The organism is Rheinheimera baltica, from assembly GCF_030731985.1.
GTDB classification, from domain to species: domain Bacteria; phylum Pseudomonadota; class Gammaproteobacteria; order Enterobacterales; family Alteromonadaceae; genus Alishewanella; species Alishewanella baltica.
In genome coordinates this window covers 57,672-114,368 of record NZ_JAPJDY010000009.1, presented here as the reverse complement: position 1 = coordinate 114,368, position 56,697 = coordinate 57,672, and the positions used below count along the sequence as shown (strand labels likewise).

Genomic DNA, 56,697 nt, shown 5'->3' with positions numbered 1-56,697 from the left:
CAACAGACAAAAGAATTAAAGCTAACCTTGCATCCATGGGCAAACGACACCATAAAGACGCTTATACCCAACCTTAATATCCGGTTAGTAATAGGCCCTGAGGGCGGTTTTAGTGAGCAGGAAATGACGCAAACAGCGGCAGCGGGTTTTACTGGCATACAATTAGGCCCGCGCGTACTTCGAACTGAAACTGCTGCACTTACTGCAATCAGTGCATTACAACTGCAATTTGGCGACCTGGCCTAAGGATACAACATGCATCAACCGATAAAACTTGGCATAGTCATGGACCCCATTTCGGCCATCAATATCAAAAAAGACTCCAGCTTTGCCATGCTGCTGCAAGCACAAGATCGCGGCTATGAAATTCACTACATGGAAATGGCTGATTTATATTTACTGGAAGGCCAGGCCAGAGCATCAACCAAACGCTTAACGGTAGAACAAAACCCAGCCCGCTGGTATCAGTTTGGCACTGAGCAAGACATCGCACTTAGCGAGCTGGATGTAATCTTAATGCGGAAAGATCCGCCGTTTGATACCGAGTTTATCTACGCCACTTATATTCTGGAACGCGCAGAAGACAACGGTACCCTTATTGTCAACAAACCGCAAAGCCTGCGTGATGCCAACGAAAAATTGTACACCAGCTGGTTTAATCAATTTACGCCGAAAACACTGGTTAGCCGCGATGCAAAACGCTTAAAAGCGTTTTATCAGGCCGAGAAAGACGTGATTTTAAAACCGCTTGATGGCATGGGTGGCGCCTCAATTTTTCGCTTAAAACCGGGCGATGCCAATGTAAGCGTAATTATTGAAACCTTAACTGAGCACGGCAGTCGATATGCCATGGCACAACGCTTTATCCCTGAAATAACCGAGGGCGATAAACGAATTCTGGTAGTAAACGGTAAACCCGTGCCATACTGTTTAGCGCGCATACCAGCCAGCGGTGAAACCCGCGGCAACCTGGCAGCAGGAGGTCGGGGTGAAGCCAGACCCTTATCGGCATCTGACTTTGCCATTGCCAATGCGGTAGGTCCTACACTAAAATCCAAAGGCTTAATTTTTGTTGGTTTAGATGTTATAGGCGACAAATTAACCGAAATTAACGTTACCAGCCCAACCTGTATCCGCGAAATTGAAGCGGCGTTTCCAATTAGTATCACCGGTTTGTTATTTGATGAAATTGAACAGCTGCTGGCAGCTCGCCAGTGACAACCACGTTGTAACGAGGTCACTATGCAGAATTTTCAGAATCATTTTTTAATTGCTATGCCGTCATTAGATGATCCACTGTTTAAACGCAGTGTTGCCTATATCTGTGAACACAATGATGAAGGTGCGATGGGTATTGTTATCAACCATCCACTTGAAGTAAAAGTTGCCGACTTACTTAAACAATTACAAATTGAATTTAACACCGAAAGCCCGGCCGCCACAGCGCATGTTTGTGCGGGTGGCCCGGTGCAACACGACAGAGGTTTCGTACTGCACACCACCAAAGAAGGCTATAGCAGTAGCATGCGATTAAACGACCAGCTTATGGTGACTACGTCTAAAGATATATTATTTGATTTAACCACAGCACAAGCACCGGAAAAGTTTATTTTAGCGCTGGGTTATGCCGGTTGGACCGCGGGCCAATTGGAGCAAGAAATTGCCGACAATGCCTGGCTGATTATTCCGGCCGACACAGGCATTATTTTTGATTTAACTCATGCGGAAAAATGGCAATCGGCTACGGCAAAAATTGGCATCAAGCCATGGCAATTAACCAACGAGGCCGGTCACGCTTAATGAGTCGCACTATTTTAACCTTTGATTACGGTACCAAAAGCATTGGCGTGGCGGTAGGTCAGGAACTTACCGGCACCGCCTCTCTGCTAAGCGCATTAAAAGCACAAGACGGCATACCAGACTGGCTAGTACTGGAAAAACTGATTCAAGACTGGCAACCCCAGCTGTTATTAGTGGGGTTACCTTTAAATATGGATGGTACTGAACAGCCCTTTACCGTTCGTACCCGCAAGTTTGCTAACCGCTTGCATGGCCGTTTTGGCTTGCCGGTTACACTGCATGACGAACGACTAACCACCACCGAAGCCCGCAGTATGCTATTTGCTGAAGGCGGTTATCGCAATTTAGCAAAAGACAAAGTGGATAGCTTGTCGGCAAAAATCATTTTTGAGAGCTGGTATGAGCAACAGTAATGCATCGCCCGTTCAGTCTGGCTACTACCAGCATTACAAAGGTCGTTATTATCAGGTCATTGACTGCGCCCGGCACAGTGAAACTGAACAATGGCTGGTTATATACCGAGCACTGTACGGTGATTTTGGTTTGTGGGCCAGGCCAGCGGAAATGTTTAATGAGCATGTCGAAATTGCCGGCGAGCTGCTAGCCCGCTTTCAATATATTGGTGATACTAAGCCTGACAGCATTACACAAAATCTGCCGGATTAATTTCCTCGGCCAGCAGCAAAATAATATCCTGCGAGGATAACCAGCTACGTAATTGTACTGCCCCTGCTTTTAGCTGTTCATGCTGGCAAATTAATTGCCACACCTGTTGCACCAAATCATTAAAGTTATGGCCATCGTACTGTATGGCTTTACTTTGGCTAACCATACTGAGCAATTGGCGTAACAGCTCCTGACTCTGTTGTAGCTTTTGCTGATGCGGTGTTAAAGCCTGTTGCACACAGTGCTGTACATCGTACAACATATCAACAGCTTGCTTTAGTTGCTGTTTACGCAAAGACCCTCGATGGTCATCATGGTATACCGGATGTAATAATTTACTGCGAAGGCCGGCCAACTCTGCCACGCTAACAATGCCATAACTGCTAAGCAATTGCTCAGCGCCGTTAAGCCATTCACCCAGCTGCGCCAGTGCCTGCGGCTCTTTGCGTTCAAACCGCGTAACTAACGCCGGATAACGCAACAATAAAGCCGATAACTCTTTTACTAAATGCACAATGGATTTTTGCATAATCGTTATTCCGGCAATAAGCGACGTCTAACTTCACCGTTACTGCTTTCCATTTGCTGCCACTCCATGCCATCCTCTGAGATCTTCAGTTTGATATAAATAATATTTTCCGGTTTTTCTTCCCTAAGCTTATGCGACTCTGCAATCACATTTAAATTTTCAATCACTTTGCGCTGGCTTAGTACTTTAATTTCTTGTGTTGCAACCGCCGCGACGCGAGCGGTGATCTGCTCAATATTGAGCTTAGGCATGCTTTCGCGGCTTACCAATTGATACTCATCAGCCAACTGCACTAACTGACGCACTGCCAACTTGCTGTATTCCTCAACCGGCGCCATATCCTGTTTAATACGCAACGATTGTTCCAGCGAATGGGTTTGCTCAACTAATACCGCCCGCAAGGCTTTAGACGCTTTAGCGGGCAAACTGCTGCGGCCCAGGCTGTTGGTCAGCTCTTTGTACATTAGGCTGTTAAACTTGGTGTTATCAATGGGTTGGTACTGCGTTTCGGTCTTCTCGCTTAAGGCATCCAGTGCAACAGGAATGGTAAGTTCAACATCGCCCACCCGCATGTGCGGTACGGCAAAATGTTTTAACAAATCATGCTTGGCATACTCTTCGGCGACCTTAACGGTTTGAATATCCGCCATCACTCTGGCGTTGGTAATACTGCTAATAATACTGCCCAAATACTCGTTTAAATTCGGCATAATGCTGTCCCTGTTAAACCAGGCTGGCAGCCTAGTACTGCCAGCCCCAAACCAGATTAGTGCCAATTAGGCGCTAACAATACTGTCTTCCAGCATCGTTAAGATCCTATCTAACCCTGCTGGTATTTCGTCATTTAATGCGGTTACCTTTACCCCAAGGTTGTAGGTTTTCTCTACACTAACCCCGCGAGTAGAAGAGCGCTTGTAAGACGCCGACGCTTTAAAGTTTACAATCTTATAGTTGATGCCCAGCTCAGCACTGGCAGCAAATTCACTCGACACATTGGAGGTTTCGGTAGAGGTTAGCTTGGCATTGAAGTCGATGGTCATTTCTTCAATACGCAAAGCTGGTATGGTTAACATGGTTAAAAACGGCACCTTTATCGCAACATCGGTCGAAATAAAATTGCTGGTAACATCGGTGCCCGGTGGCAAACCTTCATCGGTCAATTGCTGCGCCGTTTTGCCGACATGGGGGTTAGGCGTTGATTTAGTAAATTCAAAATCAACATAACGTAAGGCTTTAGTACCGTTAATGTCTTCAAAGCCTACGGCCTGAATAAAGCTCACTTGCGACATAGACGCCGCATGTTGCGCTTGCACAGCAGCCTGCATTGGGCCACCAATATAAACGCTAAAATCTAAACTATTGAGTTCCTGCACCAGATTTGGCATAACTCTCACTCCCTGCTCACTGTACCTACTCTGTTAAGGCTTTTCGGTTGCCGCCGACTACCTACCCGTACCCGCTCGCCGGCCTTGAACAACAGCTATTACAGAGGATAAATCAGTACTAGCCCGGCAGAGTGTTAAAGCCTAGCTGGCAGCAGAGGAATATCCAGAGAGAAAACAGGTAATTTAGTTACATTAAATTGATAAATATCTGACAAATCCGGGGCAATTCTAACCGCCTGTCACCGCTTTAAACCGTAAATCACTTTTTTTAATTTTGGCCTAGGGTATGTCGCTATATTGGCCTCTCCAACCAAGAGGATAATATTATGTTTGAACAAACCGAGTTTTTTCACCAATTAAGCCAAATGAGCCCGTTGTTTTGGGTAGCGTTTATACCGAGCTTTCTGGCCATCTATTTTTTGCCCAGCATTGTAGCCAGCTTTCGTAACCGCCAGCACTTGGGCAAAATATTTCTGGCCAATATCCCAGCCGGGTTTTCCTGGATAGCCTGGGTAGCACTTATTGTCTGGGCCTTTACCGGTAAACAGAAAAAATCAGTCGAACAAACAGCAACATAAATAGTACACTGTGAATACGTCGTTTTTTGTTTATTTAGGTTTTAGTAAAGCGCCAATGATCACATTACACGCTTTTAGCCAGCGCATTGCTTTGGACAACTGCAGCCGCGCCTATTTATGGGCGCAGTTGTTAACGATGCTGATTTACACCGGCTATTTTATGGCGTACACCCTGCCCTTGTTGACGAGTGAGCAGACCAATTTGCACTTACTGTTTTTGGTTAAGTACAGCATTGAAGCAGCGTGTTTTGTGTTGCTAAGCCATTTGCTGCTGCGCCCACTGCTTAAAGCTGACAATGTTCGTGCGCACAAACGCTGGTTACTGTTTACTTTACTGCTGGTACTGGCAGCGTTACTGCAAACTCTGGTGTCTTATGGTCTTTCCAGTTTGGAAGCATTAAAACATACCGATATGAGCACGGTAACAGTACTGACAGACGAACAAAACTCGCCACTGCAAATGAATTTCAGCTTCAGTTTTATGATGATTGCACTGATGAGCTCGTTTAGTGTGATGTATTTGGTTTGGGGTGCCGGCTATATTGCCTGGCAAAGCCGGCAGACGCGTAAAGCCTTGCAGCAACAAATGCAGCAAGCTCAGCTACAGCAACTTACTAACCAACTTAGCCCGCACTTTTTATTTAATGCGTTTAACAGTATCCGCGCCCTCATTTTTGAAGATCAGCATAAAGCCGCTGACACAGTTACGCGATTATCAGAGCTGTTTCGCTTTCACTTGCAGGCACACTTACAGCCAGAGTCTACCCTGGCGCAAGAATGGCAGTTAACAGAGCAATATTTGGCCATTGAGCAAGTACGGCTAGAGCAGCGCCTGCAATTTAGCTGTACCATTGCCGAAGAACTATGGCAGTGCAAGTTACCCACGCTTAGCCTGCTCACCTTGGTTGAAAACGCCATTAAGCATGGCATAGCGCCCAATGTGGCCCCGGGTACACTCAGCATTAGTGCAACAGTATCAGATAAAGGCTGGCAGCTAAACGTCAGTAACACTACGCTTAGTGCCACGCAGCAAGCAGGTACCGGCACCGGGATAACTAACTTACGCCAGCGCTTGCAATTAATGTACGCCGATAACGCCCGGTTGCTGCTTCAGCACCACAACAACCAATTTAGTGCCAGTGTGGAATTTAACCATGTATAACTGCCTGCTGGTGGATGACGAACGCTTAGCCCGCAGCGAGCTAAAGCGTTTACTAAAAATGCATCCACAATGCGTTATAACCGCTGAAGCCAGCAGTGGTGAAGAGGCATTACAGCAACTGACCAGCCACAAAATTGATTTAGTCTTTCTCGATATTCAAATGCCGGGGTTAACGGGCTTGCAATTAGCAGAGCATATTCCCGCCAATACACAGTTTATCTTTTGCACCGCCTTTAACAGCTTTGCGCTGGATGCATTTGAATTAAATGCAGTAGATTATTTATTAAAGCCCATCGCACCTGAGCGGCTGGCTAAAGCCTTGCAAAAACTGCGCCCCGCCAATGACAATAACCATGCAACGGTGCATTACCTGGCCGAACAGCACGGTATTTTACTTAAATTTGGCGACAGTCAACGCGTGGTAAGGCTAAACGAGATAAGCCGGTTTGAGAGTATTGGTAATCACGCCGCGGTATATACACCTTACGGCAAAAGCTTTATTCATAGCTCACTGGCAAAAATTGAACAAAAGCTCGACCCGGAATTATTTTTTAAAGCCAGCCGCGCTGACATTGTGCGTATTAGTGCCATCAGCCATATTGAGCCATCTATCGCCGAGGGTGGTTTAGTGGCAATATTACAAGACGGCCAACAAGTAGATGTTAGCCGCCGCCAGGCACAGCAGCTAAAACAACAATTTAGCGCGTTTTAACTACTGCCATTATAACTGCTAATGAATTAACCACTAAAGCTGCTGGCGATACCACTCGCCTAAAATCAGGCTGGCAGCTACGCTAACATTTAGTGATTCAACCTTGCCAGAGCCTGGTATTTGCAGCGCAATATCGGCGCTTTTAGCCACACTTTTCGACACACCAAACATCTCTTCGCCAAAAACCACCACCACTTTAGCGGGAAGCTGGCTTTGATACAGCGAGGTGCCACCATGGCTAGAGGTAGTAATCAGTGTATAACCGGCTTCTTTACACAGTTGTAATGCTAACGGCAAATTGTCGCAACGTAAGCCATCGACAAACTCACCGCCGCCCTCTGCCGTACGAAGGGCCGCGCCCGATTGCAGCAGCTCAGGTTGTTTCATAATAATACCGCCAACACCAAAGTGCGCACAGCTGCGGGTAATAGCGCCTAAATTGTGTGGGTTGCCCACACCATCAAGTGCCAATAAACAATCTTGTTTTCGGCCTTTTTGCTGTAAATACGTGGCCAGGTTTTGCTGTGGCTTGCGCTTTACCAGCAATACCACACCACCGTGATGGCCGCTACCGGCCACCTTCTCCAGTTCGGTGTCATCCACGATGTGGTAAGCCTTTTTAGCACCCGCCAAATATTTCATTACATCGGCAAACTTAGGTGCCATTTGCTGTGAAATATACAGCCGAATTAGCGCATCCGGCCGTTGGCTAAACAACACCCGACAAGCATTTTCACCATATACCTTGCTTTCATCATCTTGCGCCACTTTTACCGGCCTGCCCGACTGAGGTTTTGCACGCTCAGCATGACGGTTTGGCTTATTCGTGGCAGCCTTATCGGTTTTAGTCCAGGGCTTGTGTAGCGGGTTGGCAGCTTTGCCGTTCTTGGGCTTAGGGTATGACATAGAAATTCCTGCGTGTGCCTAACGGCCAATAATCTTTAATGCGCTGAATTTTACCAGCTGCGCCTAAACATTACTTGTTTTTTGCTACTTACAATTTGATTTCATCCATTGCATTGGCAACTTAACGATTCGCTCACCACTATCTAAAAACAACGTCCAACTACTTTGATGCAGTATCAACCGCAGTTATTAAAGCTATTTACGTCTAGCGGGAAAATTGAACTCTCAGTATGGTGCGATAGATTGACGTTACCCCACTCGTGCTATATTTTCTGGTTTTACGCCACCAAACAAATGAAAAATTAGACTAAATGGAATTTGAACTGCGAGAATTGGGCCTGACTACGAGTAACAAAGTAGTAAAAATTGTATTGGTGAACATCTTTATACTGGCCACAACATATGTTGGTTACAAGTACTTGCCAGCTGTCCTTCACTTGAATTTACAAGGCTCCGGTAAATTGATTGCCATTATAGCCTCCGGGCCAGCAATAGCTTTGTTTGCCACTATACATATCGGCCTCAGGCAACAACGTATTTTTGCAGTTGGTGTCGCTGGTATTAAATTTGGCGACCCAATATCAGGCATTCAATCCTACTCCTGGAAAGATATAACGCGTTTTAACTTATCGCATGATACGAAAATACTGCGGCTTGTTTTGGATAGTCTGGATATTGAGGAGACTATTCCGCTAAGGAAATTTGGCATTACGGCTTTGCAATACAACAGGGTGCTAGACCTATCTTCAGCTTGCTTAACAAAGTAGCGTCTTAGCGCGTTGCAGCAATGAATTATAAAATTAACATAATGGACAGCTACAACAGCCAGCCAGAGTAAGCCAGCTATTTGTACAAAACTGGCCGATACAATATCAGCCATTGTAAAACTATGCTGTGTAGCCCTGATAAACAAAGCCCCTAGCCTTTCTAGAAACATGCAGCGAGTGTGTTACCTGCCTTCAGCCTGGCGCCATCACCAAACCCGCACAATTAACATTATAAAAACATATTTGACATTAACATATGCCACATTAAAATGCTGATACAAATAAATAACAGGATTGTAGTAATGCTTGGATGGCAGCCTCTTTATAACAAGGCAATGGTCGCTGGCTTAGGGCTAATACTTTCTGTGTTAACAACTAACGTGGAGGCAGGTGTGTTTGATTGGTTAAGAGGAACAGAAGTTCAGTGGTCACCTGAAATACACGGGATTATTACGGAAAATGGCACCCCCGTTTCAGGCATAAAAGTAGTACGCGAGCTCCACTATGAAGACGACAAATTCAACGACAACACGGTCACTGATCACGAAGGTCGCTTTACTTTTTCACGTAAAACTTTGAGAACACGCCGGGTATTATTTGATTACAGTATCTACTTGTTTTTATCAGTAGCTGATCATCCAACTACGGGTGAGCAAAACCGTTTTTTTGATATCCGCTGGGGTAACCGGCTGGATGGCAAGGCATTGAATTTATTAATGTCAGATATGCAGTGTGAACTGACAGCTGATGCGAAGGACTTTAGTCTCAAAAACCTAGAAGTCCCTGAAAGTGCAGCACCTTGGTTTAGTGCAAAATGTACATTTACTCATGCCAATACCGCACTGTATTCAGATAAGGAAATTGAAGCCCAAATGCAGGAATTAGACAGAATCGTGGATCAACAAGAAGGATTTTAGATTATGCAGAAAACTCTCCCTCCAGCCACATCGGTTTGGTTAGCTCAAACGCCTTACGATGTTAGAGAAATTAAAGCAGGTCAAAATTTCAATCCCAAGGCTAAGGAATTAACGCGTTTTTTTGATTTCAGCCAAACAGGGGGCGTAGTGCATGGCACTTCAGGAAGTGTAATCTCTACGCTGTTTAACCGCACAACCGGTTTTGCGATTATAGGCAAAGGTAAAGGTCATTTTACCGGTGATGTTGCATTGGGTATTCGTGGCACAAATATGAAAAGTGGCCGTGACTGGTTTAGTAACGCCAATGCCAGTTTAGCCACAGCCGATAATAACAGTGCTGTGCATTCCGGTTTTCAAAAAGTGTTTAGGAGCATGCAGCCAGCACTGGAGAAACAACTGGCTCCGTTACTGAATACCAACAGCAATGGCGTAGTACATTGTGCAGGACACAGCTTAGGGGGCGCATTAGCCAGCCTTGCTGCTATTTGGATTAAACAGCGTTTTGGTAATCGTGTAGCACTATATACCTATGGTGCACCACGAGTTGGGTTAAACGATTTTGCGCTTAAATCATCCGGTAGTATAGATAAAATATATCGATGCCTGCATGGAGATGATCCAGTGCCTATGGTACCTGTGTGGCCGTTTTATCATGCACCGCTAAACGGCAGTAGTGTACTGTTAACATCAGCAACGGGTATTAATATCTCCTCACACTCAATGATGGAAAACCCTGGCTATGTCACAACGTCTCGCGGTCAATGGGAAGATTTACAACGCAAAGGTGACACAGTTAAAGCTGTGCGATTGTTTTACGAACGTCGTTTTGAATGCAGCTTTAGCACGCACTGGCAAGAACGATTAACGCATGCACTTATCACCTTATTAAAGGATGCGGGATACTTAACGGCCGTATCGGTGCAAATGGGCGTAAGCGGTGTAATGACATTTTATGATTACCTGGCCGCCACGATTGAGAAAGTCGCGCTTATGTCGCCGCAATTTGAAACACAGGTAATGGGCTTGCTAGGCCACATGCTGGTCTTTGCTGGTAAAGTGGTAACCACAATTACCGAACTTAGTGTGCGCTTTATTCGCTGGGTATTTAAAGTCACGCTAGAAGCAATGTATCGCGTAGCTCGCCAGGCAATTGAAATGGTAAGCTAACTTAATTTGTTGCTACTAAGGCTGGCCAGAAAAATTCTGCACCAGCCGGAATAGGCTGGTATGGACACCATTAAACTGCTTAATTTAATACCTTATACGTTTTTAAACCCGCTAATTTTGCTGGCGTATTTTGTGGTATTTTCTGAAGACGGCGTGCTGCACCACCTCAAGCTTAAGCCTTTTTACGATCTTGGTGGTAACTGCCAACGCATAAACCTTAGGGTATATCTTGGGTTTTGTGTTATCGCCAGCATCACCTTTATTGCTTTTAAACTACTGGTGCTACTGCCACTAGCTAGTACGCCAATAACGGCTTTAGATATCACGCTGGTACAACCGGGTTGGCGGTGGCTTATCGCTTATGTAGTAACCGCGATAACACTTGGTACTTTGGCCTCACGCAATGGCATGGAGGGTAATGTTGCTGGCTTTATCTTTGCGCCCTTTATATTTTTATCTTCGCTATTACTGGCCTTAACCCACGTACAGTGGTTATTAGCAGAGGTAATTTGATGGACCTAACCGTTAGCTGGTGGATGTATCTGCTTAATACTTTAACGCCCGTGATGGTCTTGATGATGTTGCTGCAATTAAGGCCATCGCAACAAACAGAAACACAACCTGCTGTTGGCAATGCTGCAGAACCCTTTTCGCCTTGGGTCTCTTTCATTGCCGGCTTACTTTCACAGGTAATCCTGGCGGCTATTTTGTACGCATTTTGGCTGGGGGCTCACTGGCTGGTGTTCTGGATGTTGAGTAAACCACTATATGTCACGGCATATTTTTATAAACCCTCCGTGCTGGCCTATTGGTTTCCTTATTTGTTTGGGCTGTTTTTTATCAGTTATAGTGTTTATCTTCAGCCCAAGCTACGCTCAACGCGGATTAAAGCCAGTATAAAAACACTAAATTATGTAGGCTGTGTTGCATCGGTTTATATGGTGTTTGTTACCTATTTAAAGTGGCTAAACCTATAAAGAATACATTTATTTATCTGATCGGCGTTAAGCTAAGCCGCTTTAGCCTGTCACTTCTATTCAGTCAACAATTGTTTGATCTGATTTAGGCTTTGTTGCGCATTCTCCGACGCGGGAAATTTCTCAACCAGAAATTCAAATGTGCCTACGGAAGACGCCACGCCACTGCCATACCTTAAAGAATAAGCCCGATACAGCAAAAACTGCCCAACGGCAGCCATATCGTTGCCCTTCATCGCTTTGACAGCGTCATAGACATCGTTCATTACGCGAATATTATTCGCTAATGCAGCCTCAACAAATTGCTCTTTCAACGTTGCCATTTTGAATGTTTCAGGCGCAATAACCGACATTACGCTATCTGCTAAAACATCTGTCCATACGTCATTTGCATTGCCGTTGGTCATATACACCAGCGTGTAATTATCGGCAGCATTTTCAACATTATAGTAATGTCGCAGCTTGACTCTATTGCCGCCATCGTGCCCGACACGAATAAAATTATCTTCTACAGAGTACTCAAAGCCAAACGCATAAGTCCCTGAAGTGCCGTCTGATAACATCATCGGGTTAAAGTACGTTTTCAATAACTCGGGTTTTACAAACTTGCCTTTAATTAACGCCGTGATAAATGTCGCCAGTTCTTCAGGTGTTGAATACAGCGCCGAGTGGGCAAAAGAGTATTCAGGCCAGTCAATGTCCAGGTTTTTTATAATGACGCCATTAGCGCCTTGGTAGCTACTAACCATGTTATGTCTAACGGTTCTGGCACTAGCGTGCCCCGTGTTTTGCAAAGCCAACGGTTTAACGATAACGTCATCAACAAGTTGTTTGTACGATTTTTTTGTTTTTAGCTCTAACAGAGAGGCAAGTAACAAGAAATTTGTGTTGTTGTAGTGATTTTCAGTGCCCATTTTAAAATGGGCCGGGGCCTGTTCCAACGACGAGTAAACAGCCTTTTTATCAGCAAGAAATGAACCTCGCTGCATAACCGCATCAAAATAGCGAGGCACGCCAGATGTATGGTTCAACAAATGCGCAACGGTGACGTTTTGCCAGCTTTGGGGTAAGTAAGCGAGGTAGTCGCGAATAGAGTGCTGCAAGTCAACCTCACCACTTTGCACAAGTTGCATTACCAATACACTGGTAAACAGTTTAGCAACGGAATAGCTGGGGAATATATGCTCGGGGGTCACTTTAACGCTAAGCTCTTTGTTGGCATAGCCCTGCACGCCACGATATATCGGATGATGATTTTTAAGGATCAACACAGATTGACCCACCACGCCAAACCGATTGGCATTTTTTACTAATTGTTTGTCTACAGAAAGAGACAATGACGAATCTGAACTCGATTCAGCCTGCGCCTGACAAACCCAAAAACTTAGTAAACAGGATAAAAGTAACCGCGAAAAACACTTCATTTATCATTCCATTAATGCGAAAGGCAGACTTTAGTCGAAAAGTTGAGTCATAAAGTTTAAATGAATTATTTGGTTTGGCAAAAATTCATTAACAATCGGGGTAGGAATTACTGGTTGTACGGCAACAATACTTGTGTTTTTCTGCGTGCGCAGTAAGCTGTCGGCCTTTGAATTTACTGCTACGGGCCTTGTTTATGCTTAGTTATCGCCACAGTTATCATGCCGGTAATCATGCCGATGTGGTTAAACACCTGGTTCAGGTGGCCATTCTGGATTACCTGCTGCAAAAAGATAAGCCGTTTTGCTACCACGACAGCCATGCTGGTGCTGGGCTTTATAGCGTATTAGCTGAGCAGGCACAAAAAACCGGCGAGTATCAAACCGGTATTGGCAAATTGTGGCAATATCAAGCGGCTAGCCCGGCTTTGGCGCGTTATATCGAGCTGATTAAACAACTCAATACCAATGATGAATTGGCGTTTTACCCTGGCTCACCGAAAATTGCTGCAATGATGCTGCGTAACAGCGACAGTATTCAGGCGACCGAGCTACATCCAACAGACCATCCTATTTTGGCCAGCCAGTTTGTGCGGCGTCGTCATAGCCGTATTGAGCATATGGATGCCTGGGCAGGCTTTAAAGCCATGCTGCCACCGTTACATAAACGCGGCCTGGTTTTAATAGACCCACCCTATGAACTAAAAACCGAATATCAGGATGTGGTAGCCGGTTTGCAAAGCGCCTATCAGCGGTTTCCGCAGGCAACCTATGCCATATGGTATCCGGTTATTGAACGCAGTGCGGTAGAAGCCTTTATTAATGCCCTCGTCGCTACCGGCATTAAAGATATGCTGCGAATTGAACTTTGCCCACTGCCTGACAGCGATGGCTTTGGTATGACCGGTAGCGGTATGTTGGTGATTAACCCGCCTTATACCCTGGCAACCAATATGAAACAGGCCTTAACTGAATTAAGCCCACTGCTAAGCGATAGTTGTGAGTTTCAGGTAAATCAGTTGGTACCGGAATAAGTCGGTATATGACTTAATTATTTGGCTAACTGAGCCGCCAACCAGTTAAACGCCTGTTGCTGCTGCTGGGCATTAAACTCGTGGCTGAACTGAGGATATAACCGGGTGCTAAGTTTATCTGCTGCGCCATGCGCCTGCCACACCGCAGCCAATTGCCGATAGGCCTGTTCTACGCCAGCTTGCGGCATCAGCTTGTCCTTGCCGCCGTTAATAAACAACATGGCTTTGGGTGCTGCCAGCGCAGCAATGTCTGGAATGTCTAATTTTGCCGCCAAGCCCGGATGCAACATATAAAACGCCGACTGTCCTTTAAGAATATTATTACCGGGCGTTAATAAATGCTGATAGCTATTCAGCCAAGCTATTGCAACGCCTGCCTTAATATCGTCCGTTAACGCCGCCAATTGCCAGGCACGAAAAGCCCCCATGGAAAATCCCAGCACCGCAAGACGCTTGCTGTCGGCTTGTGGCAATTGCTTTAAAAACTGCACCAGTCGCAAGTCTTCGTAAGCCGCCATACCCGCTAAAGAGCGGCCAAGCATAAACATATTGCTCGCCAGCGCCTGCTGCGCACTAAATTCTATTGGCCCTCTATTGCTCCACCCTAAGGTGTCAGTGGCAATAACCAAATAACCTTGTTTAGCCAGAGCGTCGCCAATATAGTTGCCGCTAAAATATTTATCTGCCCATTGCTGCGCAGAACTTAAGCGCTCGTCGGTTGCAAAAGGTTTGATCAGTTTTTCTTTGCCAATGTCAAAACGGGCACCATGATCATGCAGCAGTAACACGGCAGGTGCCGGTTTGGTGTCCTCGGGCTGAAGCAGCATAAGCTGCACCCGGCTTTGCGCCGTTAATTGTATTGACCAAAGCTGTGCGCTATAGCCCTCTCGCGCTTCGGTTTTTAGCAGTTTGGCGGCAAAATCACTATTGTCATCTGCCCAGAGTAATGCTTCGCGCAGCGCAGCTCGGCCCTTTACACGCCACTGGTTAATATCGCTAAACTGCGCCTTATTCCAGCTAAGCGGGTAGCGATGCTGTGGTATCAGTTGCTGATAGAAATCGGGTAATTGCTGCTCAATCAGGTTGTTAGCTTGTAACGGTAAAGCCAGTAATAGCAATAAAACAACACGCCACATTATCGGATCCAGCCCTTACTAATTTGACGAAATGTATCGGTACCGCAGCATTCCAGCCATTCAAATGCCAGCATTTCTTTACTGATAATTTGGGCGCCGGCTTGTTGCATGCGGCTAAGTGCCAGCTGTTTATTTTGCTCGGTGCGCGAGCCTATAGCTTCTGCCACCACAAACACCTGATAGCCCAATGCCAGTAAATCCAGTACCGATTGCAGCACACAAACATGGGCTTCAATGCCCAGCACGACAACTTGCTTACGCTCTGTACAGGCGAGGCTACTGGCAATATGCGCTTCTTTTAGCGCACTAAAGTGCATTTTTTGCAGCACCTGCGCCTCGGGTATCAGCTCTGCCAATGCAGGCAGTGTGGCACCTATGCCCTGCGGATACTGCTCTGTCGCCCACACCGGTACTTCTAATTGCAGTGCCACCTGCAGCACCCATGCAGCCGCCTGCTCAACGTCTTTGTGCTCAAAAATAGCCGGCGCCAGCTTTTGCTGCATATCAATTAGTAGCACTAGCGAATGTTGCACTTGAAGTAGCATAGCAGTTCCCGTTAGTGAAAATCGCGTTTAGAAAGGTTAAGTTCAGCCAAAAGCACTGATAAGTCAACCAGCTTAGCGGCGATACTATGTGATAAAGGGACTATTAAACAAAAAGAAACGTTAGTTGGATAAACCAGAGCTAACTAAGCTGGCATTAAACTGAAGATGTTTTAGCACAGCCAAGTAATTATAGGCATACTGGTAGGCCGGCGTTAAGCCTAATGCCAGTCAGTTAAGGTTTAATTTGCCATCGGCTTGCCCACACTAACACGCCGTAAACCCATCCATGGGGGCTCGTTTCAGCCCGTCCAGGGCTGAAACGGTGAGTTTAGGGCAAACCGATTCTGCATAGTTGATCAGCATTAAGCTTTAATCCAACTTTTTCAGCAAGGTTAACACCTCGTAGTGACTACTGTGGGCGAACATATCAAATAGCTGCACTTTCACTAACGAGTAGTTTGAAAGCTGCGACAAGTCCTGGGCCAGAGTTTGAGCATTACAACTGGAGTACAATAACCAGGCAGGTGCTAAGCGTTCAATATCCTGACACAACGGCTTTCCCAGCCCGCGCCGCGGTGGGTTAACCACCAATAAATCGGGTGCACGTTCTGCGGCTTTAGCAAAGGCTGTAGAATCCAGTGCCTGAAAGTTTACTTTGGTTAAACCAAGTTCGGCTGCCGAGCGCGTGGCACTGGCAATCGCTTTAGGCGCAATTTCAATGCCGGTAAGCTGCTGCTCAGGGCTAACCAGATGCAAACCAAAACCACCGACACCACAAAATAGATCCCAAATATGCTTAAACTGCCCCTGTCCCTGCTGAAGTTCGTTTACCCAGTCTGCTGCCGTTTGGTAGAGCGAAGCCGCCATGGCCGGCTGAGTCTGAAAAAAACTCTGTGGCTGTAAATACAGCGGGATCTGGTTTAACTGCTCAGCTAAAACACTTTGCTCAGTCAGTAAAATTTCTTCTTCGCCTTCCAGTACTGCGGCAGGCAAGGGCTGTAAATTAACGGAACACACTGCAAGCTCTGGGAGTTGTTGTATTAACCAGGGTAAATGTTTTTGTATCGACGCTAAGCAGTTTTTAGAGCGCAACACAAAGCGCAACATAAAACGGCCGCTGTGCAAGCTTTGGCTCAGCAGAATAAACTTAAGCTCGCCACGGCGGCTGGCAATATCGTAAGGCGTAAGGTTGGTGCGGGAAATAAAGGCTTTGCATAGCGCAAATACGGGTGCGAAAGCGGCTGGATACAGCGGGCAGTCAGCTAAATCGACAGACTCGCCTTGCGCATTAATAATGCCCAGCATTGGCGCATCTACCGTGCCCAACACCACCATTTTCGCTTTGTAGCGAAAGCCTTGCTCGCTACTTGCAACCGGAACCAACAGCTCAGGTGTATTGAAAGGCGCCAATAAGGATGTCAGCTGTTGCTGCTTTTCACTTAATTGTGCTGCATAGGGTTTACTCAGCCAGTGGCATGACAGGCAGCGTTTCGCGTCGAAGTGGGCGCAGTACATAGGTTATCCGCAAACATTTAACAATCAAGGGTATTTTACCCTAGCAAACGCCTATAAGCACCCACCGGCTACTGTACCTGTAAACGTTGAGTCGCCACCCCACCCAAATCATCTACGACTCTAAGCTGAAACTCACCCGCTTCTCCATGCCAAAATACGGTTTCACCAGGCGCTGCAACGCCAAGGTAGCGGTTATCAATAAACCAATGTACTTGGGTAACTGCACCATCAAAGCTAGCCTGCAGGGCAATTTTTTGCTGATCGGCATGTTTACCCAGCTGATAGGTTAAACCTGGCTGAGGCGATCGAATTTGCGGCGCTTGTTGCGATAATAACACCCCTGAACCGCACGCATCCTGATACGGTGGCGGTAAGGTCAGTAAGATACCCGCCTGCTGGTAAGCCTCTGCGATATCAGACGGCCAGAATTCAAACACTTTTAGTTCTGTTTGCGGCGGCGAATGTCGGCACGCTCTTAGATCGGTATCAACATATATCGGTACAGCCCGGTGTACATTTGACACGCTAATTGGCGACACCCCGGGAATAAACCAACCCGGCTGTGTTTGCGGGCAGTATTTATTTGGCAGCTCACCACTGCGACTACACAAGACTATTTGCTTGAGGTTAAGACTATTATCGGCGGTAAATAGTTGCTTTTCTGCCGCAACATCGCGTGGCAACAGGGCTAACAATTCAAATAATAACGGGCCGGCAGCGGCGCGCCCGACCAGGTTAGGGTTAGAGCTGCCATCAAAATTACCCAACCACACGGCTAAAACATAGTCACCACTAAGCCCTATCGCCCAGGCATCACGAAACGCATAAGAGGTACCGGTTTTCCACGCTACCGGAGCAGTGTCTATCAATTCAGTCAGTAAAGCCGTTTGAGGTTTAGTATGTTGTCGCAGCATATCCAGGGTTAAAAACGCCGCTTCAGGTGATAACAACGCTTGTGTAGCAGCCGTTACCGGCTGTGCTTGCCATTGCATAGTTTGCCAGTTGCCGCCATTACCCAGCATGGCATACAACTGCACCAGATGCTGCATGCTCAGCTCCATACCCCCCAATACTAACGCCAAGCCATAGTGTTCTGGCTTATATTGCAGCGGCACTTGTGCTTGCTTTAACCAGTGATAAAAATCCGGCTTGGTAAGGCTGGCCTGTAATTGTACTGCGGGTACATTACGGCTGTTGATCAGCGCTTCCGTGGCATTTACCGGGCCGACAAAGCGCCGGTCAAAGTTTTCCGGGTTAAAACTACCATAACGGCGCGGCAGATCATTTAGCAAACTTTGCGGATGAATAACGCCCTGTTGCAAGGCCAAAGCATACACAAATGGCTTTAGTGCCGAGCCCGGTGAGCGCAGCGCCGTAACACCATCAACCTGGCCCGAAATAGCCGTATTATAAAAATCGGCTGAGCCCAGCCAGGCTTGTATCTGCATGGTGCTGCGTTTTACCAACAGCACACTGGCATTGGTAAAGCCTTTATCACTGTTGCGACGCAAATACCCTGCTACACCTCGCTGAATTTGCTGTTGCGTCTTTTGCTGCAAGCTGGTGTAAAAACGCCCTTCTGTTAGCCCCTGCACTTGTAGCTGGTTAATAAAATGCGGCGCATCGTAGGCTAAATCGGCTCGGTTATTAAACTGCAGCGGCAAGCTTAAACGTTGTGCCATGCTTTGATCTGCCAGCGGATACTGCTGCAACCACAATGTCACTAAGCGCTGACGCGCCAGTTCCAGTTGCTGTTCACCTGCTGTGCTTAACGGGCTACGCTGGTTCGGGTTTTGAGGGATCACGCTAAGCGCCAGCGCTTCGGCTACCGTTAAACGGCTTGCTTCTTTGCCAAAGTAAATCAAGCTGGCCGCGGCCACACCTTCAATGTTGCCGCCGTAAGGGGCGTAATTGAAGTAAGCTTCGAGGATGTCATCTTTCGAAAAATGTCGTTCCAGATAAAGCGCATACACCAGCTGCTGCAGCTTACCGCCCATGGTGCTGGTATTCAGTTTAAAGTGCAGCCGCGCTAATTGCATACTCAGTGTTGATGCGCCTTGTCGTCTGCCCCCTTTAATAACACCTTGCCAGAAGGCCCGGCCCACCGCGCTGAGGTCGACACCAAAATGACGATAAAACTGCCTGTCTTCATATAACAGCGTAGCCTTTTGCAATGCCGGAGCAATATCTGCCAGAGGTACTCGTAAGCGGTAACGTTGATCGCCAGCCAACCGCAGACTTAACAATTCTCCCTCAGCCGAAAAATATGCACTACTTTGCTGATAGCCGCTATAAAGTGTTGGTTTTGGCGACAGTATCAGCATTAACAGCGGCAACAGCAAAAACACACCCGCTGCTGCCAGTACCCGCCATTGCCAAACGCTTAATCGCCTTTTATCTATCACTGTCACAGTCCGGCTTAGTCAGTATCTGCCGCATTCACCACAAAGCGTCCTACTGCGGTACTGGCATAAACTGAAAGATCGTACATCGACTGTGCTGATGCCATGGGTATTATAAAGTCGCCGGCCGCCGTGACTTTTACCTGATAACGCAGCTCAGTCATCTGCGGACCAAAACTGGCGTAATACACTACTCTGTCTTCACGAATATCGACATAGTCGGCGCGCCAACGCCCATTTTGACGCGGTACAGAACTACGCACTACAGCAAAGCCTGCTGGTAATAAATCTACCACGGCAATATTGCTGTGCCAGCCCGTTGTTAAACTACGCAGTCGCAAGCGCACAGTAAGCTCTTCACCTTGCTTGGCGTGGGTAACGCTATTGCCGTCTGCGTCTAAATAATCGCGCACGACTTCCAATTGCTGCGCTTGCGCTTTTGTTGCCGGTTGCTTGGCATAACCACTTTCACTTAAGGCGTAAAACAGCTGCTGTTGGCTTTCAAGCAATATTTTCTCAGCACTCGTCGTAAAGACCGCGCGCGGTATGGCATTGGCGTTATCCGCCTTTGACAGTGCAGTACGCCGCCCTTTGTCATCAAGTTGATAAAACTTAGGGGCTACAGCCACTGAGTCCGGCTGAAGCTGGCCGTAAGCTGACAATGCCAGTACGGTATATGCTGAGCCAATAGTGTTGTACTCGCCTTTAAATACCGGCTGCAATAAATCTAGTATGTCTCTTCCATTCAATGCGTTGGCTTGTTCAGCAAAATGGCTTGCCAGTAAATAAACATACTGGGCATCCAAGCTAAGTTGTGACTGAAAAGCCGGGTTAGCAAACGGCGGTAACGGCAGAGTAACTTGTGCCAAATAGCTGCTTTGCAATGTAGAAGGCTTGCCCAAACGATACCCCGATAACAAACCACGGGCTAATTCCGGCTTTTGTAATAACTGATAACTGGCGGCCATATAAATAGCAGTAATGTCACCCTGCCAGCCTTGCTTATGCTGTTTTTCCAGGCGTTCGTGCAATTCCACCAGATAATTGGTAGTCACTTCACCGCTGCGGGTTAACAGGTAAATTGCATTGGCGCGCAAGCGTGCTTGATACAAATTAGCTCCACTTTGCCTGGCAACATTACGCAAATATTCTATGCCTTGTTGATACAAATAATCGGGTACTGCCAGCCCTTGCTCCCGCGCGGCCAGCAAAAAGTGCATCACATAAATGCTGGGGAAGTCTCCACTGCTGTAGCCACCCGGCCAAAAACTGAAACCGCCATCACTTTGCTGGCGCTCAGCCAATTTTTGTATTAACACGGCAAATTTTTCATTTAGCATTGGCCACTGCGCTTGATACGCTGGCTGCTGCACAAGCCCTATCCAGGGGAATACCTGCGACACCACCTGCTCGGTACAACCGTGTGGGTAGTGTGAGAGATAATCGGTAAAGCTTTCAGCCAGCACCAGCGGATTAGCCGAGGCAATAACATGCTGCTGCGCAAACTCGGTATACAACGGATAACGTGTATCTAATGTCACCGGCCCCTTATCCGCAAACCCTGCCTGCAGCGTAGTGTGGTAATCACTGGCCGGACGAATACTCAGGCTAATATCACGACTGGCATCTTCTATTAGCTCACCTTGCTGATACGTAGCGCTAAAGCTCAGGCTGGCTTCACCGGGCTTATCACCCGCTTTTAGCCTAAAGCGCGCGCTTTGTTCACTGTTTTCGCTGATATTAAGTACCTGCTCAGTTGCCCCCACAGCACTTAGGCTATCGGGCAAGGTTAACTGAACTCTGATCGCTGCATCTTTACCTGAGCCTTTTACACCGTTAGCCACAGACACACTCACATCAAACTCATCACCGGGGGCTGCACTGGTGAGCACATCCGGTGTTAATACGAAGGGGCCGCGTACCCGCACATCTTTACTGGTGGCCGATAACGCGGCATCACTTACCGCTACCGCCATTAATTTCAAATTGCCACTGAAGCTAGCGGGAACAGTGACCTGCCCAGAAGCTAACTCTGGGCCGGCTTTTACGATGCCTAACCAAAATACTCCGGGTTGATCGGCCTTGCGCGCAAAGGGGTTTAAGTTACTGTCCAGCATCGCTGCGGCCATTGCCCTTCGCTCAGCATCACCGCCCACGCCAGCCAACTGACGCTGTAACGCACTGAATTCTGGTAAAATTAAATCCAGCATTTGCAAGCTGCGTACCTGCAATGCCCGTTTTTGCAAATAATGCGACAACGGATCCGGCAGCTGATACCCCGCCACCTGTAAAATGCCTTCATCAACACCATACAACAGTAAATCAGCGGGTTGGTCGGTTTTATAGCCTAGCGTGAAGGGTTTACCCGGCCGAACTTCTTGTGGCGCTACCAGGCTAATATCTAGCTGACGTTTACTGCGGTCAATATTAAATGGCACCACAGCATAGCTTAGCGGGCTAACAAACAGCGCATCAGAGTCGGCACCGCGCACAAAGCTCACATTGATATACGCATTGCCTTCAATCCCCTCAGGCAACTGAATATGCTGAATACTGCTGGTGGTGTCGGCAGTAAACCAGCTAAAGGCATGCACTTTGTCAGTTTCAATGCTAATTAAACCAGTACCGGTATAGGGCGCAGTAATATTCAGCTCTATACGGTCACCGGCTTTGTAATCCGTTTTATCCAGCCGAACGTTAAGCGCGGCATTTTTTTCCAGCATGGCACTGATATTACCGGCACCTATTACACTAAACGCAATGCTGCCTAATAACTGTTCACCCTTTTGCAGCAGCAACTCATAATCACCGGCGGTGTCAGTTGGTAATGCATAGGTGCTGCCCTGTGCCGCGATACTAAACGGCGTTTCACTCACATTAATCTGCTGTACTATGCTCTGGTACTGATAGGTACCATCGTTCTGCTTAACCAGGCTAGACAGCGGCCGCTTTTCAACCAGCTTCAGCGTTAATTCCTCTAGCGCAATTTGCGCTAACGCATTATTAACGGCAATAAATTCCACATTACGGCTTTGTTGTTTTTTCAGGTAGCTCAGCTCACCATCAGTTTTTATGCCGACCAACTCGTTTAACGGTGATAGCAAAGCACTATGCCTGCTTTGTACACTTCTGCCACCGCCACCGTCGAAACCCTCCGTTGTTAATAGAAGACGATAAGTACCGCCGCTATATTGCGATAACGGCAGGTTAAAACTGGCTTTACCGTCAGCGTCGGTTTGCTGCTCATCCAGGCTCTGTCGCACACTGGCCCGGTTAACTTGCTCGCTTTGTGGCGCGAGAAAGCGATAATCCGGGTATTCACTAAAGTTAAAGTGGGTTGGGATCAGCTCAAATTTAGCCGTTACTTTGCGCTGCTGTGCTGGGGTGCCAAACAGGTTGTCTAACTGCACCAGGGCAACTAAATTTTCCGGTGATAACCAGCCCTGGGCTGCCGTCGCCGAAATGTTTTGGTTAAAGCGACTGCTAATTTTTAACGTATCGGGTTGAAATTCTTCCACAGCAAAACTTACTGAACCCAAATGCCGTGTGGTATTGCCTTTAGTATCGAGCAAGCTAATATTGGCATGATAGTTACCGGTGTCACTGTTGGCTTGCGTGTCCACACTAAAACTGTGCATACCACGACCACTCAATTGAAAATTTTGCTGCCAAAAGGTTGTACCGCGCGGTCCCTGCACGTGAATTTTTAGCGGTAGTTTTTGCTCTGCTAACGATAAATCGTTATGGCGAATTATCGCCGCCAGTTGCACCTGTTCACCGGGGCGGTAAATACCCCTATCGCTAAACATATAGGCGCTTAAACCCTTTTCACTTTGCTCACTCTGATAGCGGCCACTGGTATTAAATTTAGAGTAATCCAACTGCCGGCTGTAGCGGTCATAGGGAATAAAGCTGCTATCCGTTACGCCATTACTGGTGCGGCTTACTAAATACACTACCGGTTGACGCTCACGCACAAAGCCATTCGTCTTGCCCAGTTTGACACTGCCATTTGCATCGGTGGTGCCGTTTTGCACCGCCACGCCGTTTTTCCCCAACAGTGCTACCTTCGCACCGGCAACAGGCTTACCATTGGCTGTAGACATGACAAAAACCTGCTGCGTTGTATCCGCATTATGTTTTACCAATAGCCCTAAATCAGTCACTAGCACGACTCGCTTATCTAACTCACGGCCTTGTTGTTTTGGCCGTGCCGGGTCAAATTCAGACAATTGAATAAAAAACACCCCCATACCGGCTTTAGCCAGATAGGGTTGCAATGCTAATGACAGATAATTAGCCTGTTTGGCGTGGCTGCTTGCCAAAGAAAAGGTTTTTTCATACAGGCTGCTGATGTTGCTTTCATCAAAGTTGTAGTTAAAAAAGTGTGGCTGGCTAATATCACCACTGGTTTGGCTGATAAAGTGGTTTAGCTGCTGTGGCAACAATTTGTGCAGCTTTACCCGAACGCCTTTTACACCGCGGCTTAGCAATTGCAACGTCTGCTCACCGCTTAATGTTAGCATAGCGCCTTCACCCATAATGCGGGCTTCTTGCGGGTACTTAGGTGCCTTAACCACAGCACGGTATTCGCTAGCTAAGCTAAAATCACTAACCGACTGCAGGCCCTTAGCGACACTCACAAATACACTTTGGCCTGGTGGTAAATCCAGTTTAATGCTAAAGGCGTTATTATGCTGCTCCGGGGTTGGCATCAGCTCAAAACTATGCAAATTAGCTTGCTGCAATACGCTATTGTTTACCTCTCCCGGTGCCCAATAATTCGAGTTTCGTTTTGGATGCTTAGGTAAAACGTATAATTTAAGCTTGTTTTGTAATTCCGTGCGGCTAATGGGATCGGTAAAACTCAGCAACAACATTTGCTCGGGTTCTTGCTCAGGTGTACGAACAATATCGGTACGCAGCTCGTCTACCTTTAAAAAACTGGTTTTATCCGGTACCAATAATTGCTGGGCACTGTCATTCTCTGTTGTGCCCTTGCCCAATCGCGCCTTAATACCGCGCTTTAACGACAAGGTTAAGTACTGTTCTCGCTCTGGCAAGGTAAGCGCAATTGATTGCACGTAGAGCTCGCGGCCGGTTTTATTGGCGCTTAATTCAAATGCCAGTGGTTGACCTTTGCTACTCACCTCACCACCATCTGGGCGCATTATCAGCGACATTTGTGCTTTAACACTGTCAATATCAACTGGATGGCTAAAATTTAATGTCGCAACGATTTGGCGCGTGGCTTGCTCAGTTGGGTGCTGATAAAAACGAAGTTGGTTAATGTTTACTGTTAAAGGCGCAGTATTAACTGTGTATTCAAATTCCGACAACCGCATACCTACCGCAAAAATACGTTTATCCAGCTTCACATCAAAACGACTGCCCGCCGGCCAAGCCTGCTCTGGTGTAAAAGTTAGTGTGTTGTCATCCTGCCACAGCCACTTGCCGGCAATGTCTGGTGTAATACTTACACCCTCGGTTAACACTTCGCCAATTAAATCCAGCCGCGCGGCGGATAACGGCGCCAGTACAGGTTGCCGTTGTGGCTGGTTGCGCATGTCGTAGTTAAATTTTAAGCGGAGTAAGGTTGGTTGCTCTACATCGTCCTGATAATGCCCTACTTCTGGGTTGGTCACTGTTGCTATTATTCGCAACGGTTTAGGCAGTTGTTGATAGTAGTAATAGCCTCCAACAGCACTACCAACCAGCGCCAGCATTGCCACAATTATCCCCCAAAACTTTGTAGGCCGCTGCTGTGCATTTTTCCTAAGTTGTGCCAACCAGCCAGGAGCGACCCACTGAATAGACCCAAATATTTTGTATAACAATGACCCGGAGGCAGGCATAACTAATCCTTGTAAGCGAAAGGCTTCAGCGAGTATAAGCGGCGAAAATTAATCGAGCATGAACTATAACAGTTTGTATTACCTCGCTTAAGCACTAACGCCTAAACAAGGGTTACATCAGCATTCTTAAGTACATTTGCTATCACACTGCAGTATACAGCCAGCACGGCAATTCAAAAAACAAAATGATAATTTAATGATAATTTTTTGATGCAAATTTATCATTTGACCCAATTTTAATTCCATTATTGACTGTTACAGCGTTAAGCAAAACAACCAAGACAAAAATATCAATAAGGAAAAACAATGAAAAAAATTCTTACTGCTCTGGGTCTTTTAATGGCATCTGGTTCTACTATGGCTGCGCAAATGGAATGTATGGTTGATACAGCGAATTATGATCAGTGGTCAACCGGAGAATGTTCAAGTTTCGAATATACATTAGATAGAAAGCCAAACAATGCTATCTGGCGTATTGTGGGTATTCAAAAACCCGTTTCTTCAGTTATTTGGTCTGAGCGTACTACCGGTTGCAGTACTAGCGCAACCAGCTGCACTAAAGCAATTCCACCTTATAGCTACCATGTAGGTAAAGCTACCGTTTTATATACTGATGGCACTTATGAGATCTTACAAGCTACCGCGCAGTTTGAGACGGGCTTTTAAGCGTTAAACCAAACCAAGGCGATAAATGTGCAAGGGGCTATAACGCACCTTGCCATTTATATTGTCGGATAAATAAAGCGCAAACTCACTTACATCCAGCATTAACGGCGCTACCCTCTGCTTAAATTTCCATGAATACCTTGCCTGCCTAGCCAGCGTAATATGCGGCCGGTATTTATCATGAATATCGCTAAAACCTTCTGCGAGACAACACTCTGACACTTGCTGCTGTAACTGCAACAGGGCGTCGGGTAGCTGCGACGGCGCCAAATACAAAATTTTCGGCTTGTTAAAACAGCTTAAAGTATCCAGCGTGATACTAAATTGGGCTAATTTAATACGCCCTGCGGCGCTAATCAGCCGCTGTTGCTGTTCGCTATCTGTCTGGCCTAAGAAAAACAGTGTTAAGTGCAGGTTGCCGCTAGCTACAGCTTTAGCGTCAGGGCATATCGCCAGTGCTTGTTGCTGATACGGCAGCAACTGTTGTTGCTGCGCATGGGAGAATTTAAGGCTGAAAAACAGCCTTTGCATTAGCTTTTAGACCGGGATGGGGTTTTACCACCGGCTTTAGCCTGCGGTTTTCCGCTATTGACTGTCCCACAGCTACTGTCGTTAGCGGCTGGCTTCGCCCCCTTTTTAGAGCTGGGCTTTGCTGCAAATGGCTTTTTACCGGTTTTAGCTATAGCACTGGCTGCTGGGTTTAAACCGGTGTGGCGGCTAAGTGCAGGTTTGCCACCTTTGCCTGGCTTTTTAAACTGCTCGTCGCGACTTTCTTCTGGCACTAAACAACCTTTGCTGCGGCCAATTAAATGCTTTAAGCCCATTTTAATCAGCGCTTCGCGAATTTGCGGCCAGCCTTTGGGGTCGTGGTAGCGCAGTATGGCCTTGTGCAAGCGGCGCTGGCGTTCACCTTTGGGCACCGGTACTACTTCTGAATTCGCTTTATTAATATTTTTCAGCGAGTTCATTTCCGTGTGGTAAATGGTGGTCGCATTTGCCATTGGGCTGGGGTAAAAGTTTTGTACCTGATCCAGTTTAAAATCATGCTCTTTCAGCCATAACGCCAGGTTAACCATGTCCATATCGGTGGTGCCAGGGTGCGCCGCAATAAAGTACGGAATTAAGAACTGCTCTTTACCGGCTTCTTTGCTAAAGCGGTCGAACATTTCTTTAAACTTGTCATAGGCGCCCATACCCGGCTTCATCATCTTCGATAACGGGCCTTCTTCGGTATGCTCCGGCGCTATTTTTAAATAGCCGCCAACATGATGCTGCACCAGCTCGCGCACATAATTCGGGTCTTCTACCGCTAAATCGTAACGTACGCCGGAGGCTACCAGTACTTTTTTAATGCCGGGCAAATTACGCGCTTCACGATACAGCTCTACCGTTGGGCTTTGGTCGGTGTCCATATGCTCGCAAATGGTGGGGTACACACAACTTGGCCTACGACAGGTTTGCTCGGCTTTAGGGTTTTTACAATTTAAGCGGTACATATTGGCAGTAGGGCCACCAAGATCGGATATCACGCCGGTAAAACCCGGCACTTTGTCGCGAATATCCTTAATCTCTTGCATTATCGACTCTTTCGAGCGACTTTGAATAACACGGCCTTCATGCTCGGTAATAGAACAGAACGAGCAGCCACCAAAGCAGCCGCGCATGATATTCACCGAGGTTTTAATCATCTCGTAAGCGGGAATTTTATCTTTGCCATAGACCGGATGCGGTACACGCTGATACGGCAGGCCAAACACTAAATCCATCTCTTCCGTGCTAAGCGGAAACGCCGGTGGGTTTACCCACAAATGCCGGTCGCCATGGCGCTGCATTATTGCGCGGGCACAGCCCGGGTTAGTTTCCTGGTGCAAAATCCGTGAGGCATGGGCATACAACGGCTTATTTACGCTTACCTGCTCAAACGCCGGTAGCTTAACGTAAGTTTGTTCCCACGGCTTTTGCCGTGGCGGCTGCACTAAAATCGGCTTGGCTTCCACTTCTGCCGGCTTGGTTAAATCGATACCGGCTTTGGCGAATTCAGAATAGCTGCTGCAGCCGACATCATCGGCACCATAAGGGTTGTATATCGGGTCAATTTTGCCAATTTTATCTATCGCGGTAGAGTCTACCCCGCGCCAGCCAGGTAATGGCTCTTTGCGAATAACGGCCGTACCGCGTACATCTTGTATCTCGTTTACCGGCACGCCCGAAGCAATACGGTGCGCCACTTCGACCAAAGGCCGCTCGGCATTGCCATAAATAAGAATATCGGCCTTGGCATCAAAAATGACCGAACGGCGTATTTTCTCTGACCAGTAATCATAATGGGCAATACGGCGTAAGCTGGCTTCAATACCACCAATAATCACCGGCACATCTTTATAGGCTTCTTTACAGCGCTGGGTGTATACCGTAACCGCCCGGTCCGGCCGTTTGCCGCCAATATCACCTGCGGTATAGGCATCATCGTGGCGCAGCTTTTTATCCGCAGTGTAGCGGTTAATCATCGAGTCCATATTGCCAGCCGACACACCATAAAACAGGTTCGGCTTACCCAGGCGCATAAAGTCGTCTTTGCTGTGCCAATCGGGCTGCGAAATAATACCCACCCGAAAACCCTGCGCTTCTAACATGCGCCCTACTACGGCCATACCAAAGCTGGGGTGGTCTACGTAGGCATCGCCTACAACCAAAATAACATCGCAGCTGTCCCAGCCAAGTACATCCATCTCAGCGCGCGACATAGGTAAAAACGGTGCCGTGCCATAGCACTCGGCCCAGTATTTGGGGTAGCTGAATAAATCGCGCTCAGGCGCCATGCGTGCTACAGGGGCAGACTTGCGGGAAACGGGAGCAGCAGTGGACATAAATTAAGCACCAGAGCGGAACAAGGGCGCGTATTATACAAGGACTGCAAAGGAAAGGCGAATGGTGGCTGCAAGCTTCAAAGACTTTAAAGTCCTTGCTACAACACCTCGAATATTATACTTTCATTAACTCAAAGAAATACGCTTTTTAAACTTGATTTTTTAGCTCTATTTCTTTGTATTCTCTGACTATTTTTAAGGATTGAAAGTGAAAGCCTACCTGACATTCATTATTTTATTAATATCTTTTCAGCCACTTGCAATGACGACAATTGCAGAGAAAGTATGCAACGCTTATAAAAATGAACAGGATAAAGCTAAATGCTTCACTGAGCTAAAAGAGCAAGAGCTTACCGAGATTTCTAAAATTACGCCGCCAAAATACATAACCTTCAAACATGGAAGTTCTGCATGTATTGAGATTAAATATTGGAAGCAAGCTATAGAGAGAATCTATAGCAACGACGTTCAACCTTTCAGGGATTTAGATAAAAACTGCAGATATCTTCGAGAAAATACGATTGTATATGGGTTACTCAAAAAGGAATTCCATATCAATACGGAACTAGCTCAAATTAAAGCAAGCGACGGAAACAAATACTGGATTGAATTACCTGCAGTTTTACCCATTACATCTGAAAACGAATTTCGACCCGATAATTGGAACACTGATATCAGAAGTCTAAAGTAGCAACCTTGGAGTCTCAGAAACCTTCATAGTCAGTTTCAATTATTACTTTTTGATTGAACCGTTTAACCGCCACCGAGTAAAGCTAGTTAGTTTCAAACTTGTTTTACATTTACCGAAAAACTCAACTTGGTCAAGGCTTTATTTGCTGTAAAAACTCAGGGCGCAATAATGCGCCCCTACGTTGGTTTGGTGTGGCTGTTATGCCGCTGGCTTGACGCTGAATTGCAAGCCAAGTGCTTTGGCGACTTTTAGTACCGTGCTTAATTGCGGATTGCCATCAGCGGATAGTGCTTTATATAAGCTCTCGCGACCAAGACCGGTATCACGCGCCAGTGTGGCCATGCCTTTGGCACGGGCAATATCCCCCAATGCTTTGGCAACAAAGCTGGCATCACCATCACATTCGGCAATTGAGGCTTCAAGGTACGCCGCCATCTCCTCTGGTGTACGCAGGTGCTCTGCTACATCGTAATCTTGCAGTTTTATGCTCATGTTACACCTCAAGATTGTTTACTAATTGATATGCTACTTCGATATCGGCACGCTGGCTTGCTTTATCACCGCCACACAACAGGATTATCAGCACATTGTGCCGCTGCGTGTAATACACCCTGTATCCGGGCCCGACATCAATTTTCAGCTCTGACACGCCCAACTTTAAATTGCGATAGACACCAGGATTACCAGCAGCAAGACGCTGTATTCGGGCCTGAATGCGCGCTCTGCCTTGAATATCCTTTAAGCTATCCAGCCAGTAACTAAACTGCTCAGTTGCTTTTATTTGCTTTACCATTACAGTGTATCCCTCAAGATACTTTTTGCAAGATTATCTTGTGTTACAAGCAAATCTTGTAAGCAGGCGCATATCGTTGCACGCTTACAATTAACTTTTAATCAACCTTAGCAAGCAACAGAAAGTAAGCAAATCTTTGATAAGATAGGATTGAGTTGTAGTAATGGCGTAACAGCCATTTACCGAAAAAATAAACTTGGTCAAGGCTTTATTTGCTGCAAAAACAAAGGGCGCAATACTGCGCCCTTACGTTATATTTCATTTATTCTTACTTCGATTCAGCTGCCCTTTGCAGGCGCTGCTGTTTAAGTTGTTCTTCCTGCAGCAAAAACTGTTGGCGTGCTTCCTGCTGTCTTTGCCGTTGCTGTAGCATTTGCTCGACTTCTTTTGACTCACTCCACCCTCCTCGCTGCACGATACGCTTTACGTCAGCGTCGTAACACAAGGCGGGATTTAGTGTCCAGGCACTGTAAGTAACACGGGTAAACAGCAGCGTTGTTGCAGGACAAGGTTGATACCCCTTCTCAGCTACTTTAGACTCAAAATAGCTATTAATTAGATAGTTACCCAAAAAAATAAAGGCAAAACTGATCAGCATCGCTGTCGAAAACGCTTTAACGAACCGTTCACCTTTTACTGAGGGTTGTTTGCTGCGAATTAAGTAGAATGTAGATCTGATACAAAATAGCAGCAGTACCACAAGAAACACTATTACACCTGGAGCATAAGCATCAGATCCACTTATAACGATAAGTTGTCTGCCGCTATAAATGGCTTCAAGCTGGCTTTCGAGTTGTAAAGGAAAAAGCCAAACCATTAAGGCTATCATTAGTAACGAAAAAACGGCCAGCCCGATTGCGGCCATTATTGCTTTAGTTTTCAACTCCATAGCTGAAAAGGAATTTTAGCTAGATCGTTGAGCTTTCTAATGGCTGAGCGCACTAATTGCCGCTTTACCGACTCGGTTGCAGATCGAATAAAATAATAAATACCCTCAGTCGCTGCGCGTTTAACTTCGAGCTCTTTTTGTTCTAAATGTCGAATCAAACTCTGAGTGATTTGAAAGTGGTTGTCGATAACATTCAATATAAAACCCACGCCGATACATACCGCAATACCAACAGCTAAAGGAACTACTGCAATCGTTGCTCCGGTAACGGCTGTCATAAATGCCGCAGTGCCAATACTTGCTAAATAACCTGCCGTACTGGCAATTGCAATTTTTACTAAGTCTGTTGAAACACCGGCTAGCCAATTTGTCCAACGGTATTCATCCTCAAACAGCCACTGGATACTATGTAAGGTCGTTGAGAAAATAACCGATACCAGAAAACCGCTTTTGGCAGACTTTTTCAGCCCTTCGCCACCAATAGCCATTTTCAACATCACTGTGTTAGTAGCCAGATAACGAGTACCTTTAATAATTAAACGCGCGCGGTGATTCCCTTTAAAAATAATATAAGTCTGCCCGCCTTGTTTAACTGTCCGGAAGGTTTCAAAAAACCGGCTACCGCGCTTCAAATCAACACCCAGCACCGCCACGGTAGCTGCATCTTTACTAGCTGAACCATAGTCACGACTAGTGGCTAACAGCTGTTTCGCTAAATCTAAACCTGTCAAATCTTTGAACATCGCTTCAATTTGCGGCTGTGTCTTACCTTCATGCCGCTGCACAGTAAGCCAAAACTCCGTCAGTTCACGCGCATTTAGTACATAAATATCAGCCTGACTTTCTGCTAAATCCTTTTCCAACTGCTGTTGCAACTGAATACGCTGAGCTTGCTGTTGTGCCAGATATGCCGTCATAAACATTCTTTGTATAAAAGAGAGGAGGTTATTTTAGAAAGGCATACAATAATTGCAACTTATTTGTTACTTTTTGGTGAAATTCAAAATCAAAAATCTACAGCTACTAAAGAACTATGAACCTATAGGGTCAGATCCAATTGTTACGAGCCTGTTTAGTGCGCAGCCAGTTAGCGCTAAAGCTCAGGGCTAGTACACCTGAGCAGATCCAGCCCGGCTGACTTAGTCGTAGCTGTAACACCGCATATCGAGTTAAAAAATATACACAGCTTTACCGACAATATTTTGCTCAGGCACAAAGCCCCAATATCTGCTGTCCAAACTATTATCGCGATTATCACCCATCACAAAATAATGTCCGGCAGGCACCAGCCACTCACCCGAGCGCATCCCCTGCTGACGGAAGTAATGTTGTATAAAGTCGGGTTTAGCAGTGTTCTGCTGGATTTGATACTTTTGCCTGTCCAGTGTCTCCTGATATTGTGAAATCTCACTCTCAGCTGCCTTATCCAATTCCACATTATCAATCAGTTCGTATTCTAAGCATCCATCGCATGCTCTGGTCAGATATAGGCGTTTATGTAGGTAGTATATTTTATCTCCCGGACCTGCTATTACCCGCTTGATGAAGTCTGTTGTTTCATTTTCGGGCTTTCTAAACACGACTATGTCACCACGTTGCACTGTCGCGGTTGATTTAGTTTGCAACACAGGTATTCCAGCATAAGAATAGTTACCAAAACCATGCTTACTAACCACGACATGATCTCCGGGATTTAACGCCGGGCTCATTGATGCTGCGGGAATAGAGTACACGTCATAAAAGAAGGTTTTGGTAACAACCACTGACGAGTAAACCGCGATGACACTGAGCAACGTTGTCCACCATTTTGCCCACCAGCTTCTTTTTTGTGAAACATCATAGTTAGCGCTAAGGATATACGCATGTATGGCACAAGCGATAGTAATGGCGTATGGCCAATACTGCGCTTTGCCACCTTCTGAAAATAGTGCCGCGCTTATTGGATACTGCGTAAGAAAAATGCAGCCCAGTGTCAAAGCGATATAAAAGAAAAAATAGCGTGGCCGGTTTACGTATAAAAATACAAAGGGTTGAAACAGCAATCCAAACAATAAGGCAATCCAGCTATTAGGTTTCCATTCTGTATACACATTACTTCCTTAAAAAACGCCGAATCTGAAAAACTACAATTATCTGAACCCTCAGGCTCAAACTCTTAGTGCCAGATATTGCCGTTTGCCTGGCTGTTCCAGCTAGCCCCGGATCAGGTTAGTTAACCTTAAATTTGTTGTTACATTTACCGAAATACCAAACTTGGTCAAGGCTTTATTTGCTGCAAAAGCTAAGGGCGCATTAATGGCCCCTACAAGTGTTTTTGCCATGAGAGTTACTCCTGTCATTGTGGCACTGAGGGATGTTTAACGACATCGTGCGACAGATGCCCTGGCTTTAACAAACTTCATGGCTTCCAATAAGCGTGCTGACGCTTTGGCATTTTTGGCGCGCTTAAATGCGGCAGCTGAAAAGTGAGGCACTTTTTGCAGTTGATTACATTCTGTATCAGGTTTTGCGATTGCCTTGTTGTTGGTCATATCTTCACCTCTAAGAGCCGAAATAATAGCATTGCCTGTATAAAACCTGTACCCCTCAATCTATTTCGTTGTACCAGCGAACTAGCAAATAATGCCTAATACATAGCTTTACCTGCCTAAAACCCAGGCGACAAAAAAATAATTAAAAAAGTTTGTCACACTTCCCTTAGTTGCCGTGTCTTGGTTATGAAGCTGGTTAAACACACTCACTAATATTTAAAGGACACTACTATGACTCAGTTAAACAACAACACCAATACCACTAACCGTTTAGCAAAAAAACCAACCTTAACTACCGATCTGGTGCTAACTACTTTTGCCTTGGTTGTTTTTATGCAGGCAGCCACTTTTAGCTCTGGCTGGTTTTTGCCTGTTGCTACCTACATAATTGCTGTAGCAGCCTTGTTCGCCACTATCAACCGCCACAGCTTTAACCCGGTAAGTAAACTATGGCTTACTGCTATCAATGCGCTGGGCTGTACAGGATTAGTCGCTTCGCTATGGTTTAGCGGCAAAATGGCCGTGCTGTTTTAACGGCGAAACGCAGTAAGATAGCGGTTGTAATAAAAGCGCGTAGGGTTAGGTCTTGAATCTTTTGCCAAACTCCTAACTGAAACAGGTTAGTTAATCTTAAACTTCCTGTTACATTTGACGAAAAACCAAACTTGGTCAAGGTTTTAAATCAACCCAGCTTCGGCTTTATCTGCGCAGGACAAGCAAACTGCTGTGCGTTGTCGCCCAAAAAGCTGCCGCTGCTTAAAAAATGTAGTACCTGGTCAATAACCTTTTGCCGTTTCATTAAAAACGGGTGCGACACATCCACCGTTACCAGCGCGCACATGCCTTGTACTTTGGTGTTTTCAACCGACACCTTGCCATCATCCGGGTTAGGCAAAAACGTTGATAGTATTAGGTTTATAGAGCTGGTACCGGCGATAACACCCAATTCAAAACTTACCGGTCCCAGTTGTTTGGGGATATCTTGCGCGCCGGTACCTAGCTGCATACCAGCCGGGCCATTAAACGCTTCAAAACCCGGTACATCTTTTAAATTATCGACCACTTGGCTACCCTGATTGGGCGGCCCCATCATTACTACCCGGCCTAAATCGGCAATAACGTTATCCTGCGTATACTGGCGAAGCAAAATACCGCCCATAGAATGGGTAACAAAATGAATAACACGGCTTTGCTTTGCGCGACACTGTGCAAGGGCTGGCGCAATAGCCATTGGTGCTAAAACTTCAATGGCATGCTCGCGTGAGGGGTAATCGACATTCACGCTATGGTAGCCCGCTGCATCAAGTGCCTGCTGCATGGTTTCCATTGCACTAGCGCTGCGTGCCAAGCCATGCAATAACACAACGCAGTCTTTAGCTACTGTGTTAAATGACATAAGCAGCACAAAGGCTGACAGTATTACTCGCATGCTATTCCTTAAGTTGTCAAAAGCTGAGCAAAGTTAACGCTTGGCTTATTCCTGGTTGTGTAAATAAAGCGTACCATTGGCTTTTATCGTGTTTAACCATTGCTCTGATATCGCCGTTGCCTGTTCAACTTCCTCGGCTGTAAACTCTGGCAACGCGCGTTGCTGAAACCAGTTGTAGCGGTTGTAAAGATCAGTATCATCGGTGAGCTCCATAATCATCTGGTTAAACGCATAGGCTTGTAAGCGGCCATCTTTACCAACAGTTTGAGCATAATGTAGTTGCGACAATTTTATCAGCGCTTTAATACTTCCATGCTGCGCTGCAGACAATAAAAAGTCGACTTGCTGTTGAATATAGCCAATACGCTTAGCGACATAAGCGTTTCTTTCAAGCTTGGCATAACCCGCTGCATGCATATATTGCTCTGGTGTTATTAACGCTACTGCTTCTTGTGCGGGCACAAAGCCGTTGCTTGCAGCCATTTCCAGATAAGCATAAAACTGGTTACGTTGCTGTTTATCAACACCCAAGCAAAATTCATAGCGCTCGGCATTTTCGGCAGCGGCCTCACCATTATCGTTAAATTGGTAAGCCTGCTGCAGTCGCTCAGCCAGTTCGGCGTCATCATGCGGTACAAAGTAACAATTGCGCAGGTTCATTCCCAACACATAGGCTGCTGTAGTGTCGCCCTGCTCTGCAGCCAGTTCTAAACGATTAAAGTGGGACAACAGATTATTATCCAGGCTCCAGTCTGGTCTTGTCATAATCACCAGTTGGCCATCATTCTCCGCAGGGGATACAACAGATTTGTCGTTGTTAAATGTATCGTGATCCGCCGTGATATGTTTAGTCGGCGGCTCAATAAGGTTGTCTTGCACTAAATGCGGTTTAACAATTTCAGTATTAAACAGCCCTGTGCGGTCATAGTTGCTCGCCAGCCATAAAGCAACCACAGCTATTAGCAAAAGAAGTGTAATGAGCGCTTTCACTAGCTGATTTCAGCTTTTATTGATGCAGGCTGCATAATTGACCTCTTTTTTAATGCCTATTCATTTACCGACCAGCGGATAAAAATAACCTGCGCGCTATCGGCGCTACTAAGCTGCACGCTTCCGGTTTCATTACTCAGGCTAAGCGTATGCTGCTCTTGCAGGCTAACGCGCTTAACACCAACTTCAGCATCAACGGTACCACTTGCCACGTAGATCACGGTTTGCGAACTCAATGGCAACGTCCGCGCAGCTTAGCTAATCGTAAATACTTGCAACTTGGCTTTTTGCTTTCATTTTACGTCCTATTAGGTTGATGTCCGTACGCGTAATATTATAACCATTGAAAGTAAAAAACTTAAACCAGCCAAACGGCGGTATAAATTGCCCCAAACCAGATAACACTGCCCGATCTAACTGCATGAATTCGTCTTTTACAAACAAACGTGTAGGCACCAACATAGACAGGCTTTTTTAAGCCAAGTACACTAAGGCTGGTTCTGATTGATATTCAAGGTGATACGAGTGACTAAAGAAACGCTATCTGAACAACAACTAGCGGCAATAAAAAGCGACTTCGACTTTTTTGATCGGGACGGCAATGGCCAAATTGATATAGCCGAGTTTATCGAGTTACTTACGGCTCTGGCGCCTAAAACCAAAGTGAGTCATGTGGATGAAGGCTTTAAACTTATCGACACAAACAATGACGGCTTTATCGATTTTGCTGAGTTTCTAACATGGTGGCAAGATTGTTGGTGGGAATATTAATAACACCGTGATGTCGCAACAAGGGCGCACAATGCGCCCTGGGTAATACAAACCAGTGACAGGCATACCAGCCCAAACAACTCTGGGTAAGTTATCTACAACATACTTTTTAATACCTTGTCTTTGCGAATAAAGTGATGATGCAAAGCGGCGCTAATATGCAACATCACAATGCCAATTAGCGCAATGGCTAACAAAGAATGCAATTCACGAAACAAAGCATAGTTGTGAATATCGACATTAAGTGCCGCCGGTAGCCGAAACCAGCCAAATACATCAATGGGCCTGGCGCCAAAGTACTGCATCAGATAGCCAGAAACCGGCATAGCAAACATTAAGCCGTACAATAACCAATGTGACAACCGTGCCGCAGTTTTCTGCCATTGGGTTAGCTCGTCAGGCAAAGCGGGTATGCGCTGGGAAAGCCGGTTGATAAAGCGGGCACTGACCAACAGCACCGCAATAACACCAAACACTTTATGCACGGTTAGTACCGTTAGCTGCCAGCCGTCCAGCGATGCAACCATTAACAAACCGGCCGTTAACATAGCGAGAATTAATGCTGCCATACCCCAGTGAAACAAGCGCATTGATAATGAAAAACGTTCGGAATTAGTCATTTTTCGGCTCCTTAAAGGCACCGGTTAACTGCTCGGTGGCCCGACGGCGGTAAGACTCGGCATAAGCCGACGAACGAGCCCGCAAGATGGGATCAGCCGTTGCTTCGATGCCGGTTGGCAACACCAGTGGGTCAAAGTTAATGGCATGGCACTCGCCTTCCAACTGTGCGCTGGTGCTGTTTATCACTATCTGGCCTGCGGTTATGTCTTGCCGGCTGTCGGGCCAGGCTTTGGTGGCATTGTTCTCATCATCAGCCGCTTCGGCTAGGGTAAACACCCAGTCAAATACCACGTTGCCCGCCAGCACGCGGCTGGCCATTTCGTTTTGCAATACATCAGCTCCCTGCATATCTGTCGCAGCCACAGTAACTGTCGGTTGCATAGCCCAGCGCACAGCCTGGCGCTTGCCATCAGGGTTTATCAAGTAGAAAGCATTAATACTGTTATAGGTTTCAGAGGCAAAGCTACCACTGGCCTCATATTGTGCTGCCCAGGTCAAAAACTCTTTACTTTCAGGGTGTTCAGCAAAAAATTGCTTTATTGCTGCAGGCCCGGCCTGAATAGCCTGTATTTGCTGATAAAACGTATGTGGGTCGGCCACCGCCATCACCGGTGGCGTATTCATCGCCAGCCGCCATTGCTCAGTGCTACTCATAGCAAAACTAAGCGCTAAACTACGTACCGGTGCTTTTAAATCAGGCGCCGTTGGGTTGTTACCGGCAATAGATAAACGGCCGGTAAACGGCATAACGCCGCGCTGAAATACCGTAGCGGTTGAGTAAGCGCTTAACTGACCATTTGAACGAAACTCGCCACTAACACACATGCCTTTAGCATGCGCACGGCGAAAGCCCGGATAAACAGTGTCTCCCTGCTGTAAGTCAACAAATTGCTGTGCTGTCACTTTAGCCGGCAATTCTGTTGCCAAAGCAATAGCCGGCATTAACAGCAGCGCCAAAAATACTTTTTTCATATAGACATTTCTCGATATTTAATGAATCTTCAACTGAAGACAGTAATCATTGCAACTTTAGTGCATTGGCAGCCTAAATGCTGTGTGTAGACATAAGACCCGTGACATAAAGAAAACCTTTCAGATACCCTATGAATCAGCCTTTTAGCATGTGAATACAACCTCCAGCCCCTAGTGGGCGCATAATGTAATGAGGAGAATATAACTCTGTTTCTAAGGCTATTTTTACACGACACCAGTGGGGCTTATAGTTAAGCCATTGCCTAATAACTGCCATTGCACAGCCTGCAAAGGCTGTTAAACTCTGCTTTAACCGGATAAAGCAGCATCACTATGATGTTAGCAGCGCAAAACCTTCTTTAAGCAGGACAGTTATGAGCAAAACCAATAGCGGTGCACAGGCCTATCAGCAACAAGAACAGGGGTACCGTGACAAGGCATTAAAGCTTTACCCCTGGGTGTGCGGCCGCTGCGCGCGTGAGTTTGTGCACTCCAATTTACGCGAACTAACCGTGCACCACATTGACCACAACCACAGCAATAACCCCAGCGATGGCAGCAATTGGGAGCTGTTGTGTATTTATTGTCATGACAATGAACACAATAAATTTCATGAGTTTGTACTGTACGGTGGTACGACCGAGCAAAAAGTGGCTGCGGCGACCCATAACCCGTTTGCGGATTTAAAAGCCATGCTAAATAAGTCGAAATAACGTCTTAGTTTCAGCCCGCTAGTCGCTCAAAATAATTACCACGATAACCAGCAGCGTGGCAGCCCCTAGTTGGGCCAATGTTAATAGCGACAAAAGCGAAGCATCGGTGCTGAGTAAGTGGTTGTAACCTAGTGTCAGTAACGCCGCCAGCATGCTAGCCAACGTAATAACGACGCTGCGACGACGCTGCCACAGCCAAAGCCTGATTGTTTGCCGCAATGTTAGTTTCAACATGAGGTATTGTTCCTGTCCAGCGCATCTCGTGCTTGCTTCATATAGGTTTTAACGCTGCCAAGCGGAATGTTCAGTTTGTCGGCAATTTCACTTTGTGAATAACCATAAAATTCGGTATAGACAAACACCTGCTGTTGAATAGTCGACAAACCGGCCATTAAGGTTTCCACATCTAGATGCTCGGCAGACTTATCAGTATGTGTTAGCGTGTCAGGCTCCGAGGCAAACCAGCGCTGTTTAAGCCGGGTAAAAATATTACCCGAACGCTTAGCTTGCAACATTTCGTTGATAGCAATTCGTAGCAACCAGGTAGAAAATTGCGAATGCTGCGAAAAATGCTGAATATTTAAAAAGGCCTTAACATAGGTTTCCTGCACCAGATCGTCGATATCATGCCGCTGATCGGCCGATTTAAACGCCAAAAAGCCACGTAGCTTACGGTCATGACGACTGAACAACTCATTAAATGCTGCTGTATCACCAGACACCTGAACAATGGCGACCAGCTGTTCAACCGACGCCTGTTTTAACGACACAGCATTAACTTAGCGAGCCTGCTGCCGATCAAGCCGGGCCAGCAGAAAAAATGCCAACCCGAGTAAACCTGGCAAAATAGCAATGCCATTTAGCGCATCGTTTAAATCCAAATTGCCATTTTGCCGGAAATCGGCAAAGTACGAAAATGCCAGAATACTGGCAGACAGCACCAACAGAAAAATGCCCTTACGGATATCGCGGTTAGCAGAAAAGAAATGTAGCGCCACTTCGCGTATGGTTTCCGGCGGCAACGGCGCCTGCTGTTGTAAAGTTCGTTCAACCATTTGCAAAAACAGGCGTTTTTTCTTGTACTTATACAGCAATATTAACCCCATCAGCGCTACAAACGCGCTGAAAACGATAAGAGGCACCAGTATTTCTGCCCATTCTTGTCCGTTCATACTTATATGCTTAATTTCGTTGCCACAATTCAGCACCAAGGTACAGCTGTGCCAGCACTTGTTCAAGCACTGGTGTGGCATTATCGCCATTCATAAAGATGACATAACCATTTTTGCTTTGTGGTGAAAATGCGGCCAGAGTAGACACGCCAGGGTCGCGGCCGCTATGCAGTAACAACGATTGACCGTCAGAAAAACCGCTGAAAATTTCCCAGCCAAGACCAAAATAATGCTTTTGTCCAATATTGACGTGATGCTTTAGCATATCCTGATATATCGAAGGCATTGCCTGCTCTTGCGCCATCACGAACAGCATAAATTTGCTGTAATCCGCTACTGTGCTGATTAAATTTGCAGCCGCATTAGCCTTGTAGTATTTCTCCAGGTCAAACGCCTTGCCGTTGCTGTCATGGTTACGGGCATAGCGTGCCTCATCAACGCCTTGTGACCACCAGAAATGCGTATCAGTCATACCAGCTGGTTCAAACACATATTGCTGCGCTAAAGCTTCAAGTGATTGATTAAATTTATGCTCCAGTGCCCGGCGTAAATATTCAAAACCCTCGCCAGAATACTGATGTTGACTGCCCGGCGTAAACTGAAAGCACAGTATGTTGTCGGCTTCAAGATAACGCCAGTTAGCAAAACCGGTTTGGTGTTTAAGCACGAGCCGCGGCGTAAGTAATTGATGTCGCGGGTCATCTTTAATATCCGGATCTGTCCAATAGGCTGACAACGGCTCATCCAGCTGCAGTTTGCCTGCTGCAACTAAACGCAAGGTAAGCATGGTGACTATCGGTTTAGTCAGCGAAGCCACTTTAAACAGCGTATTTTGCGGTGCTACCGTACCAGGCGTTAGCTCTCCATATACCTGAGTAGACACCAATTTACCGTTTTCAATAATGCCCAGCCCCAGCGCGGGAACTTTATGTTGCTGCAGCAAACGAGTTATTGTCGCATCGAAGTCAGTCTGTTGATGCGGTTCACTGTTTACTGGTGTTTCAGTTTCAGCCGGTTGATGGTCATAGCTGAGCACATTATCCAGCAGCCATTTATTCTCTTGCTTTAACCAAACCGAGGTAAACCGTGCCGTACCGGTGAGCTGATCTGTCTTTCCAGGTTCACGTAAGTAAAACTGATGTTTGCCGTGTTGTACGGCACCATAAAGCACACCGTCCTGGTAAAGCGGAAACGTGGTTAAACTGCCTTCGGTTAACTTACGAATAGGTTTATGCAACGGGTCACCGCACAAATACTGCCGGGTATTCTGCATAAACAGCGCTTTATCCTGTAAGCCACCTAAATCATGATAGAACTTGAGAGCAGGGCTAATGGTGGCATCAAGATAAGCAAAATCACATTCGTTAAAACCGCGTTTAAAAAATTCAGCGTCTTTACGTGCTAACTCCTCATGCAGGGTTATATCTGTTTGGTGTGTTGAGGTTACCGAAACCTTTGTCGCAGTATCGCTAGCGGCGGCAGGTAAGGATGTTGTAGAAAGCAGCACGCCAGCAAAGAATACATGGCGAAGAACAGCGTTTGTAAGCGTCATAATCGTTTCCAGTGAGTTAATCTGAAACTTAGATGCACGCCGGATGTTGTTTGGATTTAATAATGCAAAATATTTTTAAATAAGCAGCGAATTAAATACACTGCCCCGCTATTACTGGCGCCGGGCAATATCCATTAAGCGCTTTGCTTGCAAATTTAGTGCTTGTTTTAACTCTGGTGGTGTAATAACGCTAAAATCAAACGGCAGCTGGCTTAACCACAGAGCCAGGCAATGACAGCTATCGGTGCGAGTGCTTAGCAACAATCCCTCTGGCTGCGGTTTTAACATCGAGGCAGTGGAGCCCATTGCCTGTGCTGCGGTATTTTTATCAGTATGCAGTAATACCTGTACATCCAAATTGCCTGGCATCGCATTCAGGCTGTGGCGAAAATGCTCAGCAGAATTAAAGTTTTCAGGCCGGGTAAAGGTGGTCTCCAATATATTGATATGTTGCAAACGATCTAACCTAAAGGTACGAAGCTCCATGCGTAAATGGCAATAACCGCTCACATACCAGTGGCCACTACGAAACAGCAAGCCATAAGGGTCTACCTGCCGCATCACTGGAGGCTGCTGATAAGCAGCATAAAAAATAGCAACTGAACGTTGCTGCTCCACCGCAACCAGCAGGGGTTCTAATTGCTGTTGCGGGGTGTCGGGGGCCACTTCAGGCAACATTATGTTGATGGTGTCAGCAATAGCTCTGGCTCGGGATTTGAGCCTGGCAGGCATAACGCGTTCCAGTTTCGCCTGAATACTGCTGATAGCGGCTGCGGTATCAGCCAGGCGCAGGTTTTTCGCCGCCAACAAACCCAGCGACAACGCCAGAGTTTCATCATTGGTAAACATCATTGGCGGTAGCTTAAACCCGGCCACAAGCATGTAGCCGCCATCGCAGCCCTGCTCAGTGGTCACAGGTATACCTAAACCTTCCAGCACCTGAATATAACGCCTTACGGTGCGTTTATCGACACCCAGCCGGCTGGCTAATTCAGTACCACTTAAACGGCCATGAGACTGCAACAACTCAAGCAAACTGAGCACACGGATAGTCGGGCCACTCATCGGGCTTCTCTGTTAGGCATTGGCTATTCCTAATGACTGCTGATATGACAAATAACCAAAATATAACCGAAATCTAGGACGGATTCTGTCCTAATTAGGATTTATTGTGCTGGTAGCAAAAAACAAACAGCAACAACCTCAATCAACGATAAGGAATGACAACAGATGAAACCGCTTACGTTATATACCAACCCCAACTCGCGTGGCCGTATTGTTCGCTGGCTGCTGGAAGAGCTTAACGTGCCTTACGACATTAAGGTGCTGCAGTATGGCGATGAGATAAAAGCCGCCGACTATCTGGCGCTTAATTCTATGGGCAAAGTACCGGCCATTACTCACGGTGAGGTAGTGGTAACCGAAACCGCCGCTATATGTGCTTATTTGGCAGACCAGTTTGCCGACAGACAATTAGCCCCTGCCCTGGATAGCGCTGAGCGCGGTACTTATTACCGCTGGTTATTCTTCGCTGCCGGGCCATTAGAAATGGCCACCAGCGCCAAAGCGTTTAACTGGCGCCTGGATGCCGACAATGCTCAGTCGGTTGGCTGTGGTTTGTATCAGGATACGCTAAATACGCTGGAAAGTGCTTTAACCCAAAGCCTGTATATCTGTGGTCAACAATTCACTGCCGCTGATGTGTATGTAGGCAGCCATATTCATTGGGGCTTGATGTTTAATACGCTGGAATCACGACCGGCCTTTACCGAGTACGTGCAACGACTACAAGCACGCAAAGCGGCCATTCGGGCTAACGAGTTGGATGATGCGTTGCTAACAACTTAAGCCGTTCTTAATCATCTAAGGTTTACAACAAAACAGGACTGGGCACTTTTAAAACAGAAAGGGTCGCTCACATGCTGTGATGCGACCCTTATTAATAACATTTGCGTTAAACGCTACTTCAGTTAGCGCTAGTTAGCACTGCAAAATAGTTTATTTCGACAATATTTTTTTGCGCATCACGAAACCGAACAAACCCAGCATCATAACCGCAAAAGAAGACGGCTCAGGTACTGAAGCTGTTGTAGAACTGATGGCTAACGCATGATTCCCCCAGGACGACGTGGTTAAATTGTTACCGAATGCTGAGATGTTACCATTTAGACTAGATATATCAGTACGTTGCCAATAAAAATTCGTTCCGTTTAGCGTATTCTGAGACGAAATCCCAATAAAGTATCTACCTGCATTTAGCATCAATCCAGCAACATTAAAGTCAAATCGCAAAATATCAGCAAACTGTGAATTATTGTGATTAAAACCCGTATCTGAAACATTAAACGCTGTAACTAACGCATCAAACACCACGTCGCTAGCGTTCGCTGATGAACGAATTTGAATTCTGAAATCAAAAGATGCTGGCTGAACACCTGAGGTCCAATAACCTCCCCACATAGTGATTTCCTGAACATTAGCAGCATCTAATATAGTGAAATCATCAAATATAGAGGACGATCCTTGTGAAAAATTTGCGCCTGTTATGATATTTGCTGGATTAAATGACTGATCGACAATTAAACCTGCGTTGGCATTCCCACCGAAAACAATAAACGCTAACAACAAAAGGGTTTTCTTTAAATTCATTATTATCTCTTTAATAGTTATTATCGGTATTGCTTAAGCAAAAAACGCGCCTAAATTATTGTCATTAACAATCATATAATTAGAAACAAATGAAGGGTCATAATAGATTATGTGTAAATTTTACTGACACTTATTGGACTGGTTACACTGACGCACAAGAAATAAAACAATAAACACCAGTTAAATCTAAACGTTAAGCCCAAATTTTTGAGGGCTATACGATGGCTGACGCGACTTAGTTAGTGTTTTGCTAGTAGCAAAGCTTCATCAATTGCAATAAACCGGCTGGCGGCGTTGCGAAGTGCCAGTGCAGTTAAACCCTCAACGCCATAAACCTCTACTTCGGTTTCATACTTTGTAATCAGTTTTTGCGCCAGCAAGTCAAAGTCACCATCGCCCGATGCCAGTACGAGTAAGTCACTGTACTGGCCGTATTCAATGGCATCCAACGTTATACCCACATCCCAGTCACCTTTTGCGCTACCATCCGCACGCTGAATAAAGGGTTTAAGTTTTACTTCAAAGCCAATGGCACGGAGGATATTCTGAAACTGGCGCTGCTTCTCATCGCCACGATCAATCGCGTAGGCAATGGCTTTTACAACAGTGCGTCCGTCAGTAACCTGGCGCCAAAAGGCGTTATAATCAAAATTGCGCTGAAACGCCTCTCGGCTGGTGTAGTAGATATTTTGAACATCTACCAGGATAGTAACACGGGTCATGGTAAGTCTCTGTTGAGTAATAGCGACCAAACTAACCGCCAAATCTCAGTGGTGCAAGGGCTTTATCACCCTAAGTTACTGCAAATTCGCACTTTACTTGCTTTAGTCTACTATCAATAAATAACAACTATAGATGACAGGTTAATATTGCAGGTGAATTGTTTGTGCTTGAGTTCTCCATGTCTGGTGTGAGCACGCTATTGTGATAGTGCTATATTCGGTTTGTACACTGGGCTTTTGGCAAAAAAAATGGAGCTTAGCCGTTTTGGCTTGGCTACTGGGGTTATTAGCGACGCTACCCCCAGCGCAAGCAGATGACAACAAAACACCAGACTCAGCAACAGTACTTACTTATTGTGTGGACCCTGACTGGATGCCTTATGAGGCAATAGATGATGGTGTACACGTCGGTATTTCCGCGGATTACATCGCATTAATTGCCGAAAAAACGGGCTTAACGTTTAAACTAATACCTACCCGCTCCTGGCTTGAAACACTGCAATTGCTGAGAAATGGCGACTGCATGTTATCGCCATTGTTAAACCAGTCAACAGAACGCGAACAATACCTACAATTTTCTGACGTCTATTTTCGCTCCCCCAATGTGCTGGTATCTCTTAGACAGCAACCCTTTTTACAAAGTATGGCAAATATTGGCACTCGCTCTTTGGCCGTGCCTAAAGGCTACCGTTTAATTGAGTACATAAAGCGCCACTACCCTGAAACCAGGATACATGAAGTAGAAAATGAACCTGCAGGGTTAAAGGCCGTCGCCGAGGGTGATGCGGATTTATTTATTGGTTCGTTATATTCAATTAATGGCCAAATTCAACAAGAATCTTTATATCAGTTAAAAGTGGCAGGTTGGCTTGAGCTGGAAGATAAACTTAGAATTGGCGTGTCTTTACCTTATCAAGCCGTATTACCGCAACTTAACGAAGCACTGGGCACCATAACAGAAGCAGAACATATTGCCATTTACCAAAAATGGACACGTATTAAAGTGATGGATATTACAAATTATCAGTTGATGTGGCAACTAGGCGCAGTGGCCATTGCCATTATCCTACTGTTAACGGCATGGAACTACCGAAGCCGCTATTTTTATCGTCGACTACAGGAGAAGAATCAACAGCTCGAGCATACTAGAGCCGAGCTAGAATCTGCCATCCAAGAGCTGGAGTTTTTGTCCACTCACGACCCGCTCACCCGGTTATACAACAGAAACTTCTTTGACAAGACCATCAGTGTAACGCAGCAACGGGCAGCACAACATGCACAAGACTTTAGCCTGGTGCTAATTGATATCGACTTTTTTAAACAGATAAACGACAACCACGGGCATATTACCGGCGATGCCATTTTACGTGAGCTGGCTGAAATTCTTCGTGCACAAATACGCGAACAAGATCAAGTAGCCCGTTGGGGCGGCGAAGAGTTCGTTATTTTTTGTCAACATACAAAAGCAGACGTAGCCAAAGCTTTGTGCGACAGAATAGCCAGTGCCATAAAGCAGTACAACTTCAGCAATAATATTAGTTTAAGCTGCAGCTTTGGTATTGCCGAACAACAGCCTGACGAACACTTACTGCAATGCTTTGAGCGCGCTGACAAGGCGCTATATCACGCTAAGCAGGCTGGTAGAAACCAGGTGTGTTTGGCATAACATAGCAAAAATCAGCTTGAACTATCTGCTTGGAGGACGGACAAACCGCATACATAATTCAATTAATTACATTAGAGCTAATTCAAAAAACCGATTAACACGATAGGCTAAATTGGCTTTCGCAGTGTGTTCTTCAGGTCTATAGTCTAGGCACTACCAAAGTGGGACATACGGTTCCCCTAGTCCCCTCATTGCAAGGAGTAAGATATGGACAATAACAACAACTCAGCCGGCAAATGCCCGGTGATGCACGGCGGTAACACCAGTATTGGTAACAGCGGTACAAAAAACATGGACTGGTGGCCTAATCAGCTCAACCTGAAAATTTTGCATCAAAACGATACTAAATCAAACCCGCTGGGTGAGAATTTCAACTACGTCGATGCGTTTAATAGCCTCGATTTAGCGGCTGTTAAACAAGATCTTACGCATGTCATGACTGACTCACAAGATTGGTGGCCGGCAGATTATGGCCATTATGGCCCCTTTATGATTCGTATGGCCTGGCACGCAGCAGGTACTTATCGCACCGCCGATGGTAGAGGGGGTGCCTCTACCGGCAACCAACGTTTTGCTCCGCTAAATAGCTGGCCAGACAATGGTAATCTGGATAAAGCTCGTCGACTGTTATGGCCGGTTAAACAAAAATATGGCAACAAATTATCCTGGGCAGATTTATTTATTCTGGCGGGTAACGTGGCGCTGGAATCAATGGGCTTTAAAACCTTTGGTTTTGGTGGCGGCCGCACTGATATTTGGGAGCCGGAAGAAGATATTTATTGGGGTGCTGAAACAGAATGGTTAGCCACTAGCGATAAAGCGAACAGCCGTTATTCGGGCGACCGTGATTTAGAAAACCCGCTGGCAGCAGTACAAATGGGCCTGATTTACGTCAACCCCGAAGGCCCGGATGGCAAACCCGACCCATTAGCTTCAGGCCGTGATGTGCGCGAAACCTTTGCCCGCATGGCAATGAACGACTACGAAACTGTCGCTCTTACCGCTGGCGGCCATACCTTTGGCAAAGCACACGGCGCGGGAGATGCCGCGCACGTTGGCGTAGAACCTGAAGCAGGTGCTATTGAAGATATGGGTTTTGGCTGGTTAAGCAGTTATAAAAGCGGTAAAGGCCGCGACACCATTACCAGTGGTATCGAAGGCGCATGGACGCCAACCCCAACACAGTGGGATAACAGCTACTTTGATGTACTTTTTGGCTACGACTGGGAATTGACCAAAAGCCCGGCTGGCGCGCACCAATGGGCGGCAAAAAATCTGGCCAACAAAGATCATGCGCCAGATGCTGAAGATGCCAACATCAAAGTTAACATCATGATGACTACCGCCGATATGGCTATGCGTGAAGACCCGGAATACCGCAAAATATCGACGCATTTTCATAATAACCCGGCAGAGTTCGCCGACGCCTTTGCCCGTGCCTGGTTTAAACTAACACACCGTGACATGGGGCCTAAAGCAAGATATTTAGGGCCTGAAGTGCCAGCTGAAGATTTAGTTTGGCAAGATCCGGTGCCCGCAGTTGACCACGAGCTAATTAACGCCAGCGATATTGCGCAGTTAAAGAAAACAATAATGTTGTCCGATTTAACTATTGCAGAGCTGGTGTACACCGCCTGGTCTTCGGCATCTACCTTTCGTGGTTCAGACAACCGTGGAGGTGCCAATGGAGCCCGTATTCGTTTGGCGCCACAAAAAGAGTGGCAGGTAAACCAACCTGAGCAATTACAAAAAGTGCTTAAAGTATTGGAGCGTATGCAACACAGTTTTAATGCAGCGCAATCTGGTAACAAAAAAATATCCCTGGCCGATATCATTGTATTAGCTGGCGCTGCCGCCATTGAAAAAGCCGCTAAACACGCTGGTGTTGCTATTGACGTACCGTTTACGCCAGGACGCACCGATGCCAGCGACGAGCAAACCGATGCTGAGTCTTTTGACGTGTTACAGCCCATTGCTGACGGCTTTAGAAACTACCTGCCCAAACGCTACAGCGTATCAGCAGAGGAATTGTTATTAGACAAAGCACAGCTTTTAACATTAACTGCGCCAGAAATGACCGTATTGGTTGGTGGTATGCGGGTGCTAAATGCAAACTATGGCAACACTGCACATGGCGTATTCACCCAAACTCCGGGCACATTGAATAATGACTTCTTTGTAAACCTGTTGGATATGAATACGCAGTGGACGCCAGATGCAAAAGACGCACAAACGTTTACCGGCCGGGACCGTAAAACCGGACAAGTAAAATGGCAGGCAAGCCGGGTGGATTTGATATTTGGTTCTAACTCACAGCTAAGGGCTATTGCCGAGGTGTATGGTTCTGGCGATGCAAAAGCAAAATTTGTTTGTGATTTTGTCTCAGCCTGGAACAAAGTCATGAACGCCGACCGATTTGATGTGAAATAGCCGTTAAGCGTGCAAAATAATCACACGGGCACTATTACAGTGCCCGTTTTTATTGAGCCAAGGCCGCAAAACGCCCTTGCAGTAACTGACATAAATCTGTCGCGGCCAATTCAATTTCCAGCCCGCGCCGCCCTGCACTGACATAAATAGTGCCGTACTGCTGCGCTGAGTTGTCTATTACCGTAGGCAAACGTTTCTTTTGTCCCAGCGGACTTACCCCGCCAAGCACATAGCCGCTTGAGCGCATCACATCATGCGCGTTAGCCATCTCGGCTTTTTTTGCGCCCAAGGCTTTGGCCATCAACTTCATATTGAGTTGCTGACTTACCGGCAACACCGCAACCGCCAGCTGTTTACCATCAAGCTGCACGACCAGGGTTTTAAACACCTGCTCAGGCGCTAAACCAAGCTTTTCTGACGCCTCTAAACCATAAGATGCTGCTGCCGCATCATGCTGATATTGATGCACCTGATAGGCGATACCTTGCTGTTTAGCCAAATCAATTGCCGGGGTCATCGTCTACTCCTTTTATAGGTATGTTTAAGCTATGACACGTCTTAATCGCTAAGTAAACTACACTTAAAGCACATCTGAATAATTCTCACATCTTGCCATTGACAAAAGCGAGAGCATCGAACAGAATACAAACAAGAGACATATAAGACATTTAGGTCCTTGGCGACAATAACACTTTTCACGAATTAAAAGTCTCACGCTGTACAAGGTGAAACCAGTAAGACTTAACCTTGGTAACGGCATAGCGACGACATTGCAAAAACTTAATCAATTAAGGCAGCGGTGTATGTGTTGGTCCATTGTTATCATTTATACATAGGTATTTATTATGAAATTCCGTTCTCGGGTAATGTCGTTGGTTATAGGTGCAGTGTTAGTGCCATTAACGCTGTCGCTATTTGTTAACACTTTATCGACCATTACTGAAATAGAACACGAAAATGAACAACGGCTGATTTCGATACGAGATATTAAAAAAGCACAGCTTGAATCACAGTTGGTTAGTGTCAAAGATAATTTATATGCTATTGCCGATGTTATTGAGGCGGACTTTGAAAATGTCACGTCGGATAAAATGCATAAGTTACTGAACAAACTCAATAGTGAATTACATTTTTACGACATTTTTGTTATATCACCCTCTGGTGATGTTATTTACACTGCTGCCCGCGAGGCAGATTATCAAACTAACCTGGCGAATGGGCCATTCAAAAATAGTGGCTTAGGTAAATTGTTTAGCGATTTACAATACAGTGACAAAGAGTTTGCTTCAGCAGACTTTGCGCCTTATGCACCGTCAAATAATGCTCCGGCCGCTTTTGTTGGTGTGCCAAAAATTATTGCCGGGGAACGTTGGATAATTGCAACACAGTTCTCTATCGATAGCATTAATGCCTTAATGCAACTTCGCACTGGTATGGGCAGAACCGGTGAAACGTATTTAATTGGTCCAGATAAACGCATGCGCTCAGACTCGTATCTTGACCCTATCGGCCACTCTATTTCCGCCTCTTTCACTGGCACAGTAACTAAAAATGGAGTTGATACACAGGCATCAGATGCCGTACTACAAGGTAAAACACGGGTAGAAGAGGTTATTGACTACAATAATAACCCGGTTTTGTCAGCCTACACCCCAGTGGATTTTTTTGGTGTTACCTGGGGCTTATTAGCAGAAATAGATATAGCAGAAATTAATGAGCCCATTAATCAATTACTCATAATTAGCTTGTTTGAGCTTTTTATCGCCATTGCCGTTGCCTGTATTATTGGTTGGTATGTGTCTCGCACCGTTATGCGACCTCTTGGTGGGGAACCGTCGGAAATGCAGCATATGATGCAACAGGTTGCAAAAGGTGACCTAACCTTAGATATCAATGATGCAGCACCAACCAGCTTGCGCGGAGCGCTAAATAACCTGATTCATAACTTGCGCAATATGATGCAGCAAATGGGCGTAACTTCAGAGCAACTAGCTGCAACGGCGGAAGAGCTCAGCACCGTAACAAATACTACTGAGCAAAACTTAACTCGACAAGCGTCAGAGCTCGATACCATTGTTACCGCAGTAAATCAAATGGCGGTAACCGTGAAAGAAGTCTCTGCGCGCTCGTCTGACGTTGCCAATGAGGTAAGTGATGCGCACCAAGCCAGCCAAAACAGCATGAAGGAGCTGGAGCATTCGGAACAGCTCACTGAAAAACTTAGCCTGCAAATTGAAGCAAGCCATTTAAGCATGAATGCCTTGGCCGACAATATTTCAGGTATTACCTCATTACTTGATGTTATTCGTGGCGTAGCGGAGCAAACTAATTTACTGGCACTTAATGCTGCCATTGAAGCTGCCAGAGCAGGTGAGTCTGGCCGTGGCTTTGCCGTGGTTGCCGATGAAGTAAGAAACCTTGCTCGTCGTACCCAAGAATCAACACATTTAATTGAAAAGGTGATTGCAGATGTCTCGACCCAATCTGCTAATGCAGTCAGTCAATTTAATGACTCGCTGCTCGGTGCTGACGAAACTAAACAGAGCATCAATATTGTTGCTAAAAGCATTCGGGAAATTGTTAATGCCGTAAACAATGTAAATCAGCAAATATTATCTGTGAGTGCTGCAACAGAGCAACAAGCAACGGTAGCAGCATCTATAGATGAAAGTCTGGTGAGCTTGCGTGATATTGGACAGCAGAATCTGGAAGGCTCGCATGAAACCAGTTCGTCTAGTCGCCAGGTGGCAGAAGTTGCCGAAAGCTTAAACAGCATGATTAAACAATTTAAATTGGCTTAAACACGCAAAGTTACGCACCTAATTACCGGGTTAGTTTTAAATGCAATAAAGCAGCACCAGATTATGGCACTGCAATGTCGGTTCTGCTTTATTGCACTTGTTATTGCATCAGCTCTTTTTCGGTGCGGGCGGTGTCACACTAATACGCTCCATATCCGCTTGCACTACATCCAATTCAAAATCTAGCTGTACTAGCTGTGCTTTATGCTCGATACCTGTAGCCGTATATTGCCACTGCTGTAATGCACGTATCGCTTCCTTATCAAAAACCTGCTCCGGATAGGACTTTATCACGCTGGCATTAATCACTTTTCCTTGCGCATCCACATCAAATTTAACTTGTACATATCCTGAAATACCTTGCTCTGCCGCCTGCGTTGGATAACGCGGCTCAATGCGCGTAACCGCAGTTAGCTGTTGCGTTTTACTAACGCCGGCCAAAACCGGTTGTTGTAGCAATAATGTAGCGCCAATCACCAGCGCCACGGCGCCAAGCACTATAGCTTTACTTAAACCCTGCTGCCGTTGTAATTGCATAATACGTTGTTTCATCGTGTTAAAGTCTCCGTAATGATGAGTAAGCGGCCACCAGTATGATGGCGATTGTTGTGTACTGCTTAGTAAGGCGTAACCATAAGCAATTCTTTCTGCCTTGCTGGCATCTTGGGTCACCAACGCATCACAGGCCAATTCCTGAGCATTGCGATAATCACGATATGCCAGCCACACCAGCGGGTTAAACCAAAACAGGCTGACTAAAGCAAGCGCAAGGTAATTCAGGTGCAAGTCGCCTCGGCGCCAATGCGTTAGCTCATGCTGCAAAATAAGCTTTTGCTGGGAAGCATCAAAGCGACGAAAAAAGTCATTGGGAAGCAAAATACGGGGTGTAGTTAAACCGGTGATATATGGCCCTGAGTTAGAATCTGCCTGGCGACAATTAACGGAAACAGTGCTAATTTTTACCGGCTTAGCGCGGTTAAACAAGGCGCTGCTGCTTATATAGCTCAGTAGCAACCAACCAATGCAAAGCATAACACCGGAAAACCAGAGCCAAAATAGCCAGTTACTGCTTTGTACCGTGTCCGAAAGTTGTTGCATGCCCACCTGATAGCGCTTAATGGCAGCGGTATCAATACTGACAGGCAATAAGGGTAACAACAGTATTGCCAGCAAAAAGACCGGTACTACCGCCCACAGCGCATAAACCGTTCGGGCGCCAAACAGGTTAAGCAACCATCTTTGTACCGCCAGCAACAGCAACAATAATAGCGATAACGGCAGTGTCAGTTGTAGCAGGAAATCAGTCATGATTTTGCTCCTGCTCCCAGTCTGCAATAAGTTGCTTTAGCTGCTGTACATCATCAGGTTTAAGCTTGTTTTGGCTGGCGAACCCCGCCACCAAGGGGGCAACTTTGCCAGCGAAAAGACGATCGACAAAAGAACGGCTTTGTTGCAGCTGATAATCCTGCTCGGTTATTAACGGATAATACAAATAGGCGCGGCCATCTTTATTAAACCCCAGGGCACCTTTGCTTACCAAGCGGTTTAGCAACGTCTTAACGGTTTTCTCATGCCAGTCGTTATCATCGCCAAGCCCTGCTATAACGTCATTGGCGCTAATAGGCTGTCGCTGCCACACCACCTGCATAACACTTAACTCTGCATTGCTTATTTCAATCATAAGTTTTATTCACTGATTACATCTGTAATACACATACTATTACAGATGTAATCAACATACACAAGCTTTCCTCAGTACTTTTTTCGCTATTTTCCCACTAAAACATAACAACAATGACTGAACACGCTAGTATCGTTACACTAACTGCATCTACAGGAGAAGGAATAACAAACCATGACAAGTTGGCAAATGGCCGGTTTCTTGTTGACTGTGGCACTTATGCTCTATCACTACCCTCGTGAGTTTTTTCCTAAACTTAAACAAGAAACCGATTATCAGCATCTGGTTTTAGCCTCTGCGGTCGCTTTATCATTATTTTGGAGCATACAAGCGGGGATAAAAGAGGGCTTAAACCTGCATTTTCTGCTGGTAACTACGCTAGTGCTAAGCCATGGTTGGCGTATTGCAATCTGGATTTGCCTGCTACCTACTGTGCTGTTAGTTGGCTTTGGCAAACTACCCTGGCAGGATAGCGGTTTATTTATGCTAGTCAGTATCATATTGCCCGCTTTATTCAGCTATCTGCTGTTTTTAGCTAGCTACCGTTATTTAAGCCGACACTTATTCGTATATATTTTTGTCGCTGGCTTTATCGCCGCCGCACTTACCATAGTGTTACAAATTAGTTTGACTTCGCTATGGTTTGGCTTGGAGGGCCGGTACAGTTGGACTGAAATAATAGACAATTACTGGCAACTGGCACTATTAATCTGGTTTCCTGAAGCATTATTAAATGGCAGTGCCATCACCCTGATGGCGATATACCGACCTCATTGGCTGCGTACCTTTTACGACCGGGAATATTTGGCAGCGGATAAGTAAAAGCCTGGCGATTTGCCAGGCTTTCAAGGGTATCACCGCGAATTACGCAGATTCTGTATCCAGTTCACTGTCATCTTGAGCTGCAAGCTTATCTTTGCTGTGATCTTTAGCAATTAGCATGTACACCGAAGGCAGCACAAACAAAGTAAATATGGTACCAATAGCCATTCCAAGCACCAGTACAATACCAATAGAATTACGTGCTCCAGCACCGGCACCTGTGGCAAATATCAGCGGCGTATGGCCTGCAATGGTTGCCAGACTGGTCATCATTACCGGACGTAAGCGCAGTACTGAAGCTTCACGTATCGCATCCAACTTGGCTTTGCCCTGCTCTTGCAACTTATTGGCAAATTCCACTACCAAAATTCCGTTTCGGGCAATCAGACCAATTAAGGTTACCAGGCCTACTTGCGAGTAAATATTTAACGTGCTGGTAAATGCGTCGGTAAAATGCGGCATCGGCGCCGGTATTTTTAAAAAGGTAAAGACCAAGGCACCAAATAACGCCATTGGTACTGAACCCAGCAAAATAACCATAGGGTCACGAAAGCTATTGTACTGTGCTGCCAGCACCAAAAAGATCATCGTGATAGCCAATAAGAACGCTGGCAAGAAGGTATTGCCCTCGCGCTTTAACTGCCGCGACTCACCCGTATAATCAATCGAGTAACTGGCAGGCAGTATTTTCTTCGCTTCAGTTTCCAGATATTGCAGCGTTTCATCTAACGGTTTAATGGTAACACCGCTAATTTTAACCGCATTAAGCTGTTGCATACGGTTGATACTGCGCGGCACTGTGCTGTGGCTTAAGCTGGCTATTTGATCGACGCGGATCATTTCTCCCGCCGGCCCCGTAATATACAACTCCAGCAGGCTATCAGGTGTTAAACGCTCACTGCGTTTTACTTGCGGTATAACTTTGTAACTCTGTCCAGCCATATTAAAACGGTTAACATAGCCGCCGCCTAGCAACGTGCCCAAATCGCTAACCACATCACGCATATTCAGGCCTAAATCAGCCACTTTTTCGCGGTCAATGTTCAGCAGATACTCGGGCTGATCAACCTTCATATCGATTAGCTGAAACGGAAAGATGCCACTTTCACGCATCACTTTTTCCAGCTGTAAGGCGTAGTCGTATATTTCCTTCGAGTTTGCGGTAGAAGAGATTACAAATTCAACCGGGAAATTCCCACCACCCGGTAAGGCAGGCGGCGTAATAGGTAAAATACGTACCCCTGCAATCGCAGACAGTTTTTGCTGCACCTCAGGCATCATTTCAAATACCGTGCGCTCGCGCTCATCCCATGGCTTGGTAACCATGCCGCCAAACCCCCCGGTTGGAAAGGTTATTTGAAAGGTAAAGTCGGTCTCTTCTACCGACATAAAGGCTTCGTTTACCGCCTTACCGTAGAAAGAAGACTGATCAACCGTTGAGTTTGCCGGTGAGTCAACAATACCGAAAATAACCCCTTGATCTTCCGTTGGTGCCAGCTCTTTTGGTGACATGCTATAAAGCGGCACGCAAAGCGCACTGATGCCAATCCAGAACACGTAAACGCCAATACGGTTATTCAGGCTTTTATCTAACTGCCGGCTGTAAAAATGCTTAAAGCGGTTAAAAATACCATCCAGTGGCGCTTTTAAACTGCTATGCGGTTTAAGCATTTTCGACGCCATCATTGGCGACAATGTAATAGCCACAATAGCCGAAATAGTTACCGCTCCGGCCAGTGTAATGGCAAATTCACGGAACAAGGTGCCGGTTAAGCCGCCCTGCAAACCAATAGGC

59 protein-coding genes (2 of these 59 running past the window's edge) are annotated in these 56,697 nt (G+C 46.2%); 24 read left to right on the top strand and 35 right to left on the bottom strand.

Annotation, left to right across the window (positions count from 1 at the left end; translation table 11 throughout):
- The 5 genes in view from rsmE to ORJ00_RS15445 are tightly spaced (at most 24 nt apart) and all read left to right on the top strand, a layout consistent with a single transcriptional unit that may run on beyond the window.
- Positions 1–246: the end of a 16S rRNA (uracil(1498)-N(3))-methyltransferase gene (gene rsmE / locus ORJ00_RS15465; RefSeq protein WP_306140292.1), read on the top strand. It extends 483 nt beyond the left edge of the window; only the last 246 of its 729 coding nucleotides appear in the window; the start codon falls outside the window, past its left edge; its stop codon occupies positions 244–246.
- A 9-nt stretch (positions 247–255) separates the two neighbouring features.
- Complete coding sequence (gene gshB, locus ORJ00_RS15460; protein WP_306140291.1) at positions 256–1,218, top strand: glutathione synthase; 963 nt, start codon at positions 256–258, stop codon at positions 1,216–1,218.
- A gap of 24 nt (positions 1,219–1,242) precedes the next feature.
- Complete coding sequence (locus tag ORJ00_RS15455; protein ID WP_027671772.1) at positions 1,243–1,800, top strand: YqgE/AlgH family protein; 558 nt, start codon at positions 1,243–1,245, stop codon at positions 1,798–1,800.
- Positions 1,800–2,213: a Holliday junction resolvase RuvX gene (gene ruvX, locus ORJ00_RS15450; protein ID WP_027671773.1), complete on the top strand. Its 414-nt coding sequence runs from the start codon at positions 1,800–1,802 to the stop codon at positions 2,211–2,213. Before ORJ00_RS15455 ends, ruvX begins: the two co-directional genes overlap by 1 nt.
- Positions 2,200–2,466 carry a DUF1653 domain-containing protein gene (locus tag ORJ00_RS15445; RefSeq protein ID WP_037054857.1) on the top strand — a complete coding sequence of 89 codons (267 nt, stop codon included), beginning with the start codon at positions 2,200–2,202 and terminating at the stop codon, positions 2,464–2,466. Before ruvX ends, ORJ00_RS15445 begins: the two co-directional genes overlap by 14 nt.
- Here ORJ00_RS15445 and ORJ00_RS15440 read toward each other — a convergent pair.
- The 3 genes from ORJ00_RS15440 to ORJ00_RS15430 form a co-directional block, all read right to left on the bottom strand.
- Positions 2,444–2,995 (bottom strand): hypothetical protein, encoded by a 552-nt coding sequence (locus ORJ00_RS15440; RefSeq protein WP_305976479.1) that lies wholly within the window; start codon positions 2,993–2,995, stop codon positions 2,444–2,446. The genes ORJ00_RS15445 and ORJ00_RS15440 overlap by 23 nt on opposite strands.
- A 5-nt stretch (positions 2,996–3,000) precedes the next feature.
- On the bottom strand, positions 3,001–3,705 hold the full coding sequence (locus ORJ00_RS15435) for a hypothetical protein (protein ID WP_306140290.1): 705 nt from the start codon (positions 3,703–3,705) through the stop codon (positions 3,001–3,003).
- Positions 3,706–3,771: 66 nt separating this feature from the next.
- Entirely contained in the window at positions 3,772–4,380 is a 609-nt protein-coding gene (locus ORJ00_RS15430; protein ID WP_027671776.1) for a DUF2589 domain-containing protein, read from the bottom strand.
- A 326-nt stretch (positions 4,381–4,706) separates the two neighbouring features.
- Between ORJ00_RS15430 and ORJ00_RS15425 the strand changes: the two genes are divergently transcribed.
- The 3 genes from ORJ00_RS15425 to ORJ00_RS15415 are packed head-to-tail and all read left to right on the top strand — an operon-like array spanning position 4,707 to position 6,832.
- Positions 4,707–4,958, top strand: coding sequence for a superinfection immunity protein (locus ORJ00_RS15425; RefSeq protein WP_027671777.1), 252 nt, complete (start codon positions 4,707–4,709; stop codon positions 4,956–4,958).
- Positions 4,959–4,968: 10 nt separating this feature from the next.
- On the top strand, positions 4,969–6,120 hold the full coding sequence (locus ORJ00_RS15420; protein ID WP_305976478.1) for a sensor histidine kinase: 1,152 nt from the start codon (positions 4,969–4,971) through the stop codon (positions 6,118–6,120).
- A complete protein-coding gene (locus ORJ00_RS15415) occupies positions 6,113–6,832 on the top strand; it encodes a LytR/AlgR family response regulator transcription factor (RefSeq protein ID WP_306136835.1) in 720 nt (239 codons plus the stop codon). Before ORJ00_RS15420 ends, ORJ00_RS15415 begins: the two co-directional genes overlap by 8 nt.
- 33 nt (positions 6,833–6,865) lie before the next feature.
- Here the strand turns inward: ORJ00_RS15415 and ORJ00_RS15410 are convergent, their stop codons facing one another.
- The gene (locus ORJ00_RS15410; protein ID WP_306140289.1) at positions 6,866–7,738 is read right to left on the bottom strand and encodes a tRNA/rRNA methyltransferase; all 873 of its coding nucleotides are present in this window, start codon (positions 7,736–7,738) and stop codon (positions 6,866–6,868) included.
- Between the two features lie 311 nt (positions 7,739–8,049).
- Here ORJ00_RS15410 and ORJ00_RS15405 point away from each other — a divergent pair, with 311 nt between their 5' ends.
- The 5 genes from ORJ00_RS15405 to ORJ00_RS15385 all read left to right on the top strand — a co-directional run bounded on the left by ORJ00_RS15405 (position 8,050) and on the right by ORJ00_RS15385 (position 11,566).
- A complete protein-coding gene (locus ORJ00_RS15405) occupies positions 8,050–8,505 on the top strand; it encodes a hypothetical protein (protein ID WP_306140288.1) in 456 nt (151 codons plus the stop codon).
- Between the two features lie 302 nt (positions 8,506–8,807).
- Positions 8,808–9,422, top strand: coding sequence for a DUF6795 domain-containing protein (locus ORJ00_RS15400; protein ID WP_306140287.1), 615 nt, complete (start codon positions 8,808–8,810; stop codon positions 9,420–9,422).
- A gap of 3 nt (positions 9,423–9,425) precedes the next feature.
- Positions 9,426–10,589, top strand: coding sequence for a lipase family protein (locus tag ORJ00_RS15395; protein WP_306140286.1), 1,164 nt, complete (start codon positions 9,426–9,428; stop codon positions 10,587–10,589).
- Between the two features lie 60 nt (positions 10,590–10,649).
- The gene (locus tag ORJ00_RS15390; protein ID WP_306140285.1) at positions 10,650–11,102 is read left to right on the top strand and encodes a hypothetical protein; all 453 of its coding nucleotides are present in this window, start codon (positions 10,650–10,652) and stop codon (positions 11,100–11,102) included.
- Complete coding sequence (locus ORJ00_RS15385; protein ID WP_306140284.1) at positions 11,102–11,566, top strand: hypothetical protein; 465 nt, start codon at positions 11,102–11,104, stop codon at positions 11,564–11,566. The genes ORJ00_RS15390 and ORJ00_RS15385 overlap by 1 nt, the downstream gene beginning before the upstream one ends.
- A 56-nt stretch (positions 11,567–11,622) precedes the next feature.
- On the opposite strand, the gene ORJ00_RS15380 is transcribed toward ORJ00_RS15385, so the two are convergent.
- Positions 11,623–12,990 (bottom strand): serine hydrolase domain-containing protein, encoded by a 1,368-nt coding sequence (locus ORJ00_RS15380; protein WP_306140283.1) that lies wholly within the window; start codon positions 12,988–12,990, stop codon positions 11,623–11,625.
- 167 nt (positions 12,991–13,157) lie between these two features.
- Between ORJ00_RS15380 and ORJ00_RS15375 the strand changes: the two genes are divergently transcribed.
- Positions 13,158–14,021 (top strand): 23S rRNA (adenine(2030)-N(6))-methyltransferase RlmJ, encoded by an 864-nt coding sequence (locus tag ORJ00_RS15375; protein WP_306140282.1) that lies wholly within the window; start codon positions 13,158–13,160, stop codon positions 14,019–14,021.
- Between the two features lie 17 nt (positions 14,022–14,038).
- On the opposite strand, the gene ORJ00_RS15370 is transcribed toward ORJ00_RS15375, so the two are convergent.
- The 5 genes from ORJ00_RS15370 to ORJ00_RS15350 all read right to left on the bottom strand — a co-directional run bounded on the left by ORJ00_RS15370 (position 14,039) and on the right by ORJ00_RS15350 (position 25,474).
- A complete protein-coding gene (locus ORJ00_RS15370; protein ID WP_306140281.1) occupies positions 14,039–15,157 on the bottom strand; it encodes a dienelactone hydrolase family protein in 1,119 nt (372 codons plus the stop codon).
- On the bottom strand, positions 15,157–15,702 hold the full coding sequence (locus ORJ00_RS15365; RefSeq protein WP_305976969.1) for a hydrolase: 546 nt from the start codon (positions 15,700–15,702) through the stop codon (positions 15,157–15,159). The genes ORJ00_RS15370 and ORJ00_RS15365 overlap by 1 nt, the downstream gene beginning before the upstream one ends.
- Positions 15,703–16,071: 369 nt before the next feature.
- A complete protein-coding gene (gene rlmC / locus ORJ00_RS15360) occupies positions 16,072–17,217 on the bottom strand; it encodes a 23S rRNA (uracil(747)-C(5))-methyltransferase RlmC (protein WP_306140280.1) in 1,146 nt (381 codons plus the stop codon).
- 68 nt (positions 17,218–17,285) lie between these two features.
- On the bottom strand, positions 17,286–19,622 hold the full coding sequence (pbpC, locus tag ORJ00_RS15355) for a penicillin-binding protein 1C (protein WP_306140279.1): 2,337 nt from the start codon (positions 19,620–19,622) through the stop codon (positions 17,286–17,288).
- A 14-nt stretch (positions 19,623–19,636) separates the two neighbouring features.
- Positions 19,637–25,474, bottom strand: a complete 5,838-nt coding sequence (locus ORJ00_RS15350) for an alpha-2-macroglobulin (protein WP_306140278.1) — start codon at positions 25,472–25,474, stop codon at positions 19,637–19,639.
- 306 nt (positions 25,475–25,780) lie between these two features.
- On the opposite strand from ORJ00_RS15350, the gene ORJ00_RS15345 reads away from it, so the two are divergent.
- A complete protein-coding gene (locus ORJ00_RS15345) occupies positions 25,781–26,140 on the top strand; it encodes a lysozyme inhibitor LprI family protein (protein WP_306140277.1) in 360 nt (119 codons plus the stop codon).
- A 3-nt stretch (positions 26,141–26,143) separates the two neighbouring features.
- Here ORJ00_RS15345 and thpR read toward each other — a convergent pair whose 3' ends face one another.
- Both thpR and ORJ00_RS15335 read right to left on the bottom strand, forming a co-directional pair.
- Positions 26,144–26,671: an RNA 2',3'-cyclic phosphodiesterase gene (gene thpR, locus ORJ00_RS15340; protein ID WP_306140276.1), complete on the bottom strand. Its 528-nt coding sequence runs from the start codon at positions 26,669–26,671 to the stop codon at positions 26,144–26,146.
- Positions 26,671–28,959 carry a YgiQ family radical SAM protein gene (locus tag ORJ00_RS15335; RefSeq protein ID WP_306140341.1) on the bottom strand — a complete coding sequence of 763 codons (2,289 nt, stop codon included), beginning with the start codon at positions 28,957–28,959 and terminating at the stop codon, positions 26,671–26,673. Before ORJ00_RS15335 ends, thpR begins: the two co-directional genes overlap by 1 nt.
- 256 nt (positions 28,960–29,215) lie before the next feature.
- Here ORJ00_RS15335 and ORJ00_RS15330 point away from each other — a divergent pair, with 256 nt between their 5' ends.
- A complete protein-coding gene (locus ORJ00_RS15330) occupies positions 29,216–29,698 on the top strand; it encodes a hypothetical protein (RefSeq protein ID WP_305977555.1) in 483 nt (160 codons plus the stop codon).
- 198 nt (positions 29,699–29,896) lie between these two features.
- Here ORJ00_RS15330 and ORJ00_RS15325 read toward each other — a convergent pair whose 3' ends face one another.
- The 7 genes from ORJ00_RS15325 to ORJ00_RS15295 form a co-directional block, all read right to left on the bottom strand.
- Positions 29,897–30,190 (bottom strand): addiction module antidote protein, encoded by a 294-nt coding sequence (locus tag ORJ00_RS15325; RefSeq protein WP_008219304.1) that lies wholly within the window; start codon positions 30,188–30,190, stop codon positions 29,897–29,899.
- A 1-nt stretch (position 30,191) separates the two neighbouring features.
- The gene (locus ORJ00_RS15320) at positions 30,192–30,491 is read right to left on the bottom strand and encodes a type II toxin-antitoxin system RelE/ParE family toxin (RefSeq protein WP_305977556.1); all 300 of its coding nucleotides are present in this window, start codon (positions 30,489–30,491) and stop codon (positions 30,192–30,194) included.
- Positions 30,492–30,759: 268 nt separating this feature from the next.
- Positions 30,760–31,308: a DUF1240 domain-containing protein gene (locus ORJ00_RS15315; protein ID WP_305977557.1), complete on the bottom strand. Its 549-nt coding sequence runs from the start codon at positions 31,306–31,308 to the stop codon at positions 30,760–30,762.
- Positions 31,309–31,370: 62 nt separating this feature from the next.
- Positions 31,371–32,297 carry a hypothetical protein gene (locus ORJ00_RS15310; protein ID WP_306125446.1) on the bottom strand — a complete coding sequence of 309 codons (927 nt, stop codon included), beginning with the start codon at positions 32,295–32,297 and terminating at the stop codon, positions 31,371–31,373.
- Positions 32,298–32,549: 252 nt separating this feature from the next.
- Complete coding sequence (lepB, locus tag ORJ00_RS15305; RefSeq protein WP_306140275.1) at positions 32,550–33,470, bottom strand: signal peptidase I; 921 nt, start codon at positions 33,468–33,470, stop codon at positions 32,550–32,552.
- Between the two features lie 102 nt (positions 33,471–33,572).
- Complete coding sequence (locus ORJ00_RS15300; protein ID WP_306125444.1) at positions 33,573–33,701, bottom strand: hypothetical protein; 129 nt, start codon at positions 33,699–33,701, stop codon at positions 33,573–33,575.
- 36 nt (positions 33,702–33,737) lie between these two features.
- Positions 33,738–33,911 (bottom strand): hypothetical protein, encoded by a 174-nt coding sequence (locus tag ORJ00_RS15295; protein WP_306140274.1) that lies wholly within the window; start codon positions 33,909–33,911, stop codon positions 33,738–33,740.
- A gap of 231 nt (positions 33,912–34,142) precedes the next feature.
- Here ORJ00_RS15295 and ORJ00_RS15290 point away from each other — a divergent pair, with 231 nt between their 5' ends.
- Complete coding sequence (locus tag ORJ00_RS15290) at positions 34,143–34,445, top strand: hypothetical protein (RefSeq protein WP_306137099.1); 303 nt, start codon at positions 34,143–34,145, stop codon at positions 34,443–34,445.
- A 148-nt stretch (positions 34,446–34,593) separates the two neighbouring features.
- Here ORJ00_RS15290 and ORJ00_RS15285 read toward each other — a convergent pair whose 3' ends face one another.
- The 3 genes from ORJ00_RS15285 to ORJ00_RS15275 are packed head-to-tail and all read right to left on the bottom strand — an operon-like array spanning position 34,594 to position 36,566.
- The gene (locus ORJ00_RS15285; RefSeq protein ID WP_306125440.1) at positions 34,594–35,340 is read right to left on the bottom strand and encodes an esterase/lipase family protein; all 747 of its coding nucleotides are present in this window, start codon (positions 35,338–35,340) and stop codon (positions 34,594–34,596) included.
- A gap of 45 nt (positions 35,341–35,385) precedes the next feature.
- Positions 35,386–36,330: an SEL1-like repeat protein gene (locus tag ORJ00_RS15280; protein WP_306125439.1), complete on the bottom strand. Its 945-nt coding sequence runs from the start codon at positions 36,328–36,330 to the stop codon at positions 35,386–35,388.
- Between the two features lie 56 nt (positions 36,331–36,386).
- The gene (locus ORJ00_RS15275; RefSeq protein WP_306125438.1) at positions 36,387–36,566 is read right to left on the bottom strand and encodes a hypothetical protein; all 180 of its coding nucleotides are present in this window, start codon (positions 36,564–36,566) and stop codon (positions 36,387–36,389) included.
- A 289-nt stretch (positions 36,567–36,855) separates the two neighbouring features.
- Between ORJ00_RS15275 and ORJ00_RS15270 the strand changes: the two genes are divergently transcribed.
- Positions 36,856–37,101, top strand: a complete 246-nt coding sequence (locus ORJ00_RS15270; protein WP_305975969.1) for an EF-hand domain-containing protein — start codon at positions 36,856–36,858, stop codon at positions 37,099–37,101.
- Positions 37,102–37,196: 95 nt separating this feature from the next.
- Here the strand turns inward: ORJ00_RS15270 and ORJ00_RS15265 are convergent, their stop codons facing one another.
- Together ORJ00_RS15265 and ORJ00_RS15260 are read right to left on the bottom strand one after the other, a co-directional pair.
- A complete protein-coding gene (locus tag ORJ00_RS15265) occupies positions 37,197–37,721 on the bottom strand; it encodes a cytochrome b (RefSeq protein WP_306125437.1) in 525 nt (174 codons plus the stop codon).
- Positions 37,714–38,694, bottom strand: coding sequence for a catalase family peroxidase (locus tag ORJ00_RS15260; RefSeq protein WP_306140273.1), 981 nt, complete (start codon positions 38,692–38,694; stop codon positions 37,714–37,716). The genes ORJ00_RS15265 and ORJ00_RS15260 overlap by 8 nt, the downstream gene beginning before the upstream one ends.
- Before the next feature lie 374 nt (positions 38,695–39,068).
- On the opposite strand from ORJ00_RS15260, the gene ORJ00_RS15255 reads away from it, so the two are divergent.
- Positions 39,069–39,407 carry a YajD family HNH nuclease gene (locus tag ORJ00_RS15255; RefSeq protein WP_306125435.1) on the top strand — a complete coding sequence of 113 codons (339 nt, stop codon included), beginning with the start codon at positions 39,069–39,071 and terminating at the stop codon, positions 39,405–39,407.
- A gap of 18 nt (positions 39,408–39,425) precedes the next feature.
- Here the strand turns inward: ORJ00_RS15255 and ORJ00_RS15250 are convergent, their stop codons facing one another.
- The 5 genes from ORJ00_RS15250 to ORJ00_RS15230 form a co-directional block, all read right to left on the bottom strand.
- Positions 39,426–39,641 carry a hypothetical protein gene (locus ORJ00_RS15250; protein WP_027672855.1) on the bottom strand — a complete coding sequence of 72 codons (216 nt, stop codon included), beginning with the start codon at positions 39,639–39,641 and terminating at the stop codon, positions 39,426–39,428.
- A complete protein-coding gene (locus ORJ00_RS15245) occupies positions 39,635–40,177 on the bottom strand; it encodes an RNA polymerase sigma factor (RefSeq protein WP_305975977.1) in 543 nt (180 codons plus the stop codon). The genes ORJ00_RS15250 and ORJ00_RS15245 overlap by 7 nt, the downstream gene beginning before the upstream one ends.
- A 9-nt stretch (positions 40,178–40,186) precedes the next feature.
- Positions 40,187–40,579 (bottom strand): DUF6249 domain-containing protein, encoded by a 393-nt coding sequence (locus ORJ00_RS15240; RefSeq protein ID WP_027672854.1) that lies wholly within the window; start codon positions 40,577–40,579, stop codon positions 40,187–40,189.
- A 10-nt stretch (positions 40,580–40,589) separates the two neighbouring features.
- Entirely contained in the window at positions 40,590–42,131 is a 1,542-nt protein-coding gene (locus ORJ00_RS15235; RefSeq protein WP_306140272.1) for a serine hydrolase domain-containing protein, read from the bottom strand.
- A gap of 111 nt (positions 42,132–42,242) precedes the next feature.
- The gene (locus ORJ00_RS15230; RefSeq protein ID WP_306140271.1) at positions 42,243–43,196 is read right to left on the bottom strand and encodes a helix-turn-helix transcriptional regulator; all 954 of its coding nucleotides are present in this window, start codon (positions 43,194–43,196) and stop codon (positions 42,243–42,245) included.
- Positions 43,197–43,361: 165 nt separating this feature from the next.
- Here ORJ00_RS15230 and ORJ00_RS15225 point away from each other — a divergent pair, with 165 nt between their 5' ends.
- Positions 43,362–43,979, top strand: coding sequence for a glutathione S-transferase family protein (locus tag ORJ00_RS15225; RefSeq protein ID WP_306125432.1), 618 nt, complete (start codon positions 43,362–43,364; stop codon positions 43,977–43,979).
- Positions 43,980–44,129: 150 nt separating this feature from the next.
- Here the strand turns inward: ORJ00_RS15225 and ORJ00_RS15220 are convergent, their stop codons facing one another.
- Positions 44,130–44,780 carry a PEP-CTERM sorting domain-containing protein gene (locus tag ORJ00_RS15220; RefSeq protein ID WP_306140270.1) on the bottom strand — a complete coding sequence of 217 codons (651 nt, stop codon included), beginning with the start codon at positions 44,778–44,780 and terminating at the stop codon, positions 44,130–44,132.
- Positions 44,781–45,019: 239 nt separating this feature from the next.
- Positions 45,020–45,502, bottom strand: coding sequence for an NYN domain-containing protein (locus tag ORJ00_RS15215; RefSeq protein ID WP_306125430.1), 483 nt, complete (start codon positions 45,500–45,502; stop codon positions 45,020–45,022).
- Between the two features lie 265 nt (positions 45,503–45,767).
- Here ORJ00_RS15215 and ORJ00_RS15210 point away from each other — a divergent pair, with 265 nt between their 5' ends.
- Positions 45,768–47,168 carry a diguanylate cyclase gene (locus tag ORJ00_RS15210; RefSeq protein WP_306140269.1) on the top strand — a complete coding sequence of 467 codons (1,401 nt, stop codon included), beginning with the start codon at positions 45,768–45,770 and terminating at the stop codon, positions 47,166–47,168.
- 207 nt (positions 47,169–47,375) lie between these two features.
- Positions 47,376–49,598, top strand: a complete 2,223-nt coding sequence (gene katG / locus ORJ00_RS15205) for a catalase/peroxidase HPI (RefSeq protein WP_306140268.1) — start codon at positions 47,376–47,378, stop codon at positions 49,596–49,598.
- Positions 49,599–49,647: 49 nt separating this feature from the next.
- On the opposite strand, the gene ybaK is transcribed toward katG, so the two are convergent.
- Positions 49,648–50,115: a Cys-tRNA(Pro) deacylase gene (ybaK, locus tag ORJ00_RS15200; RefSeq protein ID WP_306140267.1), complete on the bottom strand. Its 468-nt coding sequence runs from the start codon at positions 50,113–50,115 to the stop codon at positions 49,648–49,650.
- A 328-nt stretch (positions 50,116–50,443) separates the two neighbouring features.
- Here ybaK and ORJ00_RS15195 point away from each other — a divergent pair, with 328 nt between their 5' ends.
- Complete coding sequence (locus ORJ00_RS15195) at positions 50,444–52,399, top strand: methyl-accepting chemotaxis protein (protein WP_305975998.1); 1,956 nt, start codon at positions 50,444–50,446, stop codon at positions 52,397–52,399.
- Between the two features lie 108 nt (positions 52,400–52,507).
- Here ORJ00_RS15195 and ORJ00_RS15190 read toward each other — a convergent pair whose 3' ends face one another.
- Positions 52,508–53,707: a M56 family metallopeptidase gene (locus ORJ00_RS15190; RefSeq protein ID WP_306140266.1), complete on the bottom strand. Its 1,200-nt coding sequence runs from the start codon at positions 53,705–53,707 to the stop codon at positions 52,508–52,510.
- Positions 53,700–54,080 (bottom strand): BlaI/MecI/CopY family transcriptional regulator, encoded by a 381-nt coding sequence (locus ORJ00_RS15185; protein WP_306140264.1) that lies wholly within the window; start codon positions 54,078–54,080, stop codon positions 53,700–53,702. Before ORJ00_RS15185 ends, ORJ00_RS15190 begins: the two co-directional genes overlap by 8 nt.
- 174 nt (positions 54,081–54,254) lie before the next feature.
- Here ORJ00_RS15185 and ORJ00_RS15180 point away from each other — a divergent pair, with 174 nt between their 5' ends.
- Positions 54,255–54,902: an energy-coupling factor ABC transporter permease gene (locus ORJ00_RS15180; RefSeq protein WP_305976002.1), complete on the top strand. Its 648-nt coding sequence runs from the start codon at positions 54,255–54,257 to the stop codon at positions 54,900–54,902.
- Positions 54,903–54,944: 42 nt separating this feature from the next.
- Here the strand turns inward: ORJ00_RS15180 and ORJ00_RS15175 are convergent, their stop codons facing one another.
- Positions 54,945–56,697 carry the 3' portion of an efflux RND transporter permease subunit gene (locus ORJ00_RS15175; RefSeq protein WP_306140263.1) on the bottom strand. Its footprint extends 1,340 nt past the window's final position, so 1,753 of the gene's 3,093 nt are visible here — the last part of the coding sequence; the start codon falls outside the window, past its right edge; it ends in the stop codon at positions 54,945–54,947.

Excerpts from the sequence above, each read along its gene's own strand:
- ORJ00_RS15440 (WP_305976479.1), bottom strand. The coding sequence starts at position 2,995 with ATGCAAAAATCCATTGTGCATTTAGTAAAAGAGTTATCGGCTTTATTG.
- ybaK (WP_306140267.1), bottom strand. The coding sequence starts at position 50,115 with ATGACCCCGGCAATTGATTTGGCTAAACAGCAAGGTATCGCCTATCAG.
- gshB (WP_306140291.1), top strand. The coding sequence starts at position 256 with ATGCATCAACCGATAAAACTTGGCATAGTCATGGACCCCATTTCGGCC.
- ORJ00_RS15400 (WP_306140287.1), top strand. The coding sequence starts at position 8,808 with ATGCTTGGATGGCAGCCTCTTTATAACAAGGCAATGGTCGCTGGCTTA.
- ORJ00_RS15455 (WP_027671772.1), top strand. The coding sequence starts at position 1,243 with ATGCAGAATTTTCAGAATCATTTTTTAATTGCTATGCCGTCATTAGAT.
- ORJ00_RS15435 (WP_306140290.1), bottom strand. The coding sequence starts at position 3,705 with ATGCCGAATTTAAACGAGTATTTGGGCAGTATTATTAGCAGTATTACC.
- ORJ00_RS15240 (WP_027672854.1), bottom strand. The coding sequence starts at position 40,579 with ATGAACGGACAAGAATGGGCAGAAATACTGGTGCCTCTTATCGTTTTC.
- ORJ00_RS15365 (WP_305976969.1), bottom strand. The coding sequence starts at position 15,702 with ATGCTACTTCAAGTGCAACATTCGCTAGTGCTACTAATTGATATGCAG.
- ORJ00_RS15230 (WP_306140271.1), bottom strand. The coding sequence starts at position 43,196 with ATGAGTGGCCCGACTATCCGTGTGCTCAGTTTGCTTGAGTTGTTGCAG.
- ORJ00_RS15350 (WP_306140278.1), bottom strand. The coding sequence starts at position 25,474 with ATGCCTGCCTCCGGGTCATTGTTATACAAAATATTTGGGTCTATTCAG.
- ORJ00_RS15215 (WP_306125430.1), bottom strand. The coding sequence starts at position 45,502 with ATGACCCGTGTTACTATCCTGGTAGATGTTCAAAATATCTACTACACC.
- ORJ00_RS15295 (WP_306140274.1), bottom strand. The coding sequence starts at position 33,911 with ATGACCAACAACAAGGCAATCGCAAAACCTGATACAGAATGTAATCAA.
- ruvX (WP_027671773.1), top strand. The coding sequence starts at position 1,800 with ATGAGTCGCACTATTTTAACCTTTGATTACGGTACCAAAAGCATTGGC.
- ORJ00_RS15220 (WP_306140270.1), bottom strand. The coding sequence starts at position 44,780 with ATGAATTTAAAGAAAACCCTTTTGTTGTTAGCGTTTATTGTTTTCGGT.
- ORJ00_RS15325 (WP_008219304.1), bottom strand. The coding sequence starts at position 30,190 with ATGAGCATAAAACTGCAAGATTACGATGTAGCAGAGCACCTGCGTACA.
- ORJ00_RS15395 (WP_306140286.1), top strand. The coding sequence starts at position 9,426 with ATGCAGAAAACTCTCCCTCCAGCCACATCGGTTTGGTTAGCTCAAACG.
- ORJ00_RS15310 (WP_306125446.1), bottom strand. The coding sequence starts at position 32,297 with ATGACGGCATATCTGGCACAACAGCAAGCTCAGCGTATTCAGTTGCAA.
- thpR (WP_306140276.1), bottom strand. The coding sequence starts at position 26,671 with ATGCAAAGGCTGTTTTTCAGCCTTAAATTCTCCCATGCGCAGCAACAA.
- ORJ00_RS15250 (WP_027672855.1), bottom strand. The coding sequence starts at position 39,641 with ATGTTGAAACTAACATTGCGGCAAACAATCAGGCTTTGGCTGTGGCAG.
- ORJ00_RS15265 (WP_306125437.1), bottom strand. The coding sequence starts at position 37,721 with ATGACTAATTCCGAACGTTTTTCATTATCAATGCGCTTGTTTCACTGG.
- ORJ00_RS15385 (WP_306140284.1), top strand. The coding sequence starts at position 11,102 with ATGGACCTAACCGTTAGCTGGTGGATGTATCTGCTTAATACTTTAACG.
- ORJ00_RS15335 (WP_306140341.1), bottom strand. The coding sequence starts at position 28,959 with ATGGCGCCTGAGCGCGATTTATTCAGCTACCCCAAATACTGGGCCGAG.
- ORJ00_RS15405 (WP_306140288.1), top strand. The coding sequence starts at position 8,050 with ATGGAATTTGAACTGCGAGAATTGGGCCTGACTACGAGTAACAAAGTA.
- ORJ00_RS15380 (WP_306140283.1), bottom strand. The coding sequence starts at position 12,990 with ATGAAGTGTTTTTCGCGGTTACTTTTATCCTGTTTACTAAGTTTTTGG.
- ORJ00_RS15315 (WP_305977557.1), bottom strand. The coding sequence starts at position 31,308 with ATGGTTTGGCTTTTTCCTTTACAACTCGAAAGCCAGCTTGAAGCCATT.
- ORJ00_RS15425 (WP_027671777.1), top strand. The coding sequence starts at position 4,707 with ATGTTTGAACAAACCGAGTTTTTTCACCAATTAAGCCAAATGAGCCCG.
- ORJ00_RS15370 (WP_306140281.1), bottom strand. The coding sequence starts at position 15,157 with ATGTGGCGTGTTGTTTTATTGCTATTACTGGCTTTACCGTTACAAGCT.
- ORJ00_RS15185 (WP_306140264.1), bottom strand. The coding sequence starts at position 54,080 with ATGATTGAAATAAGCAATGCAGAGTTAAGTGTTATGCAGGTGGTGTGG.
- ORJ00_RS15320 (WP_305977556.1), bottom strand. The coding sequence starts at position 30,491 with ATGGTAAAGCAAATAAAAGCAACTGAGCAGTTTAGTTACTGGCTGGAT.
- ORJ00_RS15390 (WP_306140285.1), top strand. The coding sequence starts at position 10,650 with ATGGACACCATTAAACTGCTTAATTTAATACCTTATACGTTTTTAAAC.
- ORJ00_RS15345 (WP_306140277.1), top strand. The coding sequence starts at position 25,781 with ATGAAAAAAATTCTTACTGCTCTGGGTCTTTTAATGGCATCTGGTTCT.
- ORJ00_RS15260 (WP_306140273.1), bottom strand. The coding sequence starts at position 38,694 with ATGAAAAAAGTATTTTTGGCGCTGCTGTTAATGCCGGCTATTGCTTTG.
- ORJ00_RS15255 (WP_306125435.1), top strand. The coding sequence starts at position 39,069 with ATGAGCAAAACCAATAGCGGTGCACAGGCCTATCAGCAACAAGAACAG.
- ORJ00_RS15415 (WP_306136835.1), top strand. The coding sequence starts at position 6,113 with ATGTATAACTGCCTGCTGGTGGATGACGAACGCTTAGCCCGCAGCGAG.
- ORJ00_RS15190 (WP_306140266.1), bottom strand. The coding sequence starts at position 53,707 with ATGACTGATTTCCTGCTACAACTGACACTGCCGTTATCGCTATTATTG.
- ORJ00_RS15195 (WP_305975998.1), top strand. The coding sequence starts at position 50,444 with ATGAAATTCCGTTCTCGGGTAATGTCGTTGGTTATAGGTGCAGTGTTA.
- katG (WP_306140268.1), top strand. The coding sequence starts at position 47,376 with ATGGACAATAACAACAACTCAGCCGGCAAATGCCCGGTGATGCACGGC.
- rlmC (WP_306140280.1), bottom strand. The coding sequence starts at position 17,217 with ATGTACTGCGCCCACTTCGACGCGAAACGCTGCCTGTCATGCCACTGG.
- ORJ00_RS15300 (WP_306125444.1), bottom strand. The coding sequence starts at position 33,701 with ATGGCAAAAACACTTGTAGGGGCCATTAATGCGCCCTTAGCTTTTGCA.
- ORJ00_RS15410 (WP_306140289.1), bottom strand. The coding sequence starts at position 7,738 with ATGTCATACCCTAAGCCCAAGAACGGCAAAGCTGCCAACCCGCTACAC.
- ORJ00_RS15430 (WP_027671776.1), bottom strand. The coding sequence starts at position 4,380 with ATGCCAAATCTGGTGCAGGAACTCAATAGTTTAGATTTTAGCGTTTAT.
- ORJ00_RS15445 (WP_037054857.1), top strand. The coding sequence starts at position 2,200 with ATGAGCAACAGTAATGCATCGCCCGTTCAGTCTGGCTACTACCAGCAT.
- ORJ00_RS15290 (WP_306137099.1), top strand. The coding sequence starts at position 34,143 with ATGACTCAGTTAAACAACAACACCAATACCACTAACCGTTTAGCAAAA.
- ORJ00_RS15285 (WP_306125440.1), bottom strand. The coding sequence starts at position 35,340 with ATGCGAGTAATACTGTCAGCCTTTGTGCTGCTTATGTCATTTAACACA.
- ORJ00_RS15235 (WP_306140272.1), bottom strand. The coding sequence starts at position 42,131 with ATGACGCTTACAAACGCTGTTCTTCGCCATGTATTCTTTGCTGGCGTG.
- ORJ00_RS15180 (WP_305976002.1), top strand. The coding sequence starts at position 54,255 with ATGACAAGTTGGCAAATGGCCGGTTTCTTGTTGACTGTGGCACTTATG.
- ORJ00_RS15225 (WP_306125432.1), top strand. The coding sequence starts at position 43,362 with ATGAAACCGCTTACGTTATATACCAACCCCAACTCGCGTGGCCGTATT.